This window comes from Endozoicomonas sp. Z74 (assembly GCF_057680865.1).
This window is the reverse complement of the sequence record NZ_JBLYZI010000001.1, coordinates 1-57671: the sequence shown is the minus strand read 5'-3', so window position 1 is coordinate 57671 and position 57671 is coordinate 1. Positions and strand designations below refer to the sequence as shown.

The following is a 57671-nucleotide window of genomic DNA, read 5'->3' as shown; positions in this document are numbered from 1 at the left end:
TGCTGCTGCGGCAAAAGAAATACCTTTTGCTGTAGTTGCCGAAGGTACAAAAGGCGGTAACGATGCCCTGAAGTTTTTCGCCACGATTCAAAGAGTGGGTGAACTGACTCTGACCCCCGATGGTGCCAACCAGGTTGAGCCCGGTGGATCGGTTTTCTATGAGCATGAGCTGCGCAACCTGAGTAACACCCAGATCACAAGGGACATTACTTTGGATGGCAAAGGCCTCCCTGCAGGATGGAGCTACCTGATCTACAACACAGACAAGGATGGCAATATTGTAGGTTCTGGTGTGCAAACCATGACTATTTCTGGTGCATTCCTTGCGACCAAAGATGCGGTCAAGCGCATCCGGGTTAAGGTGATGGCACCTTCAAACGCAACACCTGGCGCCACTCAGATCCTTACTCTGAAAGCAAGCTATCAACTCGACGGCATAGATATGACGGCAACGGTGACAGACTCAACTACCGTGATTAAGGGCCAGATCCGTCTGTACAAAAAAGTCGCACGACTGGCTGGCAAGGGCAAAAATGAAGGCACCATCATCACTGAGTCAAAAGCCCTGGATAAGAGCGCGTTCAAGGAAAGCAGCGCTGACAAAGTGATTCCCGGAGAAGACTATGTGGTCTGGCAGGTCATCGCCCGTAACGAAGGTGACTCTGATGCCAATAATGTCGTGATCAGCGATGCTGAACCGGCATTCACCACTTACACCAATGGCTCAGCATACGTTGTGGATCCATCCAAAGGCGTGGTGGCCAGCGACAGTGGATCAGACCTCAAGTTCAACGTGGGTGATGGAGCTGATGCCAGTAAAGGCGGCATCCTGAAGCCGGGTGACTTCGTTGAAATCCGCTTCACCGTCAAAGTGAACTAACCCCTGAAAACCAGACCCCTTCCGCTGCTCTCTCCAGCAGCGGGGGGCTTCTATTGCCTTCTTTTTTAACCAGCACATGTCACTCATGTGCAGAGGGCAACAGAAGCCTTTGTGCAGGAAGAAAACGGTAGAAAGAACTGCACAACAAACAGTCAACGCATCGGGTAACCCGTTTATCGATAGCAAATCAAGTTGTATGAAAAACGCCTTCACTTTTTTTAGCCAGACAGCTTTTAACCAAGCTGCCTTTAGCCGGGTCTCAGGAGCACTGTGTAAAGCGCTTTTCAGCCTGTGGCTGGCGATGTTAGCGGCCGGTGTTCAGGCGATTACACCGGCGGGAACTCTGATCATGGCCCAGGCCACCGCCACGTTTTTTGACACGACCAATGGCGAGACATTAAGCACCCTCTCTAATCAGTCCTGGGTGACAGTAGCTCCCGTAGCCGCCCTGAGGCTGGTGGAAAGTCAGAGCCAGACCGCGTCCCCCGGAGAATCGGTGTTTTTCGTTCATAAACTCAGAAACCTTGGAAACACACCGGATCGATTTTCACTCAAGGTGGCTGCCCCTAAAAAACAGCAGGCAAGTAGTAGCAAACCGCTCTCAGCAATCCTGAACAACCTCAATGTCTATGAGTACAGAAATGCTCTGCCCGCTCCCAGTGAATCTCCTCTGAAAGAAACCCGGTTATTGCAACCCGGCGAAACCGTTGAGCTGGTGGTAATGGGCACAGTCCCCGTCAATGCCCTTGGGGGGGACGTCTTTGACCAGGCCCTGACAGCCACTTCCTTTCTGGATAATGCAACCACCGTGGAAAACCAGGACAAGGTCACCACAACGACAACTGCCGTTCGGTTGACCAAAACCGTGAATAAGAAAGAAGCCAGCGCCGCAGATGAGCTTCGGTACTCCATTCAGGCTCAGAACAATGGCGATACCCGGCTTGTGGAAAAAACCATGATGGTTGGGGGCCAAAGTGTTTCAGGAGTTCTACTGGAGGATAAAATCCCGGTCAACACGGTGTTCAACAGCAAGGTGGCCCCGACGGTAGCCCCCATTCAGTCTACCCTGATCCTCCATCGACTGTCCGGAGACTGGATCGAATACAACCAGTGGAATAAAACCGACACCATCACCCGGATTGGCCTGCTGATTCCTTCACAAGACCTGGTCCCGGGCCAGGCAGGCAAACTGGACTTTTCAGTAAAGCTGGAAACCAGAGTTCAGGAAGGCACGGTCATCGTCAATGTGGCCGAACTGTTTGATGGAAAGAACCATAACAACAGCTCTGGGGCCCTGACTTCCAGTAACCCTGTTAGAACTCAGGTCAAGAAAGGGCCATTTCAGCCAAGTACAAAAAAGGTTCAGCTGACGTTCCGCGAACCAGTCAACCTCAAGCAGGCCCCGTCGTTTACCGCCCCGTTCGTAGCAGCCGGTTATTATTACCTGGGTTCCGACTCCAACAGACCCCAGAACGATGTGTATCTACAACTGGAAGGGGGTAACTTCCGGACATCCACAGAGCAAGCGGATACGGTAGATATTGCTGTTTTCTCAAAGACTGGCAGCCATTTAAAGGTGCGCTTGCAGGAAACCGGGGTCAACACAGGGGTCTTTCGCAGCCAGTCTCCCCTCAGGCTGACCGAAACGGCAAACGGCAGCTCACAACTCTGTCTTTCAGACAATAGCACTCCCGACTACAGCCGACCTGGAAGCAGCTGTTTTCTACAATCGAAAATCGATGACACCCTCACGGCGACTGTCGTTGACCCAGTAACTCTGAAAAGCTACAGCACCACCGCAGGTGTCAGCCCCCAGGGCACTATTTTCAATTCTGATAACCCTGGCAACAGCCTGGAAGGCGCCACGGTTAACTTTATGGATGTCCAGGGCAACCCAGCCAGAGACGCCGTATCCGGTCGGGTCATCTACAGTCAGATTACCGGATCCGATGGCCAGTTTGGCTATCCCCGGCTGAAACCCGGGCGATATTTCATCAAGGTCACTCCCCCGGAGCACTTTACTTTTCCTTCTCATGTCCAGCCCGAAAAGCTCCCAGGACGACGGGTTTCCGACGCTTCCTATGGGCAGAGAGGAAAACCCCTTGCCAACCGGCAGCCCGCTCTTCAGGGAGGACTGAATGTGCGGGGCTCATTTGCCATTAATCAGGGGCAACCCATCGACTCTTTCGATGTTCCGGTAGACCCCGCCGCCAATGAAGTAAGCGGCCTGGTTATGGAAAAAGAGGCCAGGCAAAAAGAAGTAGCCCCAGGAGAGTTGGTAGCCTATGAAATCACCCTGGAAAACAAAACGGGTGTTGATCTCTATAACCTTCAGGTGACCGACACACTGCCATTCGGTTTTAAGTACATGAGCGGCAGCACTCGGATCGACGGAAAACAGACAGCAGATCCCCAGAGCACTTCTGGTCGTCAGTTGACGTTTAAAATACAAACCAGTCCAGCCTTGGCCCAGGGCAGCAAGCTTTCCATTACCTATGCCCTGAAAGCCGGAGCAGGGTCAATTGACAGTGACGGTATTAATCGGGCCAGTGCCTCTGCCAGAAAAGACATATCAGGGCAGCCCGTCACCTCAAACGAAGCCAAAGCCCAAGTTATGATAAAAATGGATGGCGTGCTGTCAGACCGGGCCATTCTGTTTGGCAAAGTCTATGTGGACAGTAATTGCAACAACCTGCAAAACCCAGGTGAATGGCCTATTGGCGGCGTTCGGCTGTATATGGAAGATGGCACCTGGGTGACCACAGATGAAAATGGTCAGTACAGCCTGATGGGCCTCAAGCCAGGCAATCATGTGATCAAAGTAGACCCGGTTACCCTGCCAGACGGTCTGGTGCTTAAACCTCTTGATAATCGTAATGCTGCAGACGGCGGCAGTCGGTTTGCAGATCTGGCTCCCGGTGAAATGCATCGGGCGGACTTTGCCGCTATGTGCCCAGCCAACAACTACGAAAAGATCTTTGCCCAGATCAAAGCCCGAAACGAAAGCATTACCGGCGAATGGCTTCTGGACGATGCGGCCCAGTATAACCGCTCCAGGCCCACGGAAAAGGCCGATAATACTGGCGACCTGTCCCATGGTGTTATCCGCGCTCCCCAAGAAAATAGAGGGGAAAACCGCGAGGAAAAAGACGTACGAGAAGCCGCCAGCAGCACAGGTAACCAACATAAGCATGCTGCGCCAGACAGCATGGAAAGCGGTTCTGCTCAAGCGATGCCTCAGGCATCAGAGGCCGTTAAAACCATCACCCGGGACCAGGGTATGAAAGGCACCTGGCTCTGGCCCGAAAACCATCAGGCTGACGGCCGTTTTATGGCGGTTGTACGGGCAGGCATTCAGCCTGTGTTGTATGTAAACGGTAAGACTGTTGATCAGGACCGCCTGGGTGAACAGCTGCTCAATAGCCGGGAGCAATCCCAACTGCTGGCCTGGTACGGTGTCGCTCTGGAAGACGGCGACAATAAGGTAGAGATCAAGGCCACCGACTTTTTTGGTAATGAGCGGGTTCTTGCAGAAGGCGTATTCAGCCAGTCCGGTTCTGCACAGCAGATTGATATCAAGCCGGAAGCAGAGACCTTACCGGCCGATGAAGGCCGCAGCCTTCTGCCGGTCACCATAAAACTGCTGGATAAAAATGGCCTGCCTGCCCGGGGCGTATACTTTGTCACGCTGGAAACCACGGCGGGGCGCTGGCAGGAAGCGGATATTCAGGATCAGGAACCCGGCCACCAAATCCGTATTGACCAGGGAGAGCTGACCGTTCACCTGCGATCGGGAAGCACCTCTGGCCCGGTTACTCTCAGGGCATCCACCGGTGATCTGAAAGCCGATACTGAAATTACCCAGATTGCGGCACCACGCCCCCTGGTGGCGGCCGGTATTGTGGAGCTCAATGGCAGCCATGGTCAGGTCAGTGGTCCGATCGCAAGCCTGGGCAGTATCACCGATGGCACCCACACCGATAAACGTGCCGCGATGTTTATCAAAGGTGAAGTCGCCAAAGACACTCAGCTGACACTTTCCTATGACAGTCAGAAAGATGAAGACACTGAACTGTTCCGGGACGTAGATCCCGATGATTACTATCCCATTACCGGTGATGCCAGCCAGAAGGGTTATGAAGCCCAGAGCCGCAGCAAGCTGTACGCCAAAGTGGAAAAAGACCGCAGCAGCCTGATGTGGGGAGACTACCAGACCGACAGCAATGGCTCTGAAAACAACCTGGCCAGAATCCAGAGAAACCTGACCGGTGTCAATGGTATCTATGACAACGGCAAAACCAGGGTGCAGGGTTTTGCGGCGCGTCCGGAAGACAACCACCGCAGTGAAATCATCAAGCCCAATGGTACCGCTATGAACTATCGACTTCAGGGAGCGCCTGTCGTACGTCATAGCGAAACCGTTGTGCTTGAAATCCGGGATCGTGATAATCCCGGACTGATCCTTCAGTCTCAAACACTCAATCGCGGCTCGGACTACGTTCTGGACGAGTTCAGTGGCTACCTCAAATTCAGGGACCCGGTTCACAGCCAGGACAGCCATGGCAACCCCCAGCAGATTCGTGTCAATTATGATGTTGAGGGCAATGGTGAAGCCTATACCGTGGCAGGAGTGCGGGCAGAGCAGAGTATTACTGACAATGTAAAAGTCGGTGCCAGCTATACCCGGGATGAACATAAAACCGAAGGCAGCGATATCAGCGGAACCTGGGTGGAATACAAGCCTTCTGATAACACTTCCATTGCCGTTTCAGGGGCGCATATGAACGGCAAACAGCCTGCCGCGTCAGGCTCCACCCAGACCTCTCAGGACCCAGTGGATAAAAACGGTAACGCGGTGCGTATTAAAGCAAAGCATCGCTGGAAGCCTGGCTCAGAGACAGAAGCAACCTGGGCCCGTGCCGACAAGTACTTCACCAACAGTGCCGGAGGTGTTTCTGCTGGGCGGGAAGAGACACGCCTGACCCACAAGCAGACTCTGAGCGGCTCTCTGGATGCCCGGGCCGAAGCAGAAATGAGCCGGTCCCTGGATGACAGCAGCTCCCAGGGTGACAGCGCCGGTGTGTATCTGGATAAAAAGGTGGGAGACGGCTGGAAGCTGACCGCAGGCAGTCGTTATATCCGTCAACGGAGTAGCAATGACCAGTCCAGCTATGTTACTGGCCAGGCCGGTGTTGAAAAACGGTTCAAGCTGCTGAAGAAAGATGCCACCCTCAAGGCGGAGTATGAACAGGCTCTCAGCAACGACCGCTGGCGTGCAGCCCTGGAAAGTGAGTGGAAGGTACACGACAAGGTATCCATTTATGGCCGCTTTGAGCGGGACGACAATCTCAGCCCGGTAGCCAGTGACGCCGACCGTAACCAGTTTTCCCTGGGTCTGAAAAGTGAATGGCTCCCCAATACCAAAAGCTACTCTGAATACCGGATGCGCGGAGCCACCGATGGGCGCAGCCTGGAATGGGTCAATGGCACCGAAACCCGCTGGGAAGTAGCCAAAGGGTTGTCCATTACTCCAAGCATTGAGTGGATCAATACCGTCAGCGGCAACAACGACAATGATGGCCTGGCGCTTTCTGTCGGGCTTCAGGACAAACGCCAGAAAAACCAGCGGGCGACTGGCCGGATTGAATACCGTAATGGCAAGACTCAGAACTATTACGGTCTTGATGGCGCTGTTGCCCGTCGCCTGAATCTTGACTGGAGTGCCCTGCTGCGGGAATCGTTCAGGCTTGAACTCCCTGAAGGTAAAAGTAAGACCCTGAAGCACGCCCTGACCTTTGGGCTGGCCCGCCGCCCAAAACTGGATAACCGTCAGCATGGCCTCTATTTATATCAGTGGAAAGAAGACCGTGGTCAGAATCCAGCGGACAACCGCAGCGTTCACCTGATTTCCACTCACCAGAACCGCCTGATGCGCCCCGGCCTGGTCTGGTCCGGAAGGTTGGGCAGCAAGTGGGTCAGCACTGCACTTGACGATTATCAATACGGCAGCATCACCTCAGTAGCGGACAGTCGTCTGACCTGGGACCTGAACCGCCGCTGGGACCTGGATATCCGGGGTGGACTGCTGATGGTGGATGGCACCGACAGTCTGCAATGGTCCGCAGGGCTGGGTCTGCACTACCTGGTGGTGCGCAACCTCAGGGTCGGGCTGTACTACAACTTTGCCGGGTTTACCGACAAAGATCTTGACAGCGAAAAAGCCAATGCCGAGGGCATTCACCTCAGCATGCAGTTCAAGTTTGATGAATCCCTTTTTGACTGGTTTAAATCATGAACCGTTTGTTATTACTCAGCCCTCTGCTTCTGATTACAGCTATTCTCACAGGGTGTGTCAGCACAGAAGAGCTGTACGCACGCTATGACAACGCCCTGTGCCCTGTGGTCATCCCCCAACAGCATTCCTGGCACTGGGCAGTCCTGTTTCCATACAACCGCAGTGAGATCACTGGGGATCAGCTGACCAAACTGCAGGACAACCTTGAACTTCTCAAGGAACACCCTCAATACCGGGTGGCACTCAGGGGATTTTCAGACAGTGTCGCCTCCCAGCGCTATAACCTGCCACTGTCACAGAAACGGGCTGAAGCGGTTGCCCGGTGGCTGATCAGCCAGGGCCTTTCCCATGATCGAATTGATCTGGCATGGGCCGGCAAAACCTTGCCTTTGACCCCTCCGGGTAACGGTAAGGATGAACCCGTTAATCGAAGGGTAGAGATGTTGTTGCTGGATGGCAACGGAAAGCCCGTTCCTGTGGCGCTCAACCAGCTGTCAGAGCTCATCAGCCCTCTTTCAACGAATACCGCTCCAGCGACAGATACAGCTCCAGCCATGGAGTCCATCCGATGAGTCCACTTCACCTGCAGGCTTCCTCTTCAAAGGTAAGAGAAGCAAGATTCCTGCTTTTTCTGCTGGCTTATCTGACTCTTCTTTCATCCTGCCTGTTACCCACAGGAGTCATGGCAGCAACACCACCAGGCACGTTAATCAGAAGCCAGGCTCAAGCCTGGTTTCTGGACGAAAACGACAATCGTCTTGAGGTTCGCTCCAACGAAGTAGAAACCCTGATTCAGGAGGTGACCGGTGTTCGGCTGGACAGCAGCCAGAGTCAATGGGGGGTGGCCGGGCAGAAAATCACTCTGCCCCACCAGTTGACGAATACCGGGAATATTGGTGTGGATTACCGGCTTTCCCTTTCCAGCCGGTCCGGCCTCACTGGCAAGCTGTATCTGGATAACCATCATACCGGCCAGCCTGAATCTCAAAACCGGGTATCCGGCCCTGTTTATCTGGCACCGGGGGAAAGTGTCAGCCTGTTGCTGGAAGTAACGGTTCCTTCTGCATATGAAGCCACTATCCAGTTGACGGCTACCGTTGACAGAGCCGAATGCCAGAATAATACCACTGCCGTCCAACAGACAGAGCAGGGGCGTTGCCAGGCAGTGAATACGGATACCGTCAAACGCAGTAACGGCGTTGTCTATCAGACCCAAAAAAGTATGGACAGAAGTTCTGCCAGGGTGGGTGAGCTGGTTCGGGTCTCACTGAATTTCAAGCGCACTGATAGCACCCGTAATCTCAGCCTGTTATCACTGAAGGACAAACTTCCAGAGGGTCTTGAATATGTCCAGGGTTCAGCAGAACTCTGCGACAGCCAGGGCAATAACTGCCAGTTCCGCAACCCCGAAGACTATGACCCTCAGCTTGACAGGCCCCTGACCTTCTTCCTGTCCGGCAATCCTGGGCATCAGGGCATCATTCGCTTTATAACCCAGGTCACAGGTGGTGCGGGAACAACAATATTCAACTCTGCAGACTATGAGTTCTGCCAGAAATCCAGCTCAGGCTGGGATCACTGTGTTAAGCAGAAAACCAATCAGGTGCCCCTGAAAATAACCGGAGCCGGAGTGACCCTGAACGGCAGCCAGTATCAAAGCAGAAAAGACCTTGGGGATCCGGTCATTGTGGATACCGCGCCTTCAGGAGGCACGGTTCAGTTTATCAGCTATGCCTGGAATACAGGGACCCAGCCTGCCAACTATCACATTTCCCCCATCCACCAGGGCAATACCTTTCCTGCAGGCAGCCTCTACTGCCTGAGCAAGGATGATCAGTGCCAGAGTTTCACGGGGCAACCCTCTCTGGTCACCCAGACACTCCAGCCCGGTGAGCATCAGGCTGTTCACCTGCACGTGCAGTTACCCAAGGGCTTTCGCCCGGATGCCAGCCATAAAAATGGCTATGCCCTTGAACTGGTAGCCATTGATCTTTCCAACTCCAAAATTCAGGACAACGTTCAGAACTGGCTGCTGGCCATCATTGATCAGTCCGCAGGCGTTGACCTGACACTTGGGCAGACACTGAAAGAGAATGCGTCGGCACCCGGTCATGGAAGCGGGCCCGAAGCGTCACCACTGACCACCAAAACAGTGCAACCAGGTAACACTGTCATTTTTGACAACCTCTATGTGAATAACACCGGCTCAGTTCCAGACAGCTATAACCTGTCCCTTGAACCAACCCAGGGTAGCCAGCTTCCCAAGGGTATTTCCTGGCAGTTTCTTAATTCAGGAAACACCCCTGTCCCCAACAGCGGCATCATAAAACCGGATCAGAGCAGCGCTTTTAAGCTGGTCGTCCAGGTGCCCGCACAGGCGGTACCAGGCACCTGGTCACTGGTGGTAAAAGCCGTTTCACCTGTACGACTGGCCCAGGATAAACTTCATCTGGCCATGACCATCCCCTCACAAAGCACCCTGGTGCTGGAACCTGACGGCAGGAGCCAGGTCACACCCGGCAGCTTTGTTACCTTTGCCCACCGGTTAACCAACACCAGTAACAGCAGCATCGACAATATTCGGCTGCAGTTAACCGATACAATGGCCTCCAGCGGCTGGCAGTCTCTGGTATACAGCGATGATGATGGAGATGGCAACTTGTCGGCCACGGATCAGAGAGTTAAGGCCCCCATCTCACTGAAGTCCGGTGAAACCCGCGTTCTGCTGGTTAAGGTATTTGCTCCAGGCAATGCCCCTCAGGGGAGTGAAAACCAGACTACCTTGAAAGCCCTTTGGGATACAGGCCGATCCACATCAGTAACGGACATCACAACCGTCAACAGCTCACAGGTGAAGATCACCAAGGAGCAGGCACCCTGGGACTGCAGCAACTCTTATCCCACCCGTTTTTCAACCACACCGTTCCCAGCCCTTCCTGGAACCTGTGTCGTCTACCGGTTAACGGCGACTAATCATGGCAACGAGCAGGCCCATAATGTTGTCATCCATGATGCCGCTCCCAACTTTACCGTTTTTTACAGTGCATCCGGTCTGCCCATAACCACGGGCAAGCAACCTGGAGATATTACAACTGCAGGTCAGGCAATTACCGCTACTTGGCATCAGGGATTGGCACCCGGTGAATCGGTGTCTCTGCTTTTTGGAATCCGTATTCAATGACCTCTCTGAGCATGCATTCAATTAAGCCCATCATACGGCTGTTATCAGCACAGAAGCGAGTCACTGTATTGATGCTACTGGCTTTTTTTGCCACCACAGCCCAGGCTCAGATCAGCATTACCGAGCTGAAAAGCGACAGTGCTATCCGGCAGGCTGTTAACGATACCCTGCAGGGGCCAGGTGTTACCATTTCCAATGTCCGGATCGTCAAAAGAGCCAGTAAAAGGCAAGTTGGCACGTTTCGCAATGGCACTGAAAACCGGTCGCCAAACATCGGTATTGCCCAGGGGCTGGTCATCAGCACCGGGGAAGTAAAATCCCTGGCAAAAAGCAAAAAAGACCCATATGGAAAATCGTTCAGTAAAAGCCGGTACCGGGATTCAGACCTGGACACTCTTCTCCATGGGGTACGGCAATACGACCCGGTGGTGATCACCTTTAATATCACCCCTCAAGCCAACAATATCAGCATCGACTTTGTATTTGGCTCCGATGAATACGAACATTATGTGGACAGTGACTATGTCGATGCCTATGGCTTTTTTATCAGCGGTCCGGGAATCACAGGCTCATTCAATAATAACGCCATCAATGCCGCTGAATTACCCAGCGGCGATCCAGTTTCCACGAATTATGTCAATCGCAACCGAAACAGTGATTATTACATCCGTAATCCGGACGTGAGATTTGATGACGACTGGCGGTCAGGCAGTGAAAGAGGCAATCATGTAGCCCTCAATGGCTGGACCAAGGTGGTCACCAGCACCCTGCCGGTCAGGGCGGGGGAAACCTACCAGGTTAAAATCATCCTGGCGGATGGGGCCGATAGCCGCTATGACTCCAGCGTATTTATTGGCCGCTTCAAAAGTCTGCGCCAGTTCAGTGGCCACTTGTTTGACCACCTTACCGGACCGGTTGACGATACCAAACTGGCCAAAGGTGATCCCGCCTATCAGTACTATACCAATACCAGGGTTCAGCTGTTTGACGCCAGTGGCCGCAAAGTCCAGGAGACACGCACCGGCCCAAGGGGAGAGTATCTATTTTCAGTCTACGACAATGGTCGCTACCAGGTCGCCGTGGATGCTTCCAGCCTGTCCACCCGGGCATACCTGCCGGAACAAACCTGGAGCAGTATTGGTGGACTGTGCGCTGATGGCAACAATGGAACCCTCATCCTATCCAATAGCGGTTACTGCTTTGGTGGCAAAAATGGAGGAATCAGTGTCCAGGTAGCCAGTAGTGGGCTGCCCGGAGCACAGCACTTGATAGAAATCCCGGCTGATCAGCAGGACCACCCCAACCTGAATGTTGGCTTCAGTTTCGATGCTGTGACCCACACGGGTAACCAGGGTCAGGGTAGTCTGAGAAACTTTATCGACAGTGCCAATAACGGGCTTGGCTCCGGAAAAATGCTGTTTGTTCCGGCTATTCCCCAAAACAGCCAACAGGGCTGGAAGATTGAACTACAGAGTGAACTGTCATACCTCTACCGCACCGGACTGACCCTGGATGGCCTGGCATGGAGCCTGACCCAGCCGGAGCGGCCCGCTCTGTCACCAACAGCAGTAAAGAGCGGCATCACCGCTGGCACACAGCAGACAACACTCCCGGACTTTCTGGCACCGAACCTGGAAATCCAGGGACCTTTTGGTCATTCAACCCCTCTTTTGTCCTTGAATGCCAGAGACATCGCCATCTCCAATCTGGCGTTAACCGCTTCCGATAACCGAAGCCAGGTTCGTGCCATTACCGTTTCAGCAAATTGCACCGGCTGCATCATCCGCAATAACTTTATCGGCATACCCCCTTCGGGTGCCCTTAACCAGAACCAGACACTGTTTGCAGGTATCGAAACCGCATCAGGCAGTGACGTTACAATTGACCATAACTGGGTGATGGGTACCCGCCAGGCCGGTATCAACTTCCGAGGCTCAGGATCCATAAGAAACAACCTTTTACTGGACAATGCGTCCTTCTCATCCAGCAGCGATGCAGTGTCTCTGGAGGGGAGTATAGGTGACAGAAGCCGCTCAATAGCCATTTCAGACAATCATATAAGCGGTGCCAGTGGGATGGCTCTGGAAGGGTGGAGGTTACTCTATCCTGAAAAACTGACCATTACCGGGAATACCCTGGCAAGGGCCGGAGGACAGCACCGAATCGACAGCAAAGGAGTGTCCACCAGCGGGGAAGGAGCCGGATTGCGTCTTATGGGACTGGAATACAGTGGGAATAAAATTCAGGTCTCTGGCAACCTGTTTGATCATAATAACGGCCCGGGAGCCGTGATTGCCCACCTTGACAGAAATAATCCTTCTAAAGGCAACAAACTCACCCGGAACCAGTTCAGGGGCAACACCGGCATCCCCATCGACCTGGTAGTGCAAACCCGGCACTCCTCCGGTGATGGAGAAAACGCAAACACCGGTAACTACGTTTTCTCAGGAGCAAGAAGCAACTGGGGGATCGACCGCCCCATCATCAGTCGGGTGACCCGGGATGAACAGCAGGGGAAACTGGTGATTGAGGGATTCGCCATGCCCGGTGTGACTCTGCAGTTTTACCGTCAGCGAGGCAATGAATACCTTTACCAGCTTGAGCTGAAAGAAGGTGGGCCCGAGGATCAGGCCACAGATAAAGGAACCTATGTAGATCCAGTCAGCCGTAGAACCATTACCCAGAACCGGTTTCTCTTTGAGCTTCCACTGTCGTCCTTTTCAAGCTCAGATAAGATTGCAGCTATTGCCATTGACTATGAGGGCAATACTTCGGAATTCAGTCAGCCGGTCAGTACCAGTCCCGCAGGAAAAATCCATGTCACTCTATGGCAGGACCTGAATCGGAGCCAGACGCCTCAACCCAATGAACCCCGCCTCGGCAACATTAAAGTGCGCCTGTCCAGGCTGGACAAGCAATCTGGCCAACCTGTCACGGTCAAGGTTCAGGAAACAGACGACCAGGGAAATATCCAGTTTTCCAGCCTGTCCCCTGCCACTTACCAGCTGGAAGTCTTACCCGGACAGCCCGCCCTTAAGAACCTGGTTCTGGGTGACACCATGCAAAATCCGCTTCCCCTGCAGCTGAACAGTGGCGAAGAACGTGCCGCCCTGTTTGGTTACATAGAAGGGGCCCCCCTGTTCTCACTGACCCCGGAGCATCACCAGCACTCTGCGCCGGGCCTGTTTGTGACTCTGCCTCACACTCTGCTCAGCTCTGCCAACGGCCTGGTCGAGGTCAATACCCGCTGGCTTTCGTCGAATAGTACTGCACTGAAAACAGTAAGCTGGTCCGTAAGCCTGAAGCAGATCGCCTGTGATGGCTCATCAATGAAGTCATCCGGAACCCGTGGTTCAGATTCAGCGACACCGGTGTCTTTTCCTCTGCCGATCACCGGGGAACAATCGATCTGCCTACAGGCCGGTTTTTTCATTCCCGCAGGCACACCGGAAGGAACAACTGTTTCCCTGGAAGTAACTGCCCAATTCACTCCAGACAAGGCCACCAATGAAACCCTGAAAAAACCGGTAGTGGCCAAAGTGATCGACCAGATTACCGTCACAAGCCAGGCTTCCGGCCGGCTGGTACTGAGCAAATGGGTGGAAAACATCAGCCAGAGTGGCGCTCGAACAACGTCCAATAAGGGCAGCCCGGGGGATGTTCTCCGGTACACCATTGCGTTTACCAATGCCGGCACTGGCCCCATTCAATCCCTGCATATCAGTGACCAGACTCCGCCATTTACGGCGCTATCCACAAAGGCGTTATGTCCAGTGAACCTCCCGGAATCTCTGGGAAGCTGCTCGGTTCTGACACTGGGATCACAAAACAACCAGACCGGTTACCAAGGCAAGATGACCTGGGAATTTACCGGTGTTCTGGCCCCTGGTGAACGGGGAGAAGTGAGTTACCAGGTCAGAATTGAATGACGCTACCCAATCGATCCCTGGCAGCCGGTCGGACTTACGACAGGCTGCTAGAGCAAACATAAAAGAAAGCACCACCATTACTATGAGTTCAAAGCGCCCACAATCGCTGACCCAACGGAAGTCCACGATACCGTCGACGTACAGGAACTTTCAACGCCTGACACCCGGATTCAGTGCCACCCTTCTGCTATGGCTGGCGCTTTTCAGCCTCCAGGCTTCCGCCCTGGAGTGTACTCCCGGCCAGGATTTCGCCTGTGCCATAACCCCCAAGGGAGGCGACTGGAGAACAGGCCCTGGTAACCTCAGGGTCGACCAGGACTGGCTGCAACTGACGTCTGCCAGCCAATCCCAGAAAGGCTACACCTATATCAATAAGGCTTTCTCATCCTCGGAAGGGCTGTCCATTGAATTTGAGTTTTCCGCCAGCCAGGGGGGAGGCAGTATGCAGGGGCGCCCACCCGCTGACGGCTTCAGTGTTTTTCTGTTTGACGCCAGCAAGTCCTTCAGACTGGGTGAGTATGGAGGAGCACTCGGGTATAAAGGCTTAAATGGCGCATATGTAGGCATAGGCTTCGACAGCTTCGGGAATTTCAGCACTAATATTGGAGGTGGAGGCCGCAATCCCGGAGTCCAGCAAAACTCCATCGTTATTCGCGGGCCCACTCGAAGCTACCCTTACCTGGCCGGAAAAAAATTGAACTTCCCTCTGGCGAGCAGGGATCAAACCCGCTCCCCCCATAAAGCCAATATCAGCATAACCCCGGAACGCGGCACATACCGCATTACCGTCAAAATTGAGGGAGATGACTTTGAACTGAGTAAACTGATGCCCGGACAATACCGGATTCCCTCCCGGCTCAAACTGGGTTTTGCAGCCTCTACCGGGGGTAACTGGGCCCGGCACGAAATCCGGAATATCCGGGTGAATAAACCCGTTGATCTGTCCCTGGAAAAAAGCAACCTTGAGTTTGATATGGACGGCAAGGTTCGCTATACGCTCACCGCAAAAAACCATGGACGACAGAACAACGCCAATGGCGTGGCCATCAAACTGAATTACCCCAGTTTTTTCCAGCCGGATACAGATGCCATCCGCTGTCTGGCCACCACCTCCGGAAGCCAGTGCTCACTGGACGGCAATGGCTTACCAGTAATGAATCTTCGTGTCGGAGGCTCGGCTTCTTTCACCGTCACCGGTTCCGTAAAATCAGGTGCCCACAAAGGAGGCTCCCTCCATGCGGAGCTGGTGCCACCGCCAGGCTATATGAACAATAGCTTTGAACATATTGTGGACATTCCCGTCGGGATTCTCAGTGGCCAGGTATTTGAAGATAACCACCTGACCAACAGCTCGGGTCCGGGAATCAGTGGTGCATCGGTAGTTCTTGCACGACTGGAACAGGGGTTTAACCCCAACCGTCCGGAAATCGATAACTGGACACCAGCAATACTCACCCATACCAGTGCCAATGGAGAATACGCCTTCCCGGTACCGGTAGAAGCCAGTCAGTATCGTGTTGTCGCGCTCTCCCATACCCTGGCTAGAACCTCTGGTGCCTGGCCAGAACAAACCTGGGGGGGAAAATTCCGACGCTGTATCTCAGGGTCAGCGACCGGAAATACGATTCAGACAGACCGGTTACACACTGACCCAGGGTATTGCTTTGGTGGCAGAAACCCGGGCACCGATGATATCTCCAACGATATTGACGCTCTCTGGCTGACGTACCGAAACCATTGCTCCAACAGATTCTGCCCCATGCTGCCCCCTATTCCCCTGGGCAGTCATCAAATATGGAATGGGGAGCACACCCTTCAGTTGCCAGAAGATCGGATTCCTGCAACCCCCGAAGGCGTCGATGGACTCGACTTTGGCTTCAGCTACGATGTTGTGACCCACACGAACGACAGCGGCCAGGGAAGCCTTCGTCAGTTTATAGCCAATGCCAACCTTCGCCAGGGCAATGGCAAAATGCTGTTCATACCAGCCACCGTTCAGAACAACAGCCGTGGGTGGAACATTGAACTGCAATCCAGCCTGCCTGGCCTGAACCAGGCAGATATCACGATTGATGGCAAGGCGTGGAACCATCAACAGCCGGGACAAAGAGCCCTGCCTGACGACACAGCCAGATCTGGAGTAACGGCAGGCTCACAGCAACAGGTTCTCCCCCCCTTCCTGAAGCCGGATCTGCAGCTGGTGTCAGGCAACAGCAATGCTTCAGCAACGGTTTTTTCAATGAACAGTGCCAAGCAGGCTATTGTCAATCTGGCTCTGGTGGACTCTGCCACCAGCCCCCCCCAATACGGAATCAAAGCTTCATCTTCCTGTGTTCAGTGCCGTGTTGAAAACACCTTTATTGGCTTGAACTCCCAAGGTTCCAGGAGCGCTGGAAGAGGCTTCTATACAGCAATACATTCTGCACCTGGCAGTGAACTGAGCCTGGTTCATAACTGGGTTAAGGGCATCCGGGGAACGGCCCTGTTTTTTCAGGGCTCCGGTGTGATTGCCAATAACCTGCTTGAGGATAACGCCACTGAGGGAAAAAACAGTGACGCCATTACTCTGGAAGATGCCACACCGCAGACGACAGGCAGAACCGTCAGAGTGACCGGCAACCATATCAACGGCGCCAATGCTTACGCTCTGGAAGGCTGGCAGTTTATCAACCCTGATCACCTGATTGTCAGGAATAACACGTTATCCGGTGGTGGCCGTACAAGAAACTCATCAGCGGATGAAGGTGCCGGTTTACGTCTGCAGGCGCGGAGTACTTTCGCAGGTAAAGTCACTGCCTCAGAAAACCTGATTGCTCAAAACCGGGGGCCAGGTGTTGTTGTTTCCAACTACTCGGGCGCGGCTTCCGGTGAAACCGTCGCCAGAGGTAACCGCATCAGCCAGAACCGCTATGAAAACAACCAGGAGCTTCCCATTGACCTGGGTCGACACAACCAACCAAACGGAGACGGAGAAACCCCCAATACCGGTCATTACCAGGATCAATGGCCCAACAGAGGCATTGACCGCCCCATCATTACCAGCGCGCTTCTCGAAGGTAACCAGTTAATTCTGGAGGGCTATTCCATGCCAGGGGTTCAGCTGGAGTTTTACCGTCAGGATGGCAATAGCCTGCGTTTTCATCACACCTGGGTGGAAGGAAGCAGCGAGGATCTGTCCAGAGAGCAGGGGCAATATCAGGACCCTGTCAGCCAGCAAATCATCCAGCAGAACCGTTTCCAGTTCAAACAGGTTGTCACGTCCATCAGGGAAGGCACCAGGCTTGGCGCTATTGCCATCGACTCCAGCGACAATACCTCAGAATTCAGCCCGGCGATCACGGTTCAGCGTGCCGGAACCCTGGAAGCCAGACTATGGACAGATCTGAACAATGACGGGCAGCCGGGCAAGACCGAACCGCCCCTGAGCAATATCCAGGTTCAGCTGAGCCGGATCAATCCAGCTACAGGTCAACCCCTGGTAATCGGCAATCTGGCCACCGGCGCTGACGGCTCCGTTTTTTTCAGGACGTTACCCCCAGGCAGATACCGGGTTGAAGTGATTCCCGGCCAACCCGGGCTGGAAAACCTTACGGTGGGCAGCTCCATGAGAAACCCGCTGGAGCTGGAAATAAAAAACGGCGAGACGTCAACGGCACTGTTCGGGTTTGTGGAAGGAAAACCAACCCTGACGTTGACACCGGAACACCAGAAAACGACAGCAGCCGGTGTTTTTGTGAACCTGCCCCACAAGCTGCTCAGTTCAATGGCAGGAAAGGTTTCTGTTCAGGCTGACTGGCTGAATCAAATCCAACAGACTCTGACCTGGCCCATTCAGCTGCTCAAAACCCCCTGCAAGGATGACCATCATAGCCAGCAGGCTCTCCCCCTGTCACAACCCATACAACTGGAACCGGGCAAGCCGGAGTGCCTGGTGGCACGGTTTTTCGTTCCAGCCGATACCCCGGCAGGCTTCGCCGCAACGCTTGGGCTGACTGCCAGCTTCAGCGATGTCGGAACAAAAGCCGGTACAAAACCTGGCATTCAAGAGACAAAGCCCCTGACGGTCCAGATTAAAGACCGTATCGTCATCAGTGACATAAACAGTGGCCAACTGGTGCTGAACAAATGGGTGGAAAACCGGAGTAGAAACGAGAAGAAGTCACAATCCAACAAAGCCACCTCTGGGGAACGGCTTCGTTACACCATCACCTTCAGCAATGCCGGTTCCGGCCCCATCAAGGGACTGGAAATTGGCGATGAACTTCCCCCATGGACGCAACTGGCGGCACCGGCCCGCTGCCCTTCGTCATACCCTGAAAGCCTTGGGCAATGTCAGGTAACGGTGTTTGGTTCCTCAGCCAATCAGCCAGGCTACACCGGTAAAATCCGCTGGCAGTTTTCCGGGTCACTGCCTCCCGGAGAGAGCGGCACCGTCAGTTACGATATCCAGGTTCAATGATCAATCCACAAACCTTTCAGGAGCAAAAGGAGCCATATCCACCAGCGTCTTTTCCCGGGCCATCATCTCCGCCACCAGTCGCCCGGTGATGGCCCCCATACCAACACCGGCATGGCCGTGGCCAAAAGCGAACCACAAACCGGGATGCCGGGGGGCCTCACCAATGACAGGCAGGCCGTCCGGCATGGAAGGACGACTGCCAACCCATAGCTCCCCTACTGCTTCACCAAGCGGCAGTATCTCTCTGGCATTGGCCTGAGCCTGCACCAGTTGCTTTGGTGTGGGAGCCGCATCCCTGTGTGAAAACTCGACTCCCGTCGTCAGTCTTAAGCCTCGCTTCATGGGAGCCAGAACATAGCCTCCTTCTACATCATGAACAGGCCTGTTAAGAGTTATGGTCTCTGAAGATTTGAAGTGCTGGTGATAACCTCGCTCCCAGGCCATGGGAAAGTGATAACCCAGCTGACGACAGAGGTCATTACTCCAGGGCCCAAGAGCCAGTACCACTTTCTGGCTCACAACCGTTTGCTGGTCGGTGGTAATGGTAAAGTCACTTCCTTGATGAGCAAGCCCGAGAGCAGTAGCCTGAAAAAACCGTCCTCCTGACTCCCGAACTCCCCGGGCATAGCGCTTCACAACTTCAGCCGGGTCAGTGAAAGAGCCCGTGTCTCGAACCCAGACGCCCTGACGGAAGCCCGACTGAATGCCCGGTTCCAGGTCCGTCAGATCCGAAGCACACAGAACGTCATAACGAATTCCAAAGCGTGCATAGAACGCTCTCTCCCACTGACTGGCACGAAACGCTTTTTCCCCCCTGTAGAGTTTGATCCATCCTTTTTTCACAAGAAGATCTCCCGCCCCCAGTTGAATTAATCGTTGCTGATGTTCATCCAGGGCATACTGAAAAAGACGGTTCAGGGCGATGATCGACTGCTCAACATGAGATTGGCCACTGTGGCGTATCAGATACCAGAGCCAGCGCCAGTAACTGGGAAGGTGGCGGAGATAGACGTGAACATTAGGGTGGCGCTTAAGCAGTGCATTGGGCAAATGGTGAAAAACATCGTTTAAGCCCAGGGGAAAAATAGAACCACGATTGATCAGCCCGGCATTACCAAAAGAGGTTCCCTCCCCTGCCTCCATGGGGTCGATCAGAGTCACCGAGTAGCCCCGTTCTACCAGGGAAAGAGCACAGCAAACACCGACCATCCCGGCCCCCAGAACCGCAACACTTTCTTTTTTCATGGATGCGCTCCACCGAAGGGTAAATCATGAACTTGTGCCAGGAAAACAATCAGGCGCAGTGAGAGTCAAATTTATCGTTCTGCCTGTTTACTACAACAGGTGGACTTCTTTCTGCATGATCTATAATGCCGTGACAAACTGTGCCGGTTCCTGGCAAATAGAGCATATACCCTGTCCGCCACCTTGGATACCAGGGGCCAGCGCAAGGGTGCAATCCAGGCGCCTCTCCCCACTGCTTCCCAGGCAGCCAGAGTCGCATCCACACCGGTCACCATGCGACCATCGCCGAGCCTGGCGTGCAAAAAGCGGTCCAGCGCTTCAGGATCCAGGCTCGGGTGTTGCTCTCTAAATGAAGGGTGACGTATATCTGCCAGTATCAGGTTGCCGTCGTGGTTGAGGTGGCTTAGATGATTGATCTCGGCCATACACAGAGGGCAATCACCGTCGTAAAACAGGGTAACCGGAAGAATGATCTCTGCTCTATTCAACCCCATAAATTCCCTCATGGCTGGCCAGCTATCTGTTACAGGAACTGCAGGTGGGACCGCTTCATACCAGCCTCACTGGTTGTCCGCTGCGTCTTACGAAAGCACCTATCCGATTTACGTCCAAAACAGGGAGCCAGATCAATGAAATCATTAACTAAAGCGGGCCCTTTAATTTAATACGAATTATTATCATTTAGGTTATTGAACCCATTTTGTTCTTCAAGTACTCTACGCCCACTGATAATTGCCTGTATTTCTGCGTGTGTCATGCCCAACAAAGCCCTTCTGACCCTGTTGATCTCCATCGCTGCCCATGTGGCGGCCGTGGTGGCGCTTGAGCGTCAGGAAACCGAACAGAAGGTCATCAGCGTAGGCTCGATTCAGGCGCCGGTTTCCCTGAGCTTCTCAACCGTGAGTCAACCGAAGCCGGAACCCGTCCAAGAGAAGGTCGTTGAGAAACCGGAACCCAAACCGGAGCCAAAGCCCGAGAAGAAGCCGGTTGAACAGGCCAAACCCGTTCTGAAAAAACGGGAAAAAAAGCCGGAACCGGAAAAACGCCGGGATGAGGTTAAGAACGAAGTGGTTAAGAAAGCCGAGCCTGAAGAAGAGCCCCGGAAAAAAACCGAAACCACTCCCGAACCGGCCCAGGAAAAATCCGTCACCCAGGTCAGCGAAATGCCCGGACTCAGTGACGACCCCGTTATGGTCGCCGAACCTGCCATTCGCAACTGGGTTGAACCGAAATACCCAAGACTGGCCAAAAGACGTAACCAGGAAGGGGTGGTGATGCTGGATGTCATTATTGATGAACAGGGCCAGCCCATGAAAATCAGCATCCTGACATCATCCGGCTACCCGGTTCTGGATAAAGCGGCCATAACCGCAGTAAAACGCTGGGAATTCAAACCGGAAACTCGCAATAACCGTCGGGTCAAGTCACGGGTACACATACCAGTCGCCTTTGACATCACCTGATGGTCATTACCGAAAATGGTTACCCTTTTCTATTCAAACCCACTGTTGTTTTTTAAAGATTGTAAGGTAGCGCCATGCTGACAGAACAACTCGCTTCCCTGGGCATCATGGCCTGGCCTTTATTAATCACCTCCTGCCTTGGCTTTGCCATGATTCTGGAGCGCCTGATCACCTACGCAATGCTGCCCACCATTAATCGCAAGAACCTCACCCAGCTGTTTAATGAGGTGCGTCAGTGCTGTGGGTGCCGCCGCTCTTCCGAAGAGAATAATCCACAGGAGCACAGCGCAGAGGAACTCAACCGTCTGGCGGTGAAAAAAAGCCAGGATGACCTTTGCAAAAACCTTTGTAACAGCAAGGGCATCCGCCAGGGCATCGCCGTGCTGCTGAGCCATAACACCTGTGAGAAAGAAGTCCGGGAAGAGATCGCCGGCCTCTGGCTTCTGAAACAGAAACGGGCCCTTCATGCCTGGCTGAAGCCCCTGATGCTCATTGGCGTACTCTCCCCCATGCTTGGGTTGCTGGGAACCGTTCTTGGCATGATCGATATGTTCCAGGACATTGCCGCTACAGCCGGTCCTGTCACTCCAGACATTCTGGCCGGAGGTCTATGGCAGGCCATGTTTACCACCGCTTTTGGGCTGATCATTGCCATCCCGGCCCTCGCCGCTGCCCACGGGTTTGGTGTCTGGGCCAACCATTATCTCTCCAGGCTGGAGTTCGCTCTCAATCACACCAACCTGCTGCTAGAAGGCCTGACCATGAACGACGATGGACTAGCAACAGGCGCGAATGAAATTAACCTGGTAAAAAAGTGCTCAAACAAAAGCACCCCTGCCCCCCGGGTGATTGATGCCGGAGCCGTGGCCGCATGATCCGTATTGATAACAACGATGAAACCAGTGCCTCACTGTCGATGGCCGATCTGACACCACTGCTGGATGTGGTGTTCATCGTCATGGTTTTTCTGTTGTTCACTGCCAACGTTCAGACGCTGAGCCTGCCGGTCAACCTTCCCCAGGCCACCCAGCAGGAAGCATCTCCGACCCGGGAGCCCAAAACCCTCACGGTCAGCATCCTTGAAACCGGCCAGCCCTGGGCCATCGAAGACCAGCGCTACCAGAACTGGAAGCCCTTTTCTTCCGCACTGCTGAGCCAGGTAAAAAAGGAACCGGGAACTACCGTCCTTATCGCCGGAGATAAGAACGCGCCCCTTGGCAGCCTGGTCAAATTAATGATGTTCCTCAGCCAGCATAACATTGAAGCGGCTCAGGTCCTTATGGAAGAGTCCACCCCGTGAAAGCCCCTATGAAAGCCCTTATTATGAAAAGAGTGCTCAAGCCCCTGGCCCTGGCCAGCCTGTATTCCCTCACAGCCCTGCTGCCCTTTTCTGCACAAGCCGATAAAAACGTCAGTCATCGTATTGTTAGTGCAGGCAATGGCGTTACTGAGATCATTTATGCCCTCGGGGCCGGAGACCAGGTGGTGGCTGTGGATGCCACCAGCTCCTGGCCTTCACAGGTCAACCAGCTGCCCAAACTGGGTTATCACAAGCAGTTATCTGCCGAAGGGATTCTGGCCCTGAAACCAGACCTGCTGATTGGCACGGAAGATATGGGACCACCCTCCACTCTGGCACAACTGGAAAGTGCTGGCGTTCAGGTGGAGGCCCTCGACCTGAAACATACGCCGGAAAGCATTAAATCCCAGATCAGCGAACTCGCCACCCTGCTGAACCGGAAAGAGCAGGGCACCCAGCTATGGCAGAAAATAGACGCATCCCTTAAACAGGCAAAGACTCTGGCAGAAAGCCACCCGAAAAAAACACAGGTGATATTTGTACTGGCCCTGGGTGGCCGGTCTCCCACCATTGCCGGCAGTGGCACGGCGGCCAATGCCATGATAGAGCTGGCAGGGGGGAATAACATTGCCGCCCACCAGTTCAAGGGATACAAGGCCCTTTCCAATGAGGCCCTTTTGCTACTGGCACCCGAAGTGATCATTTTTCCCGGCTCAACCAGCAACCCCGACATGACACCGGCCGCTCTGCTGAAACAGCTGCCCATTCTCAAACAGACACCGGCAGGCCGCAATGGTCGTATAGTGGCAATTGATGGTAACCTCCTGCTCGGCGGCCTTGGCCCACGCACCGGTGAAACCGCACTGGCCCTGGCCCACTCTTTCTACCCGGCCTCCAGCCTTGAGCCAAGCAAAGAAGGTAAGTCCTCTTCCAATGAATCGTAGTCGTCAGGCGACACTGCTGTTGACCTCACTGGCAATCCTGCTGCCAGTGATGGTAATAGTGTCCATCGGAACAGGGGCTGTTCCGATTCCTGCAGGAGACATCCTTAACACCCTTCTTGACCGGGTTGGTATTACCCAAAACACCGCCCCCAGCCAAACGGTTCTGATCATTGAGTCCATCCGGGTTCCAAGAACCCTGCTGGGATTGCTCGTTGGTGGCTCACTGGCGGTGGCGGGCGCTTCCATGCAGGGGCTTTTCCGTAATCCCCTGGCCGACCCCAGTATCGTCGGCGTAGCTTCCGGTTCCGCCCTTGGGGCCGGAATCGCGATTGTTCTGGGCGGAGTCCTGTTTGCCGGTGCGCCCGAACTGATTCAAAGCTACAGCGTCTCTATCCTTGCCTTTGGCGGTGGGCTGGTCTCCACCTGGCTGGTGTATAAAATCGGCACCACCGACAACGGCACCTCCGTGGCCACCATGCTTCTCGCCGGAATTGCCATTGGCGCTCTGGCCGGGGCCGGTATGGGCATGCTGAACTACATTGCCGATGACACCCAGCTGCGCAATCTGACTTTCTGGCAAATGGGCAGTCTGGGGGGCGCTACCTGGAACCTGGTACTGATCTGTCTCACGCTGCTGGGGCCGGTCATGGTGATTCTGGGACGTTATGGACAGGTATTGAATGCCCTGCTGCTGGGTGAATCCGAAGCCCGCCACCTGGGCATTGACGTCCAGAAGGTCAAATTCAAACTGATTGTACTCACCGCCATGGCCGTTGGTGTCTCCGTTTCAGTCAGCGGTGTCATCGGCTTCGTTGGTCTGGTGGTTCCCCACCTGATCCGCCTGGCGGTTGGCCCGGACCACCGTATTCTATTACCGGCCTCAGCCCTGCTGGGCGGTATCCTGTTGCTGGCTGCGGATATCGTTTCCAGAACCATTGTCGCACCGGCAGAGCTGCCCATCGGCATCGTTACCGCCCTGATGGGCGCACCGTTCTTCCTGTCGCTGTTGTGGCAGCAACGCAAGAGGATTGCCTGATATGGACACTCCGGATACCCGCTGCTTATCCATCAACAACGTCTCGGTTGAAGTGGGCGAAAAAACCCTGCTTCAGGACATCAGCCTGACCCTTAAGCCAGGGGAAGTCCTTTCTGTACTTGGCCCCAATGGAGCCGGTAAAAGCACGCTGATGAAGGTGATCAACGGCGAGCGGAAACCGTCCCGCGGAGAAGTGGTGCTCAATGGCAAGAGCAACTGGCCCTTGAACCAGCAGGCACTGATGCTGGGTGTACTCCCACAGTCGTCTTCATTGAGTTTTCCCTTTACCGTGGAAGAAGTGGTGTTGCTGGGACGAATACCCTGTACCAGCGACCGGGAGCAGAATCTCGCCATCACCCGGGAAGCCCTGAGGAAAGTGGATGGCCTGCATTTACAGGATCGCCAGTACACCACGCTGTCCGGCGGTGAGCGCCAGCGGGTGCATATGGCCAGGGTACTGGCCCAGATCTGGGATCCCTGCCCCCTGGGACAGCGCTACCTGCTTCTGGACGAACCCACTTCCGCCCTGGACCCTGCCCACCAGCAACTGACACTGAAAATGGCCCGCCAGGAAGCGGATGACAACGGCATCGGAGTACTGGTGATCATGCACGACCTGAACCTGGCCGCCCGCTATTCCGATCGAATCGTGATTCTCAAAAATGGCCGGATGGCTGCAGAGGGGACACCCCACCATGTGCTCACTGCAGAAACCGTCTATTCTGTATTCGATATTGATGTCAGTGTCTCAGAACACCCGGTCTATGATTGCCCCCTGGTAGTGAATCATTAACAGGGGATAAGACCGGTTCACGGGTTTGTGGTTCTGATGTCACGGCAACAGGACCACGAACTTATGAAAGTGAACACAATGCATCCCTGTCGAGCACTGTACTGGCTGCCGATTCTCCTCCTGGCGGGCTGCGTCACCCATAAGCCACTGCCACCCGACCCGACTGCCACTGTATGGAGCCATAAGCTCCAGGACTGGGTAACGCCCTCTGTCATGACAAGGCAACTGCCCTCAGCCAACTACCTTATTATTGGAGAGCTTCATCAAAGCCCTGAAATGCAGGAACATCTGCTGGACCTGCTGAAAGCATTAAAACGGGAACAGTGGCTTGAGCGAATCGCCCTGAGCAACTTACCCCCAAACCCGGACTCCAGTGAACAGAGCGCCCTGGAACAACTGAATAACCTGCCACCCGCTCTAAAAGAGCGCTATCACCCAATACTGTCCTGGGCTGAACAGAATAAAGTCAAGATTACCGGTGTCGGAGTCCCCCCAGAGAAAATGAAAGCTTTGGCGAAGAGTGACGGGCAACAATGGCTGAAGCATCAAACCTCGGGAGTACTCTCTGCGCCCAATGAGCAAAAGCTTCGGAAGACCTTGCAAACTTCACATCAGCCTCAGACCTATGATTCATCCCGGATTGACCACATGGTGAATGCCATGAAGCTTCAGGACTTCGTGATGGCCCGCTCAGTCACTGCAGCCAAAGAGCATACCGTGTTGATCACTCCAGCGTTTCATGCCCGTCATGATATGGGCGCAGGCAATTACATTCAGAAGCTGGACCCGACAGCTTCGGTCATTTCCATTGTCATGTTCAGCCCAATGGACACCGAAACACCTCTGGAGGGACTACTTGCCAACCTGAAACCCCATTACGACTATATCTGGTTCCAACCGGCCGGAAAGCCTATGCTGATCGCTCCGCAGCCGCTGGAAAGTGTCAGTCCGCAGGAGACCCCGCCTAGCCCGAAGACATACTGAACGGCTCTTTTGAAAAACCAGTGGTTATCTGACCGGATAACCACTCCCTGTTCAATTTATACCCCCATAAGAACTCTTACCTGAAAGGCCTCGGCTTACCGAATAAAAGCCCGGTTCTTTTGTTGATTTGTATCAATTGCACTCATTAAGACTAATACGAATAATAATGGTTCTCATTTTTTTAAACTACTTCCCTATTATGGTTTCCAGACACTCACTGGGTCCCGAGCTCACCGGGATATCATCGCCTGACCCTCTGAAATTTGCCTTTGCCGGCAAAAAGTCAGCGCATACCCACAGCCGCTCAACTCCTGTTCCGGAAGACCGTACACAGGATACTTACCGTCAACTGATGGCCACTGAGAGCACTAAGCCCTCTGGAAAGCGCCTGGCCTATTTTCATATTCCCTTTTGTCGAACCCACTGTTCCTACTGCGGCTTCTTTCAGAACACCACCAAAAAAGACGAAGTCGCCCGTTATGTAGACTACCTTGAGCGGGAAATCCGCATGTCCGCCCATGATGCCTGGACCCAGAATGGCCTGTTTCATGGCATTTACTTTGGAGGGGGCACCCCAACAGACCTGAGCCCGGAACAGATTCTTCGACTTGGCCGGGCGATCCGTGAATCCCTGCCCCTGGCCAATGATGTAGAAATGACGTTTGAGGGCCGCTTCCATGGTTTTGATAACGACAAGGTAGCTGCCTGCCTGGAAGCCGGGTTTAACCGGTTTTCCCTGGGAGCCCAGAGTTTCAATACCACCCTTCGCCGCCGGATGAGCCGGATTGACCCGGGGGAGTTTCTGCTGGAAAGGCTGGACTATTTCAACAGCCTGAATAATGCCGCGGTCGTCGTCGACCTGATGTTTGGTCTGCCAGGGCAGACACTGGCGGACTGGGAAAAGGACCTTCACACTTTTCTGCAATCCGGTGCTCACGGAGTGGATCTGTACCAGCTGATTTTATTGGGCTCCAGCCGTATGAAGCAGTCCATTGAAAAAGGAACAATGCCAGAACCGGCCAGCTCTCCCGAACGTGCTGACATGTTCCGCCTGGGGGTGGAAACCCTGACTGAGCACAAAGTTGGAAGGCTCAGCGTTAGCCACTGGGGGCGAGATACCCGTGAACGCAATATTTATAACCATGGCGTGAAAGCAGGCGCTGAAATCATGCCCTTTGGCTGCGGTGCCGGTGGTAATTTTGCCGGCCACAGCGCCATGCTTCACCGCAGCCTGCCCGGCTATTACCAGGCCATCGATGCAGGTCAAAAACCCATCATGGTGATGAGCGCTTCAACCGGTAACAAACCTCTGTTGTCCACCATCGGTGCGGGTTTTGACCGGGGCTGGCTGGAACTGGACAAACTCAACCGGGCCGGCGGTGATGCCATGGCCGAACACTGCATGCCGCTGTTCGAGGCCTGGCAGGAAAACGGATTGGCAACGCTTCATCGAAAGAGCCTTCAGCCCATTCTGGATCTGACACTGGCGGGCCAGTTCTGGAACGTCACTATGCACCAGGCACTGATCAACTTCCTGGAGCAACACCCGGTTCCTGACAATACCCCCAAACAGAAAACCGACGAAACAACGGAGAAAGCCGCATGACACCGGCGAATCACATGCCCGCAGCAAAAGAAAAACCGTTTGCGACAACCTCAACCATGAACAACAACCAAACCAGCTGCTTTTCACAGCAAGTAGCGGAAATACTGGCTGAAAACCCGGCAATCCTGCCAGCAGAAATCGCCAGCCAACTGAATGCCAGCGAGCTGGAAGTCATTCAAGCCATGCCCGAAGAAATGGTGACACGGATTGATGCGGCTCATTACCTCGATGTGCTCAGAGACATCAAAACCTGGGGAGAACTCACCCTGGTCATCGATGTCGACGGATCCATCTTTGAACTGGTCGGACACTTTCCCAAGGGGGGAGAAAAATTTGGCTACTACAACCTGAGCGATAAACGCACGCCCCTGAAAGGTCATCTGAAACTCGACAATGTGGCAACCATTGCCCTGGTCAGCAAGCCTTTCCACGGCGTAGAAACCCGCTCAGTCCAGTTCCTGAGCAAACAGGGTCGGATGCTGTTCAAGGTCTACCTGCGCAGGGACAAGGAGAAAAACTTCTTGCCCGAGCAGCTGGAGAAGTTTGAAGCATTGAAGAAACTGTCCGGACAATAATCAAATTAGCCCGCCTGTTGTATGCAGTGCCGAGCCTCTCGCAATCGGGGGTTCGTCCCAGTTCAAGCCGAGCCTGACAACGACCCTGCTCAAAAGCCCATGGATCATCGTATCGAGGTTTTCAGAAGTGTTTCCAAAAACACATCAAAGCTTACCGAACCATCCAGAGCTGTAGCAACACTATTGCTTAATTGAGGTAGCTTCTCCAAAAATAATTTCGCTAACTCACCCTGTGCCTGACCATCAAATGCTTTTTCCATTGAATCTTGAAAACGAGTAAGGCTTAACTTGGCAATCTCAGAAAATGAGTCCAGTTTTGGCTCATCCCGGCAATAACCACAATGCCCGGGTCTACCTGTTTCACAAAACTCTGGAAATTTCATGACCTTTGTAGCCTCCACTAAACTTCTTGACCAACCATCAACCAGCATTTCCAGAATTACTGAGGTCAACAGAGCATCATCATTCAATTTATCACCTGCGTTTGCTTGCTTCATCCAATACAGTGGATGGTGATCCTCTTTAGAAAGATGTTTCTGGATCACCCGGTGGGATTCTGTACCCTCTGCAAACAAAGAATTTTTATCGGCACGAGGTGTTGCATAAAGGACGGAAATTAATCGATATCCATGTACCAGATCTATTTCATCATGCTGAATGCTAAATAAAATGCCAGCCGCCGTCTTGCAGGCATCAAAATCCAGTTCACTAACATAGCTGCACGCATCATCATCCGGGCCTTCTTCGACAAATTTAGAAAAATCATGACGAAGTATCCGGTCTCGAAGATGTTCATAAACCACCTCAACGGATTCCGGCGTCGTCATATAAGAGGCAACAGACTCTTTGACCGATGGGTTTTCCAGAACAACTCCTCCAAAAAACTTCACCAGTAAAACATGTAGAACATTATCCACATCACCGTAATCGCCAGCACCTGGTAATTTCATTACATCATCTAATTGAGAAGATGTAATATTTGTACCCTCCCATTTAGACTCAACGGCTTCACAGAGCGCCTCTTCTTTTTCCAGTTTTAGTCGGAAGTACTCACCCAGTGTTTTTCCTTTATGATCATTTAGCACTCCACGTAACTTTGAGCTGGCTTCACTTTCCCAGGTAAAAATAGGGGCTGCTGAAATACTCAAAGGCAAGCTGGACAACACTATAGACAACAAGAGTACTGCCCGGACAACACTAAAACGATACACTTGAGCCATAAATGATTTAACCTCACATCTCATAAATCAGGTTTCGAATACGGGGATTATGAAAGATAGTTCATCAAATGAATGATAGAGGCAAAAGGCAGCCATATTTTTCAAAAACACAACCGTTAACCCGCATATTGCATGAAGTGTCGAGCTTGTCGCTCTGCTATTTTTTCGGCTGACACATTTTGTCGACACATTCATGCTTATTGCCTGGATTTGTCGACAAAATACTGTCATGGCGGAAAAAGAGCTAGCGACAAGCCGACGAGCACCCCTATGACAAATTGTCTTTTTACGCTTTTCTCCTACACCCCTTGAAAGACGTGGGATAATCGCTTTTTCATAGCGGCTTCATCCAATATGCGGGTTAACCCGACATAAATAACGTCAAAGCCTGTGAAACCTGTTGAACCTGCTCCTCTGTCATCCCTGGATAGATCGGCAAAGAAAGGCAGTGCTCTGCCAGTTGCTCACAAACCGGCAGTTCAAATCCCTGAACGGGTCTCTGCAATGCTTTCTGCCGGTGCAAAGGCAACGGATAATAAACCGCACTGGCAATACCGGCGCTGCTGAGTTTTTCTTTTATTTCATCCCTTCTCTGAGTCACCACCACCGTGAACTGGTGATATACATGATGACAGTCAGAAGGCTGATCAGGGCAGATAACCCCCGACCCAGCCAGAAAATCCCGATACCATTGGGCGACCAGCCTTCGGTGATCATTAAAGCGCTCTATGTGCCTTAATTTAACGTGCAGCAGTGCGGCCTGAATCTCATCCAGCCGGCTGTTATAGCCCACCTGGTCGTGGATGTATTGTTGAGAGCTTCCATGGTTTCTCAACGCTTTCAAATGGTCCGCAATGTCCTGCTGATCTGTAGTGACCAATCCTCCATCACCGAAGCCGCCCAGGTTTTTGCTGGGGAAAAAGCTGAAGCACCCCATCAGCCCGAATGTCCCGGTTTGTTGCCGTCCATAGCGCGCACCAAAAGACTGGGCACAATCCTCCAGCAGAATCAGGTCATGGCTGTGGCAAATCTCCTGAATTAAATCCATAGGCGCTGGCAGCCCGAACAGGTGGACAACCAGAACGGCACGACAGCGGGAAGTAATACTCCGCTCCAGCTCCCGGGGGTCAATGTTGAATGTGTTCGGATCAATATCCACCAGTACCGGGATTGCACCGACTCTGACGATGGCCTCTACCGTGGCGAAGAAAGAAAATCCTGTGGTCAGCACTTCATCTCCCTTGCCAATACCCGCAGCGTGGAGAGCAAGCACCAAAGCATCTGTACCATTGGCACAGCTGATGGCGAATTTCGCCCCAAGGTAATCCGCAACTTCGTCTTCAAACTGCCTGACCTCATTCCCCATGACATAGCGACCACTTCTGAGCACCTGCACCGCTGCCTGCTCAAGTTCTTCCTGAACAGGTGCATGCCATGCCTGCATATCAACCATAGGAATAGTCGTCATGGCTGACCTTCAGCAATAATCCGGGATATTTCATGGCCAAGCGCCAGGGCGTTGCGCCCGTCCTCTCCAGAGACCCTGGGCTGGCCAGAGCCGTTTATGCAGTGGAGGAAATCCTCTATCTCCGACTTCAGGGCATCATCATCCTGAAAGGTTTGCTCCTGACACTCAATGGCAGGAATACCCGGATAAAGCTCACCGTTTCCCTTGGCAAAACAGCTGACCTTAAGGTTTTGAAAATCAACGCAGATGCAACCATAATCCTGAAAAATGCGCATTTTTCGCTTGGCTTTCTGACTGATCCTGCTGGCTGTCACATTGGCTACACAGCGGTTTTCAAAGGTCAGTCTTGCCTGGGCAATATCGATGGAATCGCATAAAACAGCGGTGCCGTTTGCAGCAATATCCACCAGAGGGGAGTCCACCAGGCTCAGGATAATATCCAGGTCATGAATCATCAGATCCATAATGACATTGACGTCCATTGAACGGGGCTTGAAAGCCGCCAGCCGATGGGATTCGATAAACCTTGGCTGATGCACCTCAGACAGCACACTCCCCAGGGCGGCATTGAAACGCTCCAGAAACCCCACCTGCAGCACCAGGTTGTTACGGCGCGCCAGGCCAATCAAGGCTTCTGCCTGTATCACATTGGACGTAATGGGTTTTTCCACCAGCACATGGACACCGGCATTCAGGAAGTCACTGGCCACCTCATAATGACGGGTCGTGGGCACCACCACACTGACCGCATCCACTTTTCCGATCAGCGCCCGATAATCCCGGTAGTACTGAGTGCCGCAATCCGTTGCTACACTCTGGCCACAGGACTCATTGATATCCGCAACCCCAACCAGTTCACTGCTTCCCAGGTGAGCATATTTGCGGGCATGGAATTTCCCAAGATACCCTGCTCCGATGACCGCTGTTCTGATCATGGATGTCCATCTGTCGCTTCGGATGAAATAAGCAGTAAAGATAGACAGAATTCCTGATTTCGCTGTTATTTTCTCTTTTCAGTGCCCGGCAGCCTGCTGTAAGCCCCACAGGCTGCCAGATCAATATCACAACAAAACGGGCAGCGGCTTTACCAGCTCAATGCTATCCGGTGACATTTCCGCGCCCCAGGCCAGTATTTCAACACCGCTTGCAACCGCCTTTTTCAATTCCAGGGCATACTGTGGGTCAATGTCTTCAGCCACTGACACCCGGTCAATCCCCGTATGCTGAACACAGAAAAACAGTGCGGAGCGGGCACCGGATGCCCGAATCTGGGCTAACTCCCGCAGATGTTTTGCCCCGCGACTGGTCACTGCATCGGGAAACAGTCCCAGCCCCTCACCCATGGCCAGAGTGACACTTTTCACTTCCACATAACAGTCCGGTAATCCCTCCTGCTCCAGCAGAAAGTCAATTCGACTGCGCTCTTCCCCATAGCGAACCTCCCGACGCAGAGAGTGATACCGGGAAAGTTCTGGAACCCCCTGAGCGTTCAGCAGCTCCTCCACGAGTTTGTTGGCGACTCCGGTGTTCAACCCTGCCCTGGTCATCCGTTCCTGTCCCTCAAACATCACAGGAATTTCAGCCTGCTCCCAGGTACAGGGATACTTGCGTTTCGGGTTACCAGAGTCCGAGTACCAGACCTTTCGGCCAGGGTAAAGGCAGTTTTTCATGGAGCCGGTATTCGGGCAGTGCAGCGTGATCGTAGAACCATCTCCCCGTTCAACATCGGCCATAAACCGCTTGTATCGTCGGAGAAAACGGGCTTCCTGGAGGGAATGTGTATACTTCATTACAAAATTTCATTAATTTATTTATTGATATTCTAAACTAGAATTTTATGATGTCAGTTGACCTGTCTTCCTTATCATCAGGTCAGCATTCACAAACCCGGTTATGTTGACCTGAGTGAATGTTTTAGTCGTAGCCAGACAGCGGATGACATTTTTTTATGGCGTCTTGCCATGGGTTTTGGTAGTTTCTCCGCTTCTGTGAGGAAGGCAAGAGGCAAGTGCCAGGCGCTTTTGTTCGTCACCAGGCACCCTTTATGTCAACTAAACCCAGTGTTGACCTTAGCTTTCAGGGAGCCGGGTAGCCGGCGGAGACAGGGGTATCGTACAGGCCGCATGGAGCGCCTTAAGCGAATACCTCCGGATGGAGAGACCAGGTAAATGAATAACCTGGCTCATGAATAGAAGGTGGTGAGGCTGTAATCATGTCAGCACAGAAAAACGCGGATGCAGGCAACCTGCTCAAGTCTTTTACCCCATACCAGGAAAAGGATGGGGAAGAGTACATGAACGACCAGCAAGTCGAACACTTCACCCAGATCCTGCTGAACTGGAAGCGGGAACTGATGGAAGAGGTGGATCGGACGGTTAACCACATGCAGGATGAAGCGGCTAACTTCCCTGATCCTGCTGATCGCGCCAGCCAGGAAGAGGAGTTCAGTCTGGAGCTGCGAACCCGTGACCGTGAACGCAAGCTCATTAAAAAAATCAACCAGACGCTGGGCCGTATCGAAGAAGATGACTATGGCTACTGTGACAGCTGCGGTGTCGAAATTGGTATTCGTCGACTGGAAGCACGACCGACAGCAACACTCTGCATTGACTGCAAGACACTGGCTGAAATCAAAGAAAAACAGCTGGGTTCCTGACCCAGCCACCAGGGGCGCTGCCGTGAACCGATTGGGTTTACACGGCAGCCGCCTATCTGTCGCTGACCGCTTTTGACATCTGCAGCTGGAGACATCAGGCCTCAGAGATACCCCCCTGAGGATTGCCCATACACGCCCCCCATGCCACCTGAGAAAGCCCACCCCTACACAGGACGTTTTGCTCCATCCCCTTCCGGCCCATTGCACTTTGGCTCACTGGTAGCAGCCCTCGCCAGCTATCTGGATGCCCACTTCCACCATGGGCGCTGGCTGGTTCGTATGGAGGACATTGATCCTCCCAGGGAACAATCCGGTGCAGCAGACCTGATTTTAAGGACACTGGACGCCTATGGCCTCCACTGGCATGACTCAGTGCTCTACCAGAGTCAACGCAGCCAGGCCTACGACGATATACTGGAACACCTTCTTGCCAGTGATCAGTTATACCCATGCACCTGTACACGCAAAAAGCTGGCTGGACTCAATGGTGTTTATCCAGGCTACTGTCGGCCCGGCGTCGGCTCACACCCTTCTCTCCCGTCAGAGCCTTATGCCCTGAGGTTAAAGTGCCCTGATCACTGTATCCACTTCCAGGATCGTATCCAGGCGAACCAGAACTTTGACATCCAGGCCCTGGGGGATTTTGTTCTGAAACGCAAAGACGGACTGTTTGCCTACCAGCTGGCGGTCTGTACAGACGATGCCTTCCAGGGGGTTACTCATATCGTCAGAGGCGTAGATCTGCTTGACTCCACCCCACGGCAGATACACCTTCAGACCACGCTGGGGTATAGCCATCCCGTGTATGCCCACATTCCTGTTATCACCCAGACTGCCGGAAACAAACTCAGTAAACAGAACCATGCACCAGCCATCCCCCTGGATGAACCCCGCCCACTGATGATCATGGCCCTGACAGCTCTGGGCATGCGCCCGGAACCGGATCTGCCGGCCTGCAGCCTGGAAAACATTCTCAAATGGGGGATACAGCACTGGTCAACCAGCCACCTGGCTGGCCGCCGGGAAATTGCCTGGGACAGCCTGCAAAACCTATAAAGAAGAAACAACGGACATTGTTTTAAACGCCCCAAACATCCCTTCAATAAACATTTGCACACCAATCACTGCCAGTATAAGCCCCATTAACCGGGTAATAATCTGTAAACCATTGTTGCCTATCAGCCGGACCAGCCGGTCTCCAAACACAAAACAGAAGAAGGTAACCAGGCACAGTATCAGGAATACAGCAATGGTACTGACCACTTCAAACCAGCCACCGGAAGCCGCAAAGCTCATGGTGGCAGCAATGGTCCCCGGACCGGCCAGTATTGGAACCGCGAGAGGCGATACCGCCAGATTGTCGGGGTTCTTGTGTTGCGAATCATGCAGAGCTGAACTTTCACCGTGCAGCATGTGATATCCGATGATGAAAACCAGAATGCCGCCCGTCAGCCTCAACGCAGGCAGAGTAATTCCAAAAAAATGAAAAATGGCTTTTCCAAGGGCCGCAAAAACCAGAATGATCGTAAAGGTCAGAATCAGAGAACGCCTGGCCACCCTCGCTTTTTCAGCCGTACTCAGGTGAGAGGTCAGGCCGACAAACACCGCCGTATTCGCCAGAGGGTTCATAATGGCAAAATAACTGAAAAAAACCGTTATAAGATGTTCAATCACCTGGGACATGATCTGACCTGAATGAAAAATAGGTGAAACTTTTCCTGCCAGACAACAACAGCCCGCGTCTTACGGACTCTTTTTTGGCTTTTGCAGTGCCATTCTGAACAGGGTCATGATATATATGGGGGTAATAATGATGATGTAAAGCAGTCTTTCAAAGATGTGTTCAAGGAGCGAATATGTCCAATGTCCGTACTGTTCCCCTGAAAAAAACGCTGTTTCTAAAGACTTTCTTAACGTTTTTTTCAGGATTCACCCTCTGTATGGTTGCCATACAGGCGCCTGCAAGCACTCTGGCTTATGCCCCAGGTAATGCAATGGGCACAACTGAGGGTCATGGGATCAAGGACTATTCCCAGTTCTGCATAAAAACCCGGCGGGACCGGGAACAGTTAATACGAAAAGATCCAGCCATCGCACTGGAACATCCCATCCATACCCTCAACTCCGCTGCCTGTTTTACCCCGGATGAAAACCTGCTGTTCGTCGCCAACATTGAGGCCCAGAACATACTGGGTCCCCATGCGCCCTGGTATCAGGAAATCAGCAACGACTTCAAAAAGCGGGTGACGGAAGCCTGTAACATCATGGGGTACAAAAATAATGAAATCAGCCGGGCCTTCGACCACTGTGTGGAAAGTCGCCATGAAGAGCTGATGGGACCCTATGAAGAAAAGTTCATCAAAGAGTCCGGAAATTACTTGAGAAAACGGCAACAGATCGCCGACAGCCTGATTGTCCGGTGTGATGCATCCCTGAGCGTCAAACGTAAACGCCTGCCGAAAGAGATGCGCTTTCCCGTGGCCTGGTACAACCCGGACAGCCGCTCTGTTCCCAACTGGCTCCTGGAAGAAAAGATGAACGATGACCAGTGGCTGGAAAACATCGGCAGACTGAAACTCAATGATATTATGCAGGATGTTCTGGGCAACGATTGCCCCGGAGAAATGGTGTACTGGGTCACCTATGATACACCGGGGCTGTAGATAGAAAACAGGTGCCCCCAACCAGCAGTTAAGCAGTATGACGGACACAACCCCATCAGCAATAAAAATCCTGCCCTGGCCAGACGCCACAGTATTGTTCTGGCCATCCATTGCCAGTGAGTCTGCCTGCCAGGCCTGGTTTACCCGGCTGCTGTCTGATACCCCATGGCAGCAGGACTCCATCAGACTTTTTGGTCAAACACACCCTCTGCCCCGACTTCAGGCCTGGTTTGGCGATACAGGGACCGATTATCACTATTCAGGACTGACCCTTTCACCCCGTCCATGGACACCTGTATTAGACGAAATCCGGCAACGGGTTGAACAGATCTGCCATCACCCATTTAATTCGGTCCTGTTAAACCTTTACCGCACCGGCAACGACAGCAATGGCTGGCACAGTGACGATGAGCCGGAACTGGGCAACCAGCCGGTGATTGCCTCTTTCAGCCTGGGGGCCACTCGGCGATTCAGAATGAAGCACAAAACGGACCCGCGAATAAAAACGCAGTCCATTGATTTACCCCATGGGTCCCTGCTCTTGATGAAAGGTGATACCCAGAAATGCTGGTCACACTGTCTGGCAAAAACCGCCCGCTCCGTTACCCCCAGAATCAACCTTACCTTTCGGCAGATAAAACAATAGGTTATATCTACATAATCACTTTGCGGTTTTCCCTCATAAGCTTTACCATGTTCGCCCGAAAGCTCTAAAACGTACGGGTGTTCCATGTATATTTACCGTCTCGTTCTGCTTCTGGTGATCGGAATTTACCTTTTCTCTCCAGCCATCATGGGCTGGTGGATTACATTTGGCGAACGCTGGTATCAACCATGGATTCTCTGGCTCATCTTGATCGCTGCCGGCTTTATCCTGCAGATCCGGGGACAGAGTGATGAGCTTTGAACTGGAACAGATAATTCTGGTCAGCGTTGTCTATCTGCTGGTACTGTTCCTGTGTGCCTGGGCGACAGACCGGGGAATGATTCCTAAACGAGTGGTCCAGCATCCGGCCACTTATGTGTTGTCTCTGGGTGTTTATGCCAGCAGCTGGGCATTTTACGGCAGCATAGGCATAGCCCACGACGACGGTTATGTGTTCCTGGGGTTTTATTTTGGCCTCAGCGGAGCCTTTCTATTAGCACCGGTTCTGCTGGTACCTATCCAGAAAATCACCTCCACCTACCAGCTCAGCTCCCTTGCGGATGTTCTGGCCTTTCGCTTTCGAAGCCCAGTGGCAGGCACACTCAGTACTCTGCTTCTGCTGTTCATCGCACTACCGCTGTTGGCGCTGCAGATCCAGGCGGTTTCGGACAGTATCTATCTACTGAGCGACACCTCTTCGCCGGAAACCCTGGCCTTTGGATTCTGCGCTCTGGTCACCCTGTTTGCTATGCTGTTTGGTACCCGTCACCTGGCCAAACGGAATCAACACGATGGGCTGGTGGTGGCCATCGCTTTTGAGTCACTGCTGAAACTGTTGATTATGATGTTGCTGGGCGCCGTTATTATCTTCCAGATCTTTGACGGACCCGCTGGCCTGAATGCCTGGCTTGAGTCCCACCAGGACGTGATTATCGGCATGAACTCCCACCTGGATGACGGACCATGGCGTACCACCCTGCTGATGTATTTTGCCTCTGCCGTGGTGATGCCCCATATGTTCCATATGACCTTTGCGGAAAATCGCCACAAACGGTCGCTCTACACCGCCAGCTGGGGCCTCCCGTTTTTCCTGCTGTTGCTCAGTATCTCCACGCCCCTGATTCTCTGGGCCGGACTGAAAATGGGCAGCCCCATGTCCCCGGAATTTTTCCCCCTGGCCATCGGCAATGCCCTTAACAACCCCTGGTTGACCATGATCGCCTACACCGGAGGGCTCTCAGCGGCCAGTGGCCTGATCATTGTCACAGCCCTGGCATTGTCGTCAATGCTGCTGAACCATCTCATCCTGCCGGTTTACCAGGCAAGGCCGGTTCAGGTCCAGACCAACATTTACCGCTGGCTTACCAATGTAAGGCGGGTATTGATTGCCGCTTTGATTCTGTCCTCCTATGGCTTTTACCGCCTGCTCCACAATGAAGTGGATATGTACAGCCTCAGCATCGTCGCTTATGTGGGAGCCCTCCAGCTACTGCCAGGCACGCTCTCCACTCTTTACTGGGGGAAAGCCAACCACCGCGGTTTTATCTGCGGTATTCTGGCCGGTTCTGCCGTCTGGTTTTTCACCCTGATGCTGCCCTTGACCATGGGGCTGGAGCTGTTTCCCATTCGCAGTGTGCATTTCGGCACCATCACTAACGACGGCTGGTATATTGCTGCCGCCTCATCCCTGCTGATCAATGCCCTGGTGTTTTATCTGGTCAGTAGCCTGACCCCCATGAGTGACGAAGAAAGCAGCGCTGCCGCCGCCTGCCTGGTGAAGGAAGTGGGCCGCCCCGAGCATAAACTGCCCAAGGCACGGTCTGCTTACGAATTCCAGGAAATGCTCAGTGCCCCTCTGGGTCCCGTAGCGGCCCAGACAGAAGTCAACAAGGCTCTGGGTGACCTGAATATGCGGCCGGACGAACACCGTCCCCATTCACTCCGACGACTGAGGGAGCGAATTGAAACCAACCTGTCGGGACTGATGGGCCCTTCCATTGCCCACGATATTGTCGACTCCTTTCTCCCTCTGGACGTCGACAATGACTACGTAGCCCAGGACATCCATTTCATGGAATCCCGCCTGGAAGCCTATCATTCAAGGCTGACCGGCCTGGCAGGGGAGCTTGACAGTCTCAGGCGCTATCACCGTGATACCCTGAACAGCCTGCCCATGGCGGTCTGCTCTATCGACTACTCAACCAGTGGTTTGAATACCGACTTATCAAGCGACAGGGGAGAGGTCATGCTGTGGAATCAGGCCATGTCCAACCTGACCGGCATCCCACCGGGAGATGTGCTTGGAATCCCCCTGAAAGCCATACCGTCCCCCTGGAATCACCTGCTCAGTGACTTTATGGACTATCCGGAAAACCACCTTTACAAGCATCAGGTCGACATTGCGGGAGCCACCCGCTACTTCAATCTTCATAAAGCCTCCATTCAGGCCCCAGTTTCCGGCACCGGAGGCAACCAGGTCATGCTGCTGGAAGACCAGACCGAAACCCAGATGCTGGAGGAGCAGCTGTTCCACAGTGAACGACTGGCGTCCATTGGTCAGCTGGCGGCTGGAGTCGCCCATGAAATAGGCAACCCCATCACAGGCATTGACTGCCTGGCCCAGGAAATGCAGCTGCTATCCAGTGACGATGATATCCGCCAGGTTTCCGGCCAGATTCTGGAGCAGACCAAAAGGGTCAGCCAGATTGTCCAAACCCTGGTCAGCTATGCCCACAGCGGCCAGAACCATCAGCAGAGGCGTGGCAATAACGAAGTCGCCGCTCCCGAACCGGTTGACCTTCACGCCTCTATTCAGGAAGCCATCAGCCTGTTGCAATTAAGTCACAAAAACAGCCAGATTGAATTTCGTAATCTTTGCCCGGAGGGCCATCAGGTCAGCGGCAACCGACAGAAGCTCCAGCAGGTCTTTATCAACCTATTGAAAAATGCCGCAGACGCCTCTGACAGTGGCGGCGCCGTGACAATACACAGCTCTGCCAGCCCCCATACGGTTACAGTCCACTTTGAAGACCAGGGACATGGCATCCCGAAAGCCATACAGGAAAAGTTGTTCGAGCCGTTTTTTACCACCAAAGAGGCTGGAAAAGGCACCGGCCTGGGACTGGCGCTCACCTGGAATATTATTGAAGAACATTTTGGCAGTATCCAGGTGATCAGCCCACTTGATTCAAAGAGCCATCGTGGCTCAGACTTTATTATCTCGCTGCCACGTTATGAGCAGGAACCGCTCGACGTTGAGCCGCATTTGGAACACCAGGGGAATACCGCATGAGCCAGGGTCAGATTCTGATAGTTGAGGACGAAGAAATCATCCGGGCATCGTTGCGCAGATTGCTGGAGCGCCAGGGATATGCGGTCAGTGACGCTGAATCGGTCCAGGAAGCCCTGGCCCTGTTCCAGCTGAAAGACTTCTCTCTCATCATCAGCGACCTTCGGTTGCCCGGCAGACCGGGCACGGAGTTGATCACCCTGGCGGAAGGCACCCCTGTACTGATCATGACCAGTTACGCCAGCCTGAATTCAGCCGTCTCCACCATGAAACAGGGGGCGGTGGATTATATTGCCAAACCGTTTGATCACGCTGAAATGCTGCAGAGAATCAGTGAGATCTTTGAGAAGCAATCCCACAGGGATGAAGCGGAACCAGAGCCCGCCATGGACACCATTGACCCTTCTGATAACGGGTTTAACGGTATTCTTGGCCAGTGCGACGCCATGAAACTGCTGTTCCGGCAGATCCGGAAAGTAGCGCCCACCGACGCTACCGTACTGATTCAAGGCGAATCCGGTACCGGTAAAGAGCTGGTCGCCCGGGCTATTCATGAGAACAGTAAACGCGCCAGTGGCCCGATGATTTCGGTCAACTGTGCCGCCATCCCGGAAACCCTGATTGAATCAGAACTGTTTGGCCATGAGAAAGGCTCATTTACCGGGGCCACAGCGGCCCGCACTGGCCTGATTGAAGCGGCCAATGGCGGCACTCTGTTTCTGGATGAAATCGGTGAGCTGCCCCTGGAAGCCCAGGCCCGGTTATTGCGGGTACTCCAGGAAGGGGAAATCCGCCGGGTAGGTTCTGTGCAATCGCAGTCCGTGGATGTCCGCCTGATTGCCGCAACCCATCGAAATTTACGCCAACTGTCGTCTCAAAACGAATTCAGGGAAGACCTCTATTACCGGCTCAAAGTGGTTGAGCTGAGAATTCCGGCACTTCGCGAACGGGGCAATGACATTCTGATGCTGGCCGGAAAACTGCTGGAGCGAACCTGCAGGAAAATGGAGCTGGAGCTGCTTTCCTTTGCACCGGAAACCATGGCAGCCATGTCCCAGTATCAGTGGCCCGGTAACGTCCGGGAGCTGGAGCATGCCATTGAGCGGGCGGTGATCCTGTCGGAAGACACCATCATCACTCCGGAAAATCTGGATATTGAAGTCAGGGTCAAACAAACGCTGTTCCGCCAGGATTCAGAAGAGCTTCAGGATGGCCTGACCCTTGAGGATTACTTTCAGCGCTTTGTACTGGAACACCAGGACCAGATGACCGAAACCGAACTGGCGCAAAAGCTGGGCATCAGCCGGAAAACTCTCTGGGAAAGACGCCAGCGCCTGGGGATTCCCAGGAAAAAAACGTCGGCGTCATAAGTCAGGACAGCTCCCACCTATACCCTCAACTCAGCAGATACAGCCCATCATTGCATGGGCTGTATCTGCTGAGGAACCCGTAAAGCACCACCAGACGATATAAGCTGATCATACTGAGTCTCAGAATATTCAGTTGATCGTACCTCAAATTCAACTTGCACTGACTCATATCTCTTTCTATTTTTTACCAGCTGACCAGATTCAAGGCAGTTCAACAACGGATCGTTATTCTCACAAATAAAGCAACCATACAAGGTAAACAGTCAGTCAAATGAAGTTATCAACAGTAATACAACCAACTATTGTAAAAGTTGTTTTTCTGCTTATATTATGGCTACCCTACCAGTGTTCTCTGGCCGCCCCACTCTCATTTATTATTACAATCAGTGATTATGAATGGTCCACAAAAGCTCCTGAATTTATCTTAAATGGTGAAAGTCCAGAATCTGTAAGCTTTATGGAGAATTTACTGAAAGCGTTTCCAGAAAATGGTCATTTTAAAATACTTCCTGAAAAACCAACCATCCAGCCCCGCCCTTTCGCCTCTGAATATGCCCAATACCTCTTTCATACCAGTGACGGATATGGATATGAGCTGGCATTGACTCATCAATACGGGCATCAATTAACAGAGAGTCAGTCACAAGCTTCTGTCATTATGGCAATCATTGACTGGATTCGATCAACATTTTGGGACCAAAGTAACAACCATCAACTGAACAAAGTAGCACCTCATCAGAAAGAAACAGCGATTATGCTAATGAACAACCCTAAAGTGGCCAGACAAGAATCCCCTGACTCAGCCACTTATATGTACAATGACCCTCCCGCAGAAAAAAAACAAATAAGAAAACAGCAGAAAACAGTATCAACCCCATCCGATGACGGAGATGGCCACAACCCTTCCCAACTAAAACATAATCAAAACCATAACTGTCCGGCATGCGATGGACAATACTGTAAAGAAGCAAAAAAGAAAAAAAGAAAAAAGACAACATGGGTAAGCCAAACAAGGAGCAAAACAGACCGAAGGTTGCAGGCAAATGAAAGAGAAAGAATGAGAATGCACGAATTAAGAGATGGTTTTTCATTACTTCAGGATCAATTAATTAATTTTGGATTATTGACTCCGCAAACAGCATCAAAAATAAATACTCTTAACATAGCAAGTGACTTTTTCTTTCATCTTGACCATTTCTTACGCCTGCATAAACAGCAGCCTGCAGAAGCAGCACAAACTATATTGTGTACACCAACCCCCACTCAGGAGCACTCGATAACCTGTACAATAAAAGAAGCTGATAGCGAACCTGATCACCCTAAAGAAACAGTGGCTGATAACCAGGAGAAAAACGAACTGAGCACCTCTGATATTGAGGACAATTCAGGGTAAGGGACTGAAAAGCATCAGGATTAGATGAAACATACGATCGAATCCCTCGGGCCTCTCTACACTAAACACCAGATTTTTTTTTCATCACCAACACCCGGCTGTAACAATCCAGGGCACACTGGCCACAACCTGAGCATCGCTCAGTATCGATGGTCAGCTTGTTGTTCTGAGTAAATGTAATGGCACTCTCCGGGCAGACCTCTTCACACAAGTTGCAATAAAGCCCCAGCTCCACCTGGCAACGCCCCATCAGCGTCGGCATGGCCTGCCTTCTAAGGCCTTTATTCCGGTCTATCGCCCCGGTTGGACAGACTTCTGCACACTGACCGCAAAAGTCACAATACCCATGGGCAAGATCTAGGGCAGGCCTGCCTTTCAACATCTCATCCGACTCATCGGACGGACCCAGTACCCGCATCGGACACTGGTCAATGCACTCGCCGCACTGGGTGCAAAGGGCCAGAAAAGCATTATTTTCCAGGGACCAGGGAGGCCTTGGGTGAACACTGACAGGAATGATCGACTCGGTTTTTGGGGCCAGTCGCTGAAAGAAGGCTCTTCTTTCTGGAGAAGCCGGTGAGTGCGGTTCTCGGCTTTGCTCTATTTTGTTCATGGAAATCCAAAGCCCACTTGGAAGGTTGTCTGATCAGGTATTTGCCCTGATACGCCTCTATTATTAGATAGCTTAAAGCAAGCAAAACCCGCCTGGCATTTTACCTTCGCTCAAAAAGTAAAAAAGACGTACATATACCATAACGGTGTTTACTCTCCCACAACCGAAAAACAATCACTGACAAACAACTGAGCTCTATTAAATGTCAGATAGGCATCCATAAATTAAATCAAAAAACCTAACAAACCTGTCTGTTTTACTGACAAGATAAGTAACAGACCGTTCATTCCAATATCAAATCTGTATAATCGATTTCGATTTAAATTAATTGAAAACAGCGACCAGAGGTTAACCCTGTAGGTTTGCTCAGCTCAAAAAAAGCTAAAGGATAAGGAGACTTGGCAATGGATGACAATATTCGCCCCCCCCAACGAGGCTATAATCCACGCGGGGATATTAACCAGCAAAGACCACGACAACCTGGTATTAATGTAGCAGGAACCGGTGCTCCCTATAGCAGCATGACTCCACAGCAGTATTATATGCCTCAACCCGAGAGTTCAAATACCCCGCTCTATCAGACCTCACCTCAATTACACAATCGTTCAAGCCAGTATTCTGCCCCACAGTATCACGTATCTGCTCCAGGCCATGCAAACACTACTGGCTTTGTTAATCAGAATACAAAGAACGCTGGATTTAGCAGCTACAACGCGAGGTTATCAAGTTACGGTAACTTCCCAATTGAGCTAACACAATCACCAGAGACTTTGGCAGAAGCTGGTTTTTCCTACAAAGGTTACAGGGATGCGGTTATTTGCTATCAATGTGGTACTTCACTAGAAAAATGGGAGCCCAGTGATGACCCATGGGTCGAGCATATCCGGTGGAGCGATGGGTGTGATTATGTTCGTCTCGTTAAAGACGATCAATACATTCAGTGGGTGCGCTTAGAGTACGGAAAGCCCCCAGAATTTCAACAACAAAGTTCACCACAATTGCAGCAACACTACCCACAGCCTCAACCAGGTGCTCAATATGGAAGCTTTGCGACAAAGCCCTATGAATCAGCTCAAGGCGAAACAGCCCCTACCAGCGCCCCAAAGCACCCTGAATATGCAACCAAAGAGGAAAGACGGAAAACCTTTAAAAGCTTCCCTCAAAACCTGGAACAAACACCTGATGAGCTCGTAGAAGCAGGCTTGTATCATTTAAATGAAGCCGATCATGTTCGATGTTTCCAGTGTGATGGAGGAATGAAAAACTGGGAGCAAGGCGATAACCCATGGATTGAGCATGCACGCTGGCATCCAAAATGTACCTTTGTAGAAGAGAAACTGGGTAAAACATTTATCGAAACAATACAACAGCTAAACGAAGAAGAAGTTAACCTGAAACAGGAGCTACCAGAAAATTCTACTCAGAATGAAAAATTTTCAGACATCCTTGAAGGCTATAGAAATACGGATCGATACAAAGCACTCAATCAGGGTTATTGTGACTCACAAGAAAGGCTCGATAAAGCTTATATCCACTGGCACTTCAAAAACCCTGAGTCAATAGGAAAGGCACCAGAATATGATAACATCATTGATATTTATGATGATATAACACCTGGAAGCGAAACTGAGCGATTAGTGAATCAGTCTTATATCACTTATCAACAGAAACTCGAGGGAGAAAAAACAAAGGCACAAAATGCTGAAGCGATTCACCGTCATAAACTCAACAATATCCGAACCAGAATGACAGAAGCACTTCTGACAGCAAAGCAGCGAATGGAAGAAAAAGAGAATGAGCAAAGAGTGAGAAACCAGGAAAAAGAAGATGAAGCGCTTGCTCGCCAACTTCAAGCTGAAGAATCCCAGGCTGCTCAGCAGCCTCATGAGGGCGGTGAAGAGCTTGCTCACCAATTTCAGCAGCTACAAGTTCAAGATGAAAACAGGGCAGCAGCGCCTTCTAGCAACGAACGTCAAAATAAAGCTGAACTAAGGGAGAAACATGAGCCACCTCCAGCTCAGGAGCAGCCCCAGGATACCACTGCACTTCAGGATGAGAATGAAAGGCTGAAAGAGGAGAAAATCTGCAAAATCTGCATGGATAGAGATATTAATATCGTCTTTACCCCGTGTGGGCACATGATTTCCTGCGAAACCTGCTCCGGTTCAGTAACAAAATGTCCAATTTGCAGAGCTCATATCAGAGAAAGGGTAAAAACCTTTCGAAGCTAATTGCTTTTGGCACCCTTCTGATAAAAGGGTGCCTGACGCTTTAACGTCATTACATCCCACTGGCAAACAAGTGCAGATCGTAGAAGAAAATACGACCACAGATTTCGCCCACCAGCACCATCAGGGTAGCACCACCCACCAGGCCAACGGAGGTGTTGTTGCCACGGGTAGCCGAGACAACCCAGGCACCCAGTCCGGCAAACAGCAGGGCCAGACGTGCCAGCAGCAGTTGACCGTGGTAGTCCATTAGGCCCAGAGGATTGGCTGGCAGATCCACCTGGCCCAGCCAGAACAGGAACAGAGGGAATCCCACCATGACCACACCCAGTGCCATCAGAGCCAGGGTCGCCAGCGCCCGGTCAGCACTTTTCTGGTAGCTGCCCAGGTGGTCGGACTGACTTCTCAGCAATAGGGCTGCTGCCGGAATACCCAGCACAAAAGCAGGCATCACAAACTGGAAAACGGTCCAGCCGCTGTTCCAGGCAGGCACGGTATCCAGGGTGTAAACATTGGCAATGGCCAACAGCAGCAGTACACCCAGCGCCATAGCCGCCGCCAGCACCAGCTTCTGTAGTGCCGGCAGAATACCCATCAGGGACATGGCTGTGTAAACAAACACCGCCCCACCAAACAGGCTGGTCACCAGAATCTCAACACTCAGGGGGGAGAAGTGCTCAAGCCCGAACATCACATTGATGGCCCGCAGAGGCTGGCCCAAATGGGTCATGGCGGCCGCACCGGCGATGCTCAGCAGAACCAGCACAGGAACCAGGAGTCGGCTCAGTACCGGCTGGCGTCGCTCATCACGGTTGAACATCAACAGACAGGCCAGAACCAGAAACAGCCCAACCGTTCCCTGGGCAATCACGGTAAAGAAGACCAGTGGCAATTCGTGCATGATTACACCTCCCGTACGTTCAGAATACGCCCGGTGCGGTCACCGGAAGGTTTTGCATGGCCATTGGCCTTGACCACCAGGGATGGTACGGTCAGGGATGGATCCGGCAGGGGAGCGATGTCGGCCTTGTTGCCATACTTCTCCCGGAGTTCATCAATAGGGCCGAAGTCCAGGGCACGCAATGGGCAGGACTCAATGCAGATGGGCTTCTTGCCCGCCTCTACCCGGTCATAGCAGCCATCGCATTTGGTCATTACTTTCTTTTCAGCATTAAACTGGGGCGCACCATAAGGGCAGGCCATTTCGCAGTAGCGGCAACCCACACAAACATCGCCGTCTACCACAACCAGCCCATCCTGCTCACGCTTGTGCATGGCCCCTGTAGGGCAGGCCTTGGTACAGGCAGGCTTGGCACAATGGTTACAGCTGATGGAAACGTGATAGGCAAACACGTTCTGGTGATAAGTGCCGTCGTCGTTCTGCACCCAGTTGCCACCACCGTATTCATAAATGCGACGCCAGTTCACGCCGACGTCCAGATCATTCTCATCTTTGCACGACAGCTCACAGGTTTTGCAACCTGTGCATTTGGCCGTGTCCACATAAAATCCAAGTTGAGTCATCGAATCTTACTTCCTTTAGACTTTGGCAATTTCCACCAGGTTGCTGTGCTGTGGGTTGGCTTTGGCCAGAGGCGAAGGCCGCTGCGTGGTCAATGTGTTCATACAGGCACCACGGTCAATACCTTTACGGTCAGGGGCATACCAGCTGCCCTGGCCCATGGCCACCACGCCGGGCATGATCCTTTCAGTCACCTTGGCCTGCACCCGGATTTCTCCCCGGTCATTCCAGACCTTGAGCATGTCGCCGTCTTTGATCTCCCTTTTTTCTGCATCCATCGGGTTTATCCAGACTTCCTGACGACAGGCGTCCTTAATGACATCTACATTGCCATAAGTAGAGTGCGCCCTGGCTTTATAGTGAAAGCCAAACATCTGCAGGGGATATTGGGTGGTTTCCGGAGACTCGTGCCCTTCCCAGGAAGGCACATACTCTGGCAAAGGACGGATCGACTCATCTTCACGAAGCTTCCAGGTAGCGGCAATCTCTGCCAGGCGCTCGGAATAGATCTCTATTTTCCCAGAAGGCGTGCTCAAGGGGTTGGCTTCTGGATCTTTCCGGAAGTCTTTATAAGCCACAATGGGCTCACCGGGGTTCTTCTGTTTGACCACCCCTTCCTTACGGAAAGTGTCAAAGTCTGGCAGCATGGGGTTGTTTTTACGGGCCTCGGCATAAATATGTCGCAGCCAGGCTTCCTGGTCCCGCCCTTCAGTGAACGCCTGCTCAACACCCAGGCGCTGGGCAATTCCAGTGCACATGTCGTAAATTGAACGACATTCATACATTGGGCTGACCGCGGTATCACAGAAAATGGCATAGCCCATGTTGCCGGCACTGCCATTGGGAGCAAAGTCCGGCTGCTCTGCAGCAGTCAGGTCGGGTAGCAGGATATCCGCATAACGGGCACTGGCCGTCATATGGTTATCGATCACCACAATCATTTCGCACTGGGAGTCATCCTGCAGGATCTCGTGGGTACGGTTGGTGTCAGAGTGCTGGTTGATAATGCAGTTGCCTGCATAGTTCCAGATAAACTTGATGGGCTGGCTGAGTCGCTCTGCCCCGCGGATACCATCGGTCTTATCCGTCATTTCCTCATGGCGGTAAATGGCATCGGTCCAGAGGAACATGGGAATGGCGGTTTTTACCGGGTTGGTCAGAGTCGGGAATTTTGCAAAAGGCATGGAGTAACCCGCCTCTCTTGCTCCGGTGCCACCTCCGGCAAGGCCGACATTACCGGTCATTACGGCCAGCATTGCCACCGCACGACAGGCCTGCTCGCCGGTGGTGGTTCTCTGCAGTCCCCATCCTTGCATCACATTACAGGGTTTGGTGGAAGCAATTTCCCGTGCCAGACGAATGATGGTTTTGGCGGGTACTGAGGTGATTCTGGCTGCCCATTCGGGGGTTTTCTCAACCCCATCGGGGCCCTGGCCAAGAATATAAGATTTCCAGGAAGAGCCTCTGGGCGCACTGGCGGGTAGTGAGTCTTCATCGTAACCCACGGTGTAACGGCTGAGGAAGTCGCTGTCCACCAGGTTCTCAGTAATCATCACCCAGGCCATACCGGCAACCAGGGCCGCATCGGTACCAGGGCGGACTGGAACCCACTCATCGTTTTCCCCAAGAGCCGTATCAGTCAACCGTGGATCAAAAGAAATCATCCGGGCATTGCTGCGCTTGCGGGCTTCTGCCAGGTGATAAACGACACCACCACCACTCATACGGGTTTCAGCGGGGTTGTTGCCAAAGTTAACAATCAGTTTGGTATTGGCAATGTCAGAAATGCAGTTGTTTTTGTTGGCTCCAAACAGGTAAGGCATCCCAATGGCAATCTGGGCCGTGCTGTAAGTACCATAGTGATTCAGATAGCCACCCCAGCAGTTCATCAGCCGGGCAATAGGGCTGGCAGCGGGAGGCCAGGATTTGGAAACAGTGCCCCCCAGGGTACCGGTGGCGTAGTTCAGATAGATGGCCTCGTTGCCATATTCTTTTTTAATGCGCTTGAGGTTGTTTGCAATGGTGTCCAGGGCTTCATCCCAGCTGATGCGCTCAAAGCGCCCCTCGCCCCGTTTACCAACCCGCTTCATTGGGTATTTCAGTCGATCAGGATTGTAAACACGCCGACGGAAAGAGCGGCCACGGAGGCAGGCACGAACCTGATGATCCCCATAAATATCCTGGCCGGTATTGTCGGTTTCGGTGTACAAAATGACATCGTCTTTTACCTGATGCCGCAGGACGCAACGGGAACCGCAGTTTACCGTGCAGGAAGACCATACTGACTTGATTTCGTCACTGCCCTCGGAAGCGCTGGGCTGCTCCTTTGCAGCCATGGCCTTTAACGGCAGGGCATTTCCGGCAACCACAGCAGCACTACCCGCTGCGGTCCCCCATTTCATAAACGTTCTTCTTTTGACAGAAGACAGCAAAGCGCTATCCAGAAGCTTTTTCATCGACGATCCCAGTAGAAATCCTGTGAACGGTCATAAGCGGAGAGCGGCCACCACCACAACCAGGAAAATGGCAAATCTGCCAGACAGCAGAGCCAGGTGCCTCCCATCCCTGAGTTTCATAACCACACGAAGGGCTTTAAGGGCGCGAATAATAAAAGATCAGAAATCCATCAACGCCTGACTGAAGTCAATGAAAGCGTTGATTTGCTGCATCTCCCTACGTCAATAAGAACTTGTCATACAAGATGAAATTCAGGGAGACAGGAGATAGCTTTATCCAGCCCTCTGATTTACCTGAGAAACTGGCCTAAGCCCGAGGAACGACTACTATTCAAGGTATTTTGATGGCGGCATTTCCAGAGTAAGAAGGTTCACTGCCATGAGTAACCGTCACTTTTTTTTGCCTCTCATCCTTGCCTGTGTTGCTGTTTTGGTTTCAGTCCATTGTCCTGCCAGGGTTGAGTGGGTGGAGCTTGGCTCTGCCAGAGCCACCCTCAGTGGGGAAAAAGTCATTATTTACCCTGCTTCCAGTGCCACTTACGAGAAAGTGCGCTTCCATGTAACGGATGGCAACATCAGTATACGCAACGCCAGAATTTATTTTGACAAGGGAAGGGTAGTGAACTTCAGCATTCAAAAAATGATACGAGGGGATCACGATGGTACAGGGGGCGGCAACTCACGCTCTCTACACCTGACCGGCCGCCAGCAGAGTTCCATAAAAAAAGTGGAGATTTTCTACAGCCTTGAGCATCTGTTTAACCCAGCCAGAGACGCAAGAATCTATCTGATGGGCATCCCCGGCCGAACTGGCAGCTGACTACCAGTGCCAGACTTGTTGATAGTTGTCCAGACAAGCTGCCAATTCTACGCGACTGATCCTGCTGACCCCTTCCACAGTAGCCCCCTCCTCAATCCCTCTCTCAGACAGATCTTCCGACAGAACAAAAACCCGACATCCTTTTTCCATCAGATCGAGAACATCTCCAGCCAGATCCGGTGGTTGGTTCTGGGGAAGGCCTCCAATGTTTAATCCTGTAGCATCCTGCGCCATCACTGCATAGTTCACCGCACTTCCCTGCAATACCACATCCAGTTCCGCACCAGCGCCTTTCAGGGCATGGCTCAACCAGACGACAGTATCATCCTGCTCTTCCAGTGTGGCACGATAGGCGGTTTCAATAATATTTAATATTCTCACGGGCGCTTTCTCCACAAACGTTTTCTCCTGCAGGGACTCCTGCCAGAGATCAGCGAGTCGGAATCACCAATGTGTTATCTGACTCACAGGCAAACCTCAGAAAATCAGAAGGGCTACCCCTGTTAACTCCGTCAATACTTTCATCCATCCCCCGCTCATCCACACAGAGCCCGCAATTCACCCACTCCAGCCTTCCACCGTTTTCAGTCACCAATGACTGAAGCCCTTTAATCCATTTTCTGGGCAGGGGGTGATCTTCGTCTTCAATATCCCGACCGTGCACCGCATTGGCATGGGGCCTCTGTTTTGAAAAAGGCAGGCCAACAGCCCCTTCATAGGCAAACACCTTCAGGTGGTAACCCCTTCTTGCGGCAATATCGAGTAAACGAAAGGCAGTGGCGGTTCTGGCACTTTCAAAGGGAGCGTCCATCAATGCAAACGTCAGCACTTTCCTTTTGCCCTGGACTGGATTTTCTGACATCACAAACCCTCTTTCATTTTGGGAGAGATATCACCTCTCACGGAAACACCTCAGAGCTGTTACTAGTTCCAGAGTACCTTGCTGCCTGAAGCCAGCTGATCAACAACGATGTCCAGAGGAGACTCTGTCACCCCCTCCGCAAGGCTATCTGAACTGATCCCCCTCTCCCGAAGAGAAAAATCATCCACCAGTAACTCAACACCACAGCCGGACAGCTTCTTAAGGCTTTCAGCCACTGCCGGACAGCGGCGGGTCATAAAAACGGCGTTCTGCACCAGAAACAGAATGACATCATGACCTTTCCCTGCCAGTTCGCAGGCAAGATCATGAAAATAGCGACAGTTACTGTCAAAAGGGTCACGGGAGTCAATCAGCAGGTAACCGGACATATCACTCTTTCCCCATGCTTTTCCCATCCCCAGCCCTGCCAACAACCCATCATTCTGTTCAATGAAAGGTTTTCAATGGAGGATCGCGTAAGGGATATGAATGTTTACAAATCAGGTTGTGCAGCAAACCGTCAGGGAAGGATAGTTAAGCGAAGAGCGTTCTGCTCAATCATTTTCAATGACTTTTTCAAGAACAGGAATTAAAACCGGCGGCTCTTGATGCCCAGCACCTTACCCATGCCTTCCCGGCACAGGGCCAGTTCCAGAGAGCTGCGAATCACCTGGGGGTTATCGTGTTTCATCAGGTCAGACAGGATTTTTTTTGCACCGTCCATGGTAATACGACGAAGTACCCATTTCACTTTCAGCAGATTGACCGCACTCATGGACAGCATATCAAAGCCCATGGCCATCAACAGAACTGCAGCGGCAGGATCACCGGCCATTTCACCGCAAATACCCACCGTTTTGCCTTCTCTGTGAGCATCGTCCACCACCCGCTGGAGGGCATGAAGAACCGCCGGATGGAATGAGTGATAGAGATCAGAAACCCTGGGATTGTTGCGGTCAACAGCCAACAGATACTGCACAAGATCATTGGAGCCTATGGAGAGAAAATCCACTCTCTGTGCCAGATCCTTGACCATATAAACCGCAGCGGGCACCTCCACCATAACCCCTACCGGGGGCATTACCACCGGAAGGCCTTCGCTCAGCACTTCTGCGTGGGCCCGGTGGATCAGGTGCAAAGCCTCTTCCACTTCAAATACGCTGGAAATCATGGGCAGCATAATGCGCAGATTATCCAGCCCGACACTGGCCTTAAGCATCGCCCGGACCTGTACCAGGAAAATTTCAGGGTGGTCCAGCGTCACCCGTATTCCTCGCCAGCCAAGAAAAGGGTTGTCTTCCTTGATGGGGAAATAGGTCAGGGATTTATCCCCACCAATATCCAGGGTTCTCATGGTCACGGGCCTGGGTGCAAACGCTTCCAGTTGCTGGCGGTAAATGGTTTCCTGTTCCGATTCACTGGGAAAACGGTCCCGGATCATGAAAGGAACCTCAGTGCGATAAAGACCCACCCCCTCAGCGCCTCTGTCCAGGGAACGAACCGCGTCGGTCATCAGCCCGGTATTGACCCAGAGGGGAATCCGGTAGTTATCCGGTGTGATACAGGGCAACTCACTGATGGCCTCCAGGCCTTCACTGAACTCCTGCTCCTCTTCGACAACGGCCGTGTAGTAATCCAGCAGCTCCTGAGTAGGCGAGGAATACACCAGCCCAAGGTTGCCATCCACAATCAGCGTTTTTCCGGACAGTTTTTGAAAAGGAAGGTCAACGGCTCCCATCACCGTTGGAATACCGAGCGCCCTGGCCAGAATCGCTACGTGGGAGTTGCTGGAGCCCTGAACCGAGACCAGACCGGCCAGGGCGTTATGGGGAACCTCCCCCAGCATCACAGGTGACAGCTCCTCACTGATCAGAATGGTATTTTCCGGGTAATCCACTTCACTGTGACTGCTCTTCTGAAGATAGGAAAGCACCCTCCGCCCCAGGTCCCGGACATCCGATGCCCGCTCCCGGAGATAGGCATCATCCATCATTTCAAAGTGACAGATATGCTCATCAATCACTTGCCTGAGAGCACCCTGAGCCCAGAGACCTTTCTCAATTCTTTCCCGGATTTCCTGACCCAGGGCCTGATCGTCCAGCATGCGAAGATAGACATCAAACAACGCCTGCTCTTCTGCGGGAAGACGTCCTGATAATTTCGCAGCGGTCTGCTTCAAATCCACCCGCACCGAGTCCAGCGCCTGCTCGAGCAACTCCAGCTCTTTACCAATATCCTTGCATTCACGATCAGGAACAGACCCAAGATCCGCCGGCGGCGCCACCACAACCGCTTCTCCTATAGCAACGCCAGTAGCACCGGCACTGCCCTGAAAGCGGGCGATTTTTAACGGCCGATGGCCTCCTGAAACATTGAGGGAACCGGTTGCCTCAGCATGAGCAATGACACCCGCCAGCTGGGCTGACATGGTGACCAGAAACGCTTCCTCATGCTCATCAAAACGGCGGCGATCTTCCTGCTGAACCACCAGAACCCCAAGGGTATTGCGGTGGTGAATAATAGGAACCCCAAGAAAAGAGTGGTAACGCTCCTCACCGGTTTCCTGAATGTACCGATATTTCGGGTGAGCGGCGGCATCTTCAAGATTAATAGGCTCTTCCCGCAGGCCAACCTGACCCACCAGGCCTTCAGAATGAGAGAGTCTGACCTGCCCCACGGCTCCGGGATTAAGCCCCTCAGAAGCCATCAGAGTGTAAGTGGAATTTTCCGGATCAAAGAGGTAAACCGAGCAGACTTCAGTGCGCATGGCACCCCGCACCCGCCGCACAATAATATCCAGTGCAGCCTGGAGGTCCGAGGCCGAACTGACTTCCTGAACAATTGTGCGCAGGGTGTTCAACATGTCTGTCACATACCCTCTGGTTTCAGGCCCGGAATAACCGAGCCCCCTGGCCTGTCACAGAGTTCCAGGCCGTTTCTGCATTGTTATCCATTAGCCTGCAGTTTTCCTACCCTTGGCACAAGTTCTTTCAGAGCCCGGCGATAGACTTCACGCTTGAATGAAACTACCTGACCCAGTGGGTACCAGTAACTCACCCAGCGCCACCCATCAAACTCCGGTGAAGGAGTATGGTCAACCCTGATACGGTCATCACTGCTTTGCAGCTGCAGAAGAAACCATTTCTGCTTCTGCCCGATGCACAGCGGATGCTGATCTCTGCGGATCAGCCTCCGGGGCAGACGATAGCGAAGCCAGCCACGGGTGCACCCAAGGATATCGACATCTTCCGGCTGAAGACCGATTTCCTCATAGAGCTCCCTGTACATAGCTTCTTCTGGCGTTTCCCCGTCATTAATACCACCCTGAGGAAACTGCCAGGCATCCTGCCTGATCCGCCGCGCCCACAATACCTGACCGTGATGATTTGCAAGGATAATGCCTACATTTGGCCTGAACCCATCTAAGTCAATCACGTATATGGCTACCTTAGGAGCCACCTTGAAAAATTGCGAATGTCAAAGCAGGGCAAACCACCATGAACAAAACACACAGCTCACCCCACACCATGGAAATGGCAATATCGTCATGGTAACAAAGCATCTCCCCCATTTCCGGGGGAAGCCCTGTCTTTCCGGCAGCATTCTTCCGATAAAAACACCGTTAAACCGCTTCAGGAGACAACACTGACAGGCGCAACCACTTCTTGGCAGCTTCATAAACTAATTCTTGTAATGCATTGTTTCATAAACGGGGGCAGCACAGCAAACAGGACGAAGCGGCTACTGCCAGTCTCTCCCGGGAGATTGGCAACCCGTCCTGCGAAACAAAACGGTAACCGGAAAAGTATTACAATCAAGCTGGCAGATAATCCTGTTATCCGCCAGAATAGCCGACTAAAGCGGGATCCTATGACTGGATAACGGGCGCATCCTGCTGAGTTAGCAGACTTTCCGGGATGCCTTCCAATAAAGAGAAGAGAAACAAAGAGGGGGAAACCCGTGGCGCTTGCAATCTTCGACCTGGATAATACCCTGATCGCCGGTGACAGCGATTATCTCTGGGGTGAGTTCATGGCCGCCAACGGCCTTGTTAATGAACAGAAGTACCGGGAAGGCAACGACTACTTTTACCAGCAGTATGAGCAGGGCACCCTGGATATTCATGAATACCTGGACTTCTGCCTGGAGCCACTGACCCGGTTCTCACTGGAAGAACTGAAGGAATGGCATGATCGCTTCATGTCAGAATCCATCCGCCCGATTATGCTGGAAAAAGCCCATGAACGGATTGCCCAGCACCGGAAAAAAGGCGACCACATCATGATCATCACCGCCACCAGCCGCTTTGTAACCGAGCCCATCGCCCGGGAGCTCCAGGTAGATACTCTGCTGGCCATTGAACCGGAAATCCGCGACAGCCGGTATACCGGCGCTATTGTTGGCACTCCTACCTACCAGGAAGGAAAGGTGATCCGTTTGCAACAGTGGCTTGAGGAAAACCCGGCTCACTCCCTCAAGGGGAGCCATTTCTACAGCGACTCCCAAAACGACCTGCCTCTGCTTCAACAGGTTGACCACCCAGTGGCAGTGGATCCGGACCCGGAACTTGAGAAGGCGGCCCTGAATAATGGCTGGCCGGTGATCAGTTTTCGATAAGAAGCATTCAAGGTATCCCTGCCTGAGGCAGGGGTACCTCAAAAAGAAAAGACGGTTCCACTTCTCCCACCAAAGGCAGACCTCTTTTAATGTTGTGTGCTGGAATATTCGTGATGTGGCAGAATACCCGGTAACTGTTCAATACTTGCCGAAAAAACCTGAGATTCAGATACTCTTTGGAATGGGTGCTGAACCTGTGGGCGCTGTTCGAGCAGCAGAATGCTCTGGCATTTTTTCCGTAAAAGCCTTCAGCTTTGAATGATATTCCTTACCTTTCCATCTGGATTTAGCTGCCTGGCTAGCATTGGTCACTTTCCTCCGGATTTCAAGAAACTCTTTCCACTCTTCATAATTTAAACAGCTACCTTCAATGATTTCTGGTTTACTTCTGCGGATGCGCTTACCATTTAAATGGACTATAAACTCAGCAATCCTTCTGTTAGACAACTTTATATTTTCCCCCTCTTCTCTATAGCAAGGGACTCTTTTCTCAACATCATCTACAGATAGAGCATTATTATCCGGCATGGATTCCAAAACCATCTTCAGTTGATCCCCCGCTTCTTCTTCAAGTTTGCTTATCTCTATTTTTCTGTTATCCCTACTATTCTGAGCTGAAGTTCGATTACTCTGCATTCTGCGCTTCCGCTTTTGTTCATCGGTCATTCCCTTCAATCGCTTTCGGGTTTGTTTACTCTGAGGCTCAACACAACCCAACTCCGGTATATCCGTACTGGCCGGGTCAGAGCCATCTATAGCCGACATTTCAATTTCCCTTGACGGGTATAGAGTCCACAGAGGCTTTATTCCCATACCTGATATCAAAACAGACCTTGGATTTTTATCCACAGAATGAGAGGTCTCACCCTTACCATCAGGGCAAAAACATGATCACCAATTGAACAGCGCCATCAAGAAACAGCCTGTATAATCAGGGTTTTTCCTGTCTTTCGATGTCTGCAAAAGCCCTGTTTTCCAAATTCTCCTCGCTCACTGATAAGCGAGACCCTAAAAAAACCACACATGTACTGGCTGAGGTTATGTTCATGTCTGTTTGTGCCATTCTTTGCGGTGCCGACGACTGGAACAGCATTCGCCTGTTTGCTGAACATAAAGAGGGTTGGTTTCGTAAACACTTGACGCTACCCGGTGGAATTC

The 57671-nt window shown here is 52.5% G+C and carries 44 protein-coding genes (1 of these 44 running past the window's edge); 27 read left to right on the top strand and 17 right to left on the bottom strand.

The features are described from left to right. From ACNRUY_RS00220 to ACNRUY_RS00195, 6 genes are all read left to right on the top strand, one after another. Positions 1 to 880, top strand: partial view of a COG1470 family protein gene (locus tag ACNRUY_RS00220; RefSeq protein WP_488109618.1) — the 3' portion only. It extends 1781 nt beyond the left edge of the window; the window shows 880 of its 2661 coding nt (coding positions 1782-2661); its start codon lies beyond the left edge, outside the window; its stop codon occupies positions 878 to 880. A 301-nt stretch (positions 881 to 1181) separates the two neighbouring features. Further along, positions 1182 to 7175, top strand: a complete 5994-nt coding sequence (locus ACNRUY_RS00215; protein ID WP_488109617.1) for a hypothetical protein — start codon at positions 1182 to 1184, stop codon at positions 7173 to 7175. Continuing rightward, positions 7172 to 7747: an OmpA family protein gene (locus tag ACNRUY_RS00210; RefSeq protein WP_488109616.1), complete on the top strand. Its 576-nt coding sequence runs from the start codon at positions 7172 to 7174 to the stop codon at positions 7745 to 7747. Before ACNRUY_RS00215 ends, ACNRUY_RS00210 begins: the two co-directional genes overlap by 4 nt. After that, a complete protein-coding gene (locus ACNRUY_RS00205) occupies positions 7744 to 10356 on the top strand; it encodes a hypothetical protein (RefSeq protein WP_488109615.1) in 2613 nt (870 codons plus the stop codon). The genes ACNRUY_RS00210 and ACNRUY_RS00205 overlap by 4 nt, the downstream gene beginning before the upstream one ends. Next, entirely contained in the window at positions 10353 to 14285 is a 3933-nt protein-coding gene (locus ACNRUY_RS00200; protein ID WP_488109614.1) for a choice-of-anchor L domain-containing protein, read from the top strand. Before ACNRUY_RS00205 ends, ACNRUY_RS00200 begins: the two co-directional genes overlap by 4 nt. Positions 14286 to 14367: 82 nt before the next feature. Further along, positions 14368 to 18744, top strand: a complete 4377-nt coding sequence (locus ACNRUY_RS00195) for a hypothetical protein (RefSeq protein WP_488109613.1) — start codon at positions 14368 to 14370, stop codon at positions 18742 to 18744. Here ACNRUY_RS00195 and ACNRUY_RS00190 read toward each other — a convergent pair whose 3' ends face one another. Together ACNRUY_RS00190 and ACNRUY_RS00185 are read right to left on the bottom strand one after the other, a co-directional pair. Next, the gene (locus ACNRUY_RS00190) at positions 18745 to 19989 is read right to left on the bottom strand and encodes an NAD(P)/FAD-dependent oxidoreductase (RefSeq protein WP_488109612.1); all 1245 of its coding nucleotides are present in this window, start codon (positions 19987 to 19989) and stop codon (positions 18745 to 18747) included. It abuts the gene before it with no gap. Between the two features lie 71 nt (positions 19990 to 20060). Further along, complete coding sequence (locus ACNRUY_RS00185; protein ID WP_488109611.1) at positions 20061 to 20483, bottom strand: thiol-disulfide oxidoreductase DCC family protein; 423 nt, start codon at positions 20481 to 20483, stop codon at positions 20061 to 20063. A gap of 261 nt (positions 20484 to 20744) precedes the next feature. On the opposite strand from ACNRUY_RS00185, the gene ACNRUY_RS00180 reads away from it, so the two are divergent. The 9 genes from ACNRUY_RS00180 to hutX all read left to right on the top strand — a co-directional run bounded on the left by ACNRUY_RS00180 (position 20745) and on the right by hutX (position 28690). Next, the gene (locus ACNRUY_RS00180; protein WP_488109610.1) at positions 20745 to 21452 is read left to right on the top strand and encodes an energy transducer TonB; all 708 of its coding nucleotides are present in this window, start codon (positions 20745 to 20747) and stop codon (positions 21450 to 21452) included. A 74-nt stretch (positions 21453 to 21526) separates the two neighbouring features. Then, on the top strand, positions 21527 to 22327 hold the full coding sequence (locus ACNRUY_RS00175) for a MotA/TolQ/ExbB proton channel family protein (RefSeq protein WP_488109609.1): 801 nt from the start codon (positions 21527 to 21529) through the stop codon (positions 22325 to 22327). Beyond that, positions 22324 to 22752: an ExbD/TolR family protein gene (locus tag ACNRUY_RS00170; RefSeq protein ID WP_488109608.1), complete on the top strand. Its 429-nt coding sequence runs from the start codon at positions 22324 to 22326 to the stop codon at positions 22750 to 22752. The genes ACNRUY_RS00175 and ACNRUY_RS00170 overlap by 4 nt, the downstream gene beginning before the upstream one ends. An 8-nt stretch (positions 22753 to 22760) precedes the next feature. Continuing rightward, positions 22761 to 23696 carry a heme/hemin ABC transporter substrate-binding protein gene (locus ACNRUY_RS00165; RefSeq protein WP_488109607.1) on the top strand — a complete coding sequence of 312 codons (936 nt, stop codon included), beginning with the start codon at positions 22761 to 22763 and terminating at the stop codon, positions 23694 to 23696. Further along, positions 23686 to 24732, top strand: coding sequence for a FecCD family ABC transporter permease (locus ACNRUY_RS00160; protein WP_488109606.1), 1047 nt, complete (start codon positions 23686 to 23688; stop codon positions 24730 to 24732). Before ACNRUY_RS00165 ends, ACNRUY_RS00160 begins: the two co-directional genes overlap by 11 nt. A 1-nt stretch (position 24733) precedes the next feature. Next, complete coding sequence (locus ACNRUY_RS00155) at positions 24734 to 25525, top strand: heme ABC transporter ATP-binding protein (protein ID WP_488109605.1); 792 nt, start codon at positions 24734 to 24736, stop codon at positions 25523 to 25525. A 63-nt stretch (positions 25526 to 25588) separates the two neighbouring features. Beyond that, positions 25589 to 26509, top strand: coding sequence for a ChaN family lipoprotein (locus ACNRUY_RS00150; RefSeq protein WP_488109604.1), 921 nt, complete (start codon positions 25589 to 25591; stop codon positions 26507 to 26509). Positions 26510 to 26675: 166 nt separating this feature from the next. Further along, positions 26676 to 28115 carry a heme anaerobic degradation radical SAM methyltransferase ChuW/HutW gene (gene hutW, locus ACNRUY_RS00145; protein WP_488109603.1) on the top strand — a complete coding sequence of 480 codons (1440 nt, stop codon included), beginning with the start codon at positions 26676 to 26678 and terminating at the stop codon, positions 28113 to 28115. Positions 28116 to 28129: 14 nt separating this feature from the next. Beyond that, positions 28130 to 28690 (top strand): heme utilization cystosolic carrier protein HutX, encoded by a 561-nt coding sequence (gene hutX, locus ACNRUY_RS00140; protein ID WP_488109602.1) that lies wholly within the window; start codon positions 28130 to 28132, stop codon positions 28688 to 28690. A 104-nt stretch (positions 28691 to 28794) separates the two neighbouring features. On the opposite strand, the gene ACNRUY_RS00135 is transcribed toward hutX, so the two are convergent. The 4 genes from ACNRUY_RS00135 to sfsA all read right to left on the bottom strand — a co-directional run bounded on the left by ACNRUY_RS00135 (position 28795) and on the right by sfsA (position 33168). After that, positions 28795 to 29910 (bottom strand): hypothetical protein, encoded by a 1116-nt coding sequence (locus tag ACNRUY_RS00135; protein ID WP_488109601.1) that lies wholly within the window; start codon positions 29908 to 29910, stop codon positions 28795 to 28797. Positions 29911 to 30271: 361 nt separating this feature from the next. Further along, on the bottom strand, positions 30272 to 31378 hold the full coding sequence (locus tag ACNRUY_RS00130; RefSeq protein ID WP_488109600.1) for a DegT/DnrJ/EryC1/StrS family aminotransferase: 1107 nt from the start codon (positions 31376 to 31378) through the stop codon (positions 30272 to 30274). After that, a complete protein-coding gene (locus ACNRUY_RS00125) occupies positions 31375 to 32313 on the bottom strand; it encodes a Gfo/Idh/MocA family protein (protein WP_488109599.1) in 939 nt (312 codons plus the stop codon). Before ACNRUY_RS00125 ends, ACNRUY_RS00130 begins: the two co-directional genes overlap by 4 nt. Positions 32314 to 32439: 126 nt before the next feature. Next, positions 32440 to 33168, bottom strand: a complete 729-nt coding sequence (sfsA, locus tag ACNRUY_RS00120) for a DNA/RNA nuclease SfsA (RefSeq protein ID WP_488109598.1) — start codon at positions 33166 to 33168, stop codon at positions 32440 to 32442. A 422-nt stretch (positions 33169 to 33590) separates the two neighbouring features. On the opposite strand from sfsA, the gene dksA reads away from it, so the two are divergent. Further along, the gene (dksA, locus tag ACNRUY_RS00115; protein WP_488109597.1) at positions 33591 to 34034 is read left to right on the top strand and encodes an RNA polymerase-binding protein DksA; all 444 of its coding nucleotides are present in this window, start codon (positions 33591 to 33593) and stop codon (positions 34032 to 34034) included. A 141-nt stretch (positions 34035 to 34175) separates the two neighbouring features. Further along, on the top strand, positions 34176 to 35090 hold the full coding sequence (gluQRS, locus tag ACNRUY_RS00110) for a tRNA glutamyl-Q(34) synthetase GluQRS (protein ID WP_488109596.1): 915 nt from the start codon (positions 34176 to 34178) through the stop codon (positions 35088 to 35090). Here gluQRS and ACNRUY_RS00105 read toward each other — a convergent pair. Further along, a complete protein-coding gene (locus ACNRUY_RS00105) occupies positions 35085 to 35717 on the bottom strand; it encodes a MarC family protein (protein ID WP_488109595.1) in 633 nt (210 codons plus the stop codon). The genes gluQRS and ACNRUY_RS00105 overlap by 6 nt on opposite strands. A 257-nt stretch (positions 35718 to 35974) precedes the next feature. On the opposite strand from ACNRUY_RS00105, the gene ACNRUY_RS00100 reads away from it, so the two are divergent. The 6 genes from ACNRUY_RS00100 to ACNRUY_RS00075 all read left to right on the top strand — a co-directional run bounded on the left by ACNRUY_RS00100 (position 35975) and on the right by ACNRUY_RS00075 (position 43395). Continuing rightward, a complete protein-coding gene (locus tag ACNRUY_RS00100; RefSeq protein WP_488109594.1) occupies positions 35975 to 36697 on the top strand; it encodes a hypothetical protein in 723 nt (240 codons plus the stop codon). 37 nt (positions 36698 to 36734) lie between these two features. Continuing rightward, entirely contained in the window at positions 36735 to 37343 is a 609-nt protein-coding gene (locus ACNRUY_RS00095; protein WP_488109593.1) for an alpha-ketoglutarate-dependent dioxygenase AlkB family protein, read from the top strand. Between the two features lie 84 nt (positions 37344 to 37427). After that, the gene (locus tag ACNRUY_RS00090; RefSeq protein ID WP_488109592.1) at positions 37428 to 37604 is read left to right on the top strand and encodes a hypothetical protein; all 177 of its coding nucleotides are present in this window, start codon (positions 37428 to 37430) and stop codon (positions 37602 to 37604) included. Beyond that, positions 37594 to 40635, top strand: coding sequence for an ATP-binding protein (locus tag ACNRUY_RS00085; RefSeq protein ID WP_488109591.1), 3042 nt, complete (start codon positions 37594 to 37596; stop codon positions 40633 to 40635). Before ACNRUY_RS00090 ends, ACNRUY_RS00085 begins: the two co-directional genes overlap by 11 nt. Next, a complete protein-coding gene (locus tag ACNRUY_RS00080; RefSeq protein WP_488109590.1) occupies positions 40632 to 42002 on the top strand; it encodes a sigma-54-dependent transcriptional regulator in 1371 nt (456 codons plus the stop codon). The genes ACNRUY_RS00085 and ACNRUY_RS00080 overlap by 4 nt, the downstream gene beginning before the upstream one ends. 271 nt (positions 42003 to 42273) lie before the next feature. Beyond that, on the top strand, positions 42274 to 43395 hold the full coding sequence (locus tag ACNRUY_RS00075) for a helix-loop-helix domain-containing protein (protein WP_488109589.1): 1122 nt from the start codon (positions 42274 to 42276) through the stop codon (positions 43393 to 43395). Between the two features lie 61 nt (positions 43396 to 43456). Here the strand turns inward: ACNRUY_RS00075 and ACNRUY_RS00070 are convergent, their stop codons facing one another. Beyond that, positions 43457 to 44008: a 4Fe-4S binding protein gene (locus tag ACNRUY_RS00070; protein WP_488109588.1), complete on the bottom strand. Its 552-nt coding sequence runs from the start codon at positions 44006 to 44008 to the stop codon at positions 43457 to 43459. A gap of 404 nt (positions 44009 to 44412) precedes the next feature. Here ACNRUY_RS00070 and ACNRUY_RS00065 point away from each other — a divergent pair, with 404 nt between their 5' ends. After that, the gene (locus ACNRUY_RS00065; protein ID WP_488109587.1) at positions 44413 to 46239 is read left to right on the top strand and encodes a baculoviral IAP repeat-containing protein; all 1827 of its coding nucleotides are present in this window, start codon (positions 44413 to 44415) and stop codon (positions 46237 to 46239) included. Between the two features lie 49 nt (positions 46240 to 46288). On the opposite strand, the gene ACNRUY_RS00060 is transcribed toward ACNRUY_RS00065, so the two are convergent. The 3 genes from ACNRUY_RS00060 to ACNRUY_RS00050 are packed head-to-tail and all read right to left on the bottom strand — an operon-like array spanning position 46289 to position 50214. After that, complete coding sequence (locus ACNRUY_RS00060) at positions 46289 to 47137, bottom strand: dimethyl sulfoxide reductase anchor subunit family protein (RefSeq protein WP_488109586.1); 849 nt, start codon at positions 47135 to 47137, stop codon at positions 46289 to 46291. Between the two features lie 2 nt (positions 47138 to 47139). Then, positions 47140 to 47760: a DMSO/selenate family reductase complex B subunit gene (locus tag ACNRUY_RS00055; RefSeq protein WP_488109585.1), complete on the bottom strand. Its 621-nt coding sequence runs from the start codon at positions 47758 to 47760 to the stop codon at positions 47140 to 47142. A 15-nt stretch (positions 47761 to 47775) separates the two neighbouring features. Continuing rightward, positions 47776 to 50214 (bottom strand): DMSO/selenate family reductase complex A subunit, encoded by a 2439-nt coding sequence (locus ACNRUY_RS00050; protein ID WP_488109584.1) that lies wholly within the window; start codon positions 50212 to 50214, stop codon positions 47776 to 47778. Positions 50215 to 50593: 379 nt separating this feature from the next. Here ACNRUY_RS00050 and ACNRUY_RS00045 point away from each other — a divergent pair, with 379 nt between their 5' ends. Beyond that, a complete protein-coding gene (locus tag ACNRUY_RS00045) occupies positions 50594 to 51034 on the top strand; it encodes a DUF2541 family protein (protein WP_488109583.1) in 441 nt (146 codons plus the stop codon). On the opposite strand, the gene ACNRUY_RS00040 is transcribed toward ACNRUY_RS00045, so the two are convergent. From ACNRUY_RS00040 to rppH, 5 genes are all read right to left on the bottom strand, one after another. After that, positions 51035 to 51415, bottom strand: a complete 381-nt coding sequence (locus ACNRUY_RS00040) for a hypothetical protein (RefSeq protein ID WP_488109582.1) — start codon at positions 51413 to 51415, stop codon at positions 51035 to 51037. It lies immediately after the preceding gene. A 49-nt stretch (positions 51416 to 51464) separates the two neighbouring features. Further along, on the bottom strand, positions 51465 to 51896 hold the full coding sequence (locus ACNRUY_RS00035) for a DsrE family protein (RefSeq protein WP_488109581.1): 432 nt from the start codon (positions 51894 to 51896) through the stop codon (positions 51465 to 51467). Between the two features lie 62 nt (positions 51897 to 51958). Further along, positions 51959 to 52312 (bottom strand): DsrE family protein, encoded by a 354-nt coding sequence (locus ACNRUY_RS00030; protein WP_488109580.1) that lies wholly within the window; start codon positions 52310 to 52312, stop codon positions 51959 to 51961. Positions 52313 to 52485: 173 nt separating this feature from the next. After that, the gene (gene ptsP / locus ACNRUY_RS00025) at positions 52486 to 54759 is read right to left on the bottom strand and encodes a phosphoenolpyruvate--protein phosphotransferase (RefSeq protein WP_488109692.1); all 2274 of its coding nucleotides are present in this window, start codon (positions 54757 to 54759) and stop codon (positions 52486 to 52488) included. An 83-nt stretch (positions 54760 to 54842) separates the two neighbouring features. Then, the gene (gene rppH / locus ACNRUY_RS00020; protein ID WP_488109579.1) at positions 54843 to 55331 is read right to left on the bottom strand and encodes an RNA pyrophosphohydrolase; all 489 of its coding nucleotides are present in this window, start codon (positions 55329 to 55331) and stop codon (positions 54843 to 54845) included. Between the two features lie 525 nt (positions 55332 to 55856). Between rppH and ACNRUY_RS00015 the strand changes: the two genes are divergently transcribed. Then, entirely contained in the window at positions 55857 to 56513 is a 657-nt protein-coding gene (locus ACNRUY_RS00015) for a histidinol-phosphatase (RefSeq protein WP_488109578.1), read from the top strand. A 165-nt stretch (positions 56514 to 56678) separates the two neighbouring features. Here the strand turns inward: ACNRUY_RS00015 and ACNRUY_RS00010 are convergent, their stop codons facing one another. Then, entirely contained in the window at positions 56679 to 57278 is a 600-nt protein-coding gene (locus ACNRUY_RS00010) for a hypothetical protein (protein ID WP_488109577.1), read from the bottom strand. A gap of 188 nt (positions 57279 to 57466) precedes the next feature. On the opposite strand from ACNRUY_RS00010, the gene ACNRUY_RS00005 reads away from it, so the two are divergent. After that, positions 57467 to 57671 (top strand): transposase family protein (locus ACNRUY_RS00005; RefSeq protein WP_488109576.1); only part of this gene is annotated, 205 nt, incomplete at its 3' end.

Excerpts from the sequence above, each read along its gene's own strand:
- ACNRUY_RS00215 (WP_488109617.1), top strand. The coding sequence starts at position 1,182 with ATGTTAGCGGCCGGTGTTCAGGCGATTACACCGGCGGGAACTCTGATC.
- ACNRUY_RS00210 (WP_488109616.1), top strand. The coding sequence starts at position 7,172 with ATGAACCGTTTGTTATTACTCAGCCCTCTGCTTCTGATTACAGCTATT.
- ACNRUY_RS00205 (WP_488109615.1), top strand. The coding sequence starts at position 7,744 with ATGAGTCCACTTCACCTGCAGGCTTCCTCTTCAAAGGTAAGAGAAGCA.
- ACNRUY_RS00200 (WP_488109614.1), top strand. The coding sequence starts at position 10,353 with ATGACCTCTCTGAGCATGCATTCAATTAAGCCCATCATACGGCTGTTA.
- ACNRUY_RS00195 (WP_488109613.1), top strand. The coding sequence starts at position 14,368 with ATGAGTTCAAAGCGCCCACAATCGCTGACCCAACGGAAGTCCACGATA.
- ACNRUY_RS00190 (WP_488109612.1), bottom strand. The coding sequence starts at position 19,989 with ATGAAAAAAGAAAGTGTTGCGGTTCTGGGGGCCGGGATGGTCGGTGTT.
- ACNRUY_RS00185 (WP_488109611.1), bottom strand. The coding sequence starts at position 20,483 with ATGGGGTTGAATAGAGCAGAGATCATTCTTCCGGTTACCCTGTTTTAC.
- ACNRUY_RS00180 (WP_488109610.1), top strand. The coding sequence starts at position 20,745 with ATGCCCAACAAAGCCCTTCTGACCCTGTTGATCTCCATCGCTGCCCAT.
- ACNRUY_RS00175 (WP_488109609.1), top strand. The coding sequence starts at position 21,527 with ATGCTGACAGAACAACTCGCTTCCCTGGGCATCATGGCCTGGCCTTTA.
- ACNRUY_RS00170 (WP_488109608.1), top strand. The coding sequence starts at position 22,324 with ATGATCCGTATTGATAACAACGATGAAACCAGTGCCTCACTGTCGATG.
- ACNRUY_RS00165 (WP_488109607.1), top strand. The coding sequence starts at position 22,761 with ATGAAAGCCCTTATTATGAAAAGAGTGCTCAAGCCCCTGGCCCTGGCC.
- ACNRUY_RS00160 (WP_488109606.1), top strand. The coding sequence starts at position 23,686 with ATGAATCGTAGTCGTCAGGCGACACTGCTGTTGACCTCACTGGCAATC.
- ACNRUY_RS00155 (WP_488109605.1), top strand. The coding sequence starts at position 24,734 with ATGGACACTCCGGATACCCGCTGCTTATCCATCAACAACGTCTCGGTT.
- ACNRUY_RS00150 (WP_488109604.1), top strand. The coding sequence starts at position 25,589 with ATGAAAGTGAACACAATGCATCCCTGTCGAGCACTGTACTGGCTGCCG.
- hutW (WP_488109603.1), top strand. The coding sequence starts at position 26,676 with ATGGTTCTCATTTTTTTAAACTACTTCCCTATTATGGTTTCCAGACAC.
- hutX (WP_488109602.1), top strand. The coding sequence starts at position 28,130 with ATGCCCGCAGCAAAAGAAAAACCGTTTGCGACAACCTCAACCATGAAC.
- ACNRUY_RS00135 (WP_488109601.1), bottom strand. The coding sequence starts at position 29,910 with ATGGCTCAAGTGTATCGTTTTAGTGTTGTCCGGGCAGTACTCTTGTTG.
- ACNRUY_RS00130 (WP_488109600.1), bottom strand. The coding sequence starts at position 31,378 with ATGACGACTATTCCTATGGTTGATATGCAGGCATGGCATGCACCTGTT.
- ACNRUY_RS00125 (WP_488109599.1), bottom strand. The coding sequence starts at position 32,313 with ATGATCAGAACAGCGGTCATCGGAGCAGGGTATCTTGGGAAATTCCAT.
- sfsA (WP_488109598.1), bottom strand. The coding sequence starts at position 33,168 with ATGAAGTATACACATTCCCTCCAGGAAGCCCGTTTTCTCCGACGATAC.
- dksA (WP_488109597.1), top strand. The coding sequence starts at position 33,591 with ATGTCAGCACAGAAAAACGCGGATGCAGGCAACCTGCTCAAGTCTTTT.
- gluQRS (WP_488109596.1), top strand. The coding sequence starts at position 34,176 with ATGCCACCTGAGAAAGCCCACCCCTACACAGGACGTTTTGCTCCATCC.
- ACNRUY_RS00105 (WP_488109595.1), bottom strand. The coding sequence starts at position 35,717 with ATGTCCCAGGTGATTGAACATCTTATAACGGTTTTTTTCAGTTATTTT.
- ACNRUY_RS00100 (WP_488109594.1), top strand. The coding sequence starts at position 35,975 with ATGGTTGCCATACAGGCGCCTGCAAGCACTCTGGCTTATGCCCCAGGT.
- ACNRUY_RS00095 (WP_488109593.1), top strand. The coding sequence starts at position 36,735 with ATGACGGACACAACCCCATCAGCAATAAAAATCCTGCCCTGGCCAGAC.
- ACNRUY_RS00090 (WP_488109592.1), top strand. The coding sequence starts at position 37,428 with ATGTATATTTACCGTCTCGTTCTGCTTCTGGTGATCGGAATTTACCTT.
- ACNRUY_RS00085 (WP_488109591.1), top strand. The coding sequence starts at position 37,594 with ATGAGCTTTGAACTGGAACAGATAATTCTGGTCAGCGTTGTCTATCTG.
- ACNRUY_RS00080 (WP_488109590.1), top strand. The coding sequence starts at position 40,632 with ATGAGCCAGGGTCAGATTCTGATAGTTGAGGACGAAGAAATCATCCGG.
- ACNRUY_RS00075 (WP_488109589.1), top strand. The coding sequence starts at position 42,274 with ATGAAGTTATCAACAGTAATACAACCAACTATTGTAAAAGTTGTTTTT.
- ACNRUY_RS00070 (WP_488109588.1), bottom strand. The coding sequence starts at position 44,008 with ATGAACAAAATAGAGCAAAGCCGAGAACCGCACTCACCGGCTTCTCCA.
- ACNRUY_RS00065 (WP_488109587.1), top strand. The coding sequence starts at position 44,413 with ATGGATGACAATATTCGCCCCCCCCAACGAGGCTATAATCCACGCGGG.
- ACNRUY_RS00060 (WP_488109586.1), bottom strand. The coding sequence starts at position 47,137 with ATGCACGAATTGCCACTGGTCTTCTTTACCGTGATTGCCCAGGGAACG.
- ACNRUY_RS00055 (WP_488109585.1), bottom strand. The coding sequence starts at position 47,760 with ATGACTCAACTTGGATTTTATGTGGACACGGCCAAATGCACAGGTTGC.
- ACNRUY_RS00050 (WP_488109584.1), bottom strand. The coding sequence starts at position 50,214 with ATGAAAAAGCTTCTGGATAGCGCTTTGCTGTCTTCTGTCAAAAGAAGA.
- ACNRUY_RS00045 (WP_488109583.1), top strand. The coding sequence starts at position 50,594 with ATGAGTAACCGTCACTTTTTTTTGCCTCTCATCCTTGCCTGTGTTGCT.
- ACNRUY_RS00035 (WP_488109581.1), bottom strand. The coding sequence starts at position 51,896 with ATGTCAGAAAATCCAGTCCAGGGCAAAAGGAAAGTGCTGACGTTTGCA.
- ACNRUY_RS00030 (WP_488109580.1), bottom strand. The coding sequence starts at position 52,312 with ATGGGAAAAGCATGGGGAAAGAGTGATATGTCCGGTTACCTGCTGATT.
- ptsP (WP_488109692.1), bottom strand. The coding sequence starts at position 54,759 with ATGTTGAACACCCTGCGCACAATTGTTCAGGAAGTCAGTTCGGCCTCG.
- ACNRUY_RS00010 (WP_488109577.1), bottom strand. The coding sequence starts at position 57,278 with ATGTCGGCTATAGATGGCTCTGACCCGGCCAGTACGGATATACCGGAG.